General features: G+C 69.8%; 54 protein-coding genes (2 of these 54 only partly in view). 26 read left to right on the plus strand and 28 right to left on the minus strand.

Annotation, left to right across the window (positions count from 1 at the left end):
• The 6 genes from car to K1T34_RS11130 all read left to right on the plus strand — a co-directional run.
• On the plus strand, positions 1–3,373 hold the 3' portion of the coding sequence (gene car, locus K1T34_RS54440) for a carboxylic acid reductase (protein ID WP_304504313.1). 128 nt of this gene lie to the left of the window's left edge; only the last 3,373 of its 3,501 coding nucleotides appear in the window; the start codon falls outside the window, past its left edge; its stop codon occupies positions 3,371–3,373.
• Between the two features lie 333 nt (positions 3,374–3,706).
• Positions 3,707–5,011: an epoxide hydrolase family protein gene (locus K1T34_RS11110; protein ID WP_220244192.1), complete on the plus strand. Its 1,305-nt coding sequence runs from the start codon at positions 3,707–3,709 to the stop codon at positions 5,009–5,011.
• Positions 5,012–5,025: 14 nt separating this feature from the next.
• The gene (locus K1T34_RS11115) at positions 5,026–5,967 is read left to right on the plus strand and encodes an aldo/keto reductase family oxidoreductase (RefSeq protein WP_255638447.1); all 942 of its coding nucleotides are present in this window, start codon (positions 5,026–5,028) and stop codon (positions 5,965–5,967) included.
• 19 nt (positions 5,968–5,986) lie between these two features.
• On the plus strand, positions 5,987–8,617 hold the full coding sequence (locus K1T34_RS11120; protein ID WP_220244193.1) for an AAA family ATPase: 2,631 nt from the start codon (positions 5,987–5,989) through the stop codon (positions 8,615–8,617).
• 97 nt (positions 8,618–8,714) lie between these two features.
• On the plus strand, positions 8,715–9,707 hold the full coding sequence (locus K1T34_RS11125; RefSeq protein WP_220244194.1) for an alpha/beta fold hydrolase: 993 nt from the start codon (positions 8,715–8,717) through the stop codon (positions 9,705–9,707).
• 13 nt (positions 9,708–9,720) lie between these two features.
• Positions 9,721–9,942: a hypothetical protein gene (locus K1T34_RS11130; protein WP_220244195.1), complete on the plus strand. Its 222-nt coding sequence runs from the start codon at positions 9,721–9,723 to the stop codon at positions 9,940–9,942.
• A 73-nt stretch (positions 9,943–10,015) separates the two neighbouring features.
• On the opposite strand, the gene K1T34_RS11135 is transcribed toward K1T34_RS11130, so the two are convergent.
• Positions 10,016–11,197, minus strand: coding sequence for a thioester domain-containing protein (locus tag K1T34_RS11135; RefSeq protein WP_220244196.1), 1,182 nt, complete (start codon positions 11,195–11,197; stop codon positions 10,016–10,018).
• A gap of 290 nt (positions 11,198–11,487) precedes the next feature.
• Between K1T34_RS11135 and K1T34_RS11140 the strand changes: the two genes are divergently transcribed.
• The 5 genes from K1T34_RS11140 (at position 11,488) to argG (ending at position 17,464) form a co-directional block, all read left to right on the plus strand.
• Positions 11,488–12,012 (plus strand): PadR family transcriptional regulator, encoded by a 525-nt coding sequence (locus K1T34_RS11140; protein WP_220244197.1) that lies wholly within the window; start codon positions 11,488–11,490, stop codon positions 12,010–12,012.
• A complete protein-coding gene (locus K1T34_RS11145) occupies positions 12,009–12,689 on the plus strand; it encodes an ABC transporter ATP-binding protein (RefSeq protein ID WP_220244198.1) in 681 nt (226 codons plus the stop codon). Before K1T34_RS11140 ends, K1T34_RS11145 begins: the two co-directional genes overlap by 4 nt.
• Entirely contained in the window at positions 12,686–14,959 is a 2,274-nt protein-coding gene (locus K1T34_RS11150; protein ID WP_220244199.1) for an FtsX-like permease family protein, read from the plus strand. Before K1T34_RS11145 ends, K1T34_RS11150 begins: the two co-directional genes overlap by 4 nt.
• Before the next feature lie 128 nt (positions 14,960–15,087).
• Positions 15,088–15,855: an NPP1 family protein gene (locus tag K1T34_RS11155; RefSeq protein ID WP_220244200.1), complete on the plus strand. Its 768-nt coding sequence runs from the start codon at positions 15,088–15,090 to the stop codon at positions 15,853–15,855.
• 160 nt (positions 15,856–16,015) lie between these two features.
• The gene (argG, locus tag K1T34_RS11160) at positions 16,016–17,464 is read left to right on the plus strand and encodes an argininosuccinate synthase (protein WP_220244201.1); all 1,449 of its coding nucleotides are present in this window, start codon (positions 16,016–16,018) and stop codon (positions 17,462–17,464) included.
• A 139-nt stretch (positions 17,465–17,603) separates the two neighbouring features.
• Here argG and K1T34_RS11165 read toward each other — a convergent pair whose 3' ends face one another.
• The gene (locus K1T34_RS11165) at positions 17,604–18,437 is read right to left on the minus strand and encodes a helix-turn-helix transcriptional regulator (protein WP_220244202.1); all 834 of its coding nucleotides are present in this window, start codon (positions 18,435–18,437) and stop codon (positions 17,604–17,606) included.
• An 87-nt stretch (positions 18,438–18,524) separates the two neighbouring features.
• On the opposite strand from K1T34_RS11165, the gene K1T34_RS11170 reads away from it, so the two are divergent.
• Positions 18,525–19,922 (plus strand): aldehyde dehydrogenase family protein, encoded by a 1,398-nt coding sequence (locus tag K1T34_RS11170; RefSeq protein WP_220244203.1) that lies wholly within the window; start codon positions 18,525–18,527, stop codon positions 19,920–19,922.
• Positions 19,923–19,940: 18 nt separating this feature from the next.
• On the opposite strand, the gene K1T34_RS11175 is transcribed toward K1T34_RS11170, so the two are convergent.
• A complete protein-coding gene (locus K1T34_RS11175; protein ID WP_220244204.1) occupies positions 19,941–20,546 on the minus strand; it encodes a helix-turn-helix domain-containing protein in 606 nt (201 codons plus the stop codon).
• Between the two features lie 339 nt (positions 20,547–20,885).
• Here K1T34_RS11175 and K1T34_RS11180 point away from each other — a divergent pair, with 339 nt between their 5' ends.
• Genes K1T34_RS11180 through K1T34_RS11225 form a run of 10 tightly spaced genes read left to right on the plus strand, consistent with a single transcriptional unit; the run spans position 20,886 to position 31,374 of the window.
• Complete coding sequence (locus K1T34_RS11180; RefSeq protein ID WP_220244205.1) at positions 20,886–22,067, plus strand: ABC transporter substrate-binding protein; 1,182 nt, start codon at positions 20,886–20,888, stop codon at positions 22,065–22,067.
• 24 nt (positions 22,068–22,091) lie between these two features.
• On the plus strand, positions 22,092–22,946 hold the full coding sequence (locus tag K1T34_RS11185) for a branched-chain amino acid ABC transporter permease (RefSeq protein ID WP_220244206.1): 855 nt from the start codon (positions 22,092–22,094) through the stop codon (positions 22,944–22,946).
• Positions 22,943–23,980, plus strand: a complete 1,038-nt coding sequence (locus K1T34_RS11190; RefSeq protein WP_220244207.1) for a branched-chain amino acid ABC transporter permease — start codon at positions 22,943–22,945, stop codon at positions 23,978–23,980. The genes K1T34_RS11185 and K1T34_RS11190 overlap by 4 nt, the downstream gene beginning before the upstream one ends.
• A complete protein-coding gene (locus K1T34_RS11195) occupies positions 23,973–24,767 on the plus strand; it encodes an ABC transporter ATP-binding protein (protein WP_220244208.1) in 795 nt (264 codons plus the stop codon). The genes K1T34_RS11190 and K1T34_RS11195 overlap by 8 nt, the downstream gene beginning before the upstream one ends.
• A complete protein-coding gene (locus K1T34_RS11200; RefSeq protein ID WP_220244209.1) occupies positions 24,764–25,468 on the plus strand; it encodes an ABC transporter ATP-binding protein in 705 nt (234 codons plus the stop codon). The genes K1T34_RS11195 and K1T34_RS11200 overlap by 4 nt, the downstream gene beginning before the upstream one ends.
• Positions 25,469–25,493: 25 nt before the next feature.
• The gene (locus K1T34_RS11205) at positions 25,494–26,615 is read left to right on the plus strand and encodes a mandelate racemase/muconate lactonizing enzyme family protein (RefSeq protein WP_220244210.1); all 1,122 of its coding nucleotides are present in this window, start codon (positions 25,494–25,496) and stop codon (positions 26,613–26,615) included.
• A gap of 5 nt (positions 26,616–26,620) precedes the next feature.
• Positions 26,621–27,802 carry an iron-containing alcohol dehydrogenase family protein gene (locus tag K1T34_RS11210; protein ID WP_220244211.1) on the plus strand — a complete coding sequence of 394 codons (1,182 nt, stop codon included), beginning with the start codon at positions 26,621–26,623 and terminating at the stop codon, positions 27,800–27,802.
• Positions 27,772–29,850 (plus strand): acetate--CoA ligase family protein, encoded by a 2,079-nt coding sequence (locus K1T34_RS11215; protein WP_220244212.1) that lies wholly within the window; start codon positions 27,772–27,774, stop codon positions 29,848–29,850. Before K1T34_RS11210 ends, K1T34_RS11215 begins: the two co-directional genes overlap by 31 nt.
• A gap of 17 nt (positions 29,851–29,867) precedes the next feature.
• Entirely contained in the window at positions 29,868–30,269 is a 402-nt protein-coding gene (locus K1T34_RS11220; protein WP_220244213.1) for a carboxymuconolactone decarboxylase family protein, read from the plus strand.
• Entirely contained in the window at positions 30,250–31,374 is a 1,125-nt protein-coding gene (locus K1T34_RS11225; protein WP_220244214.1) for a MaoC family dehydratase N-terminal domain-containing protein, read from the plus strand. The genes K1T34_RS11220 and K1T34_RS11225 overlap by 20 nt, the downstream gene beginning before the upstream one ends.
• Before the next feature lie 45 nt (positions 31,375–31,419).
• Here K1T34_RS11225 and K1T34_RS11230 read toward each other — a convergent pair whose 3' ends face one another.
• The 11 genes from K1T34_RS11230 to K1T34_RS11280 form a co-directional block, all read right to left on the minus strand.
• Positions 31,420–32,730 (minus strand): MFS transporter, encoded by a 1,311-nt coding sequence (locus tag K1T34_RS11230; protein ID WP_220244215.1) that lies wholly within the window; start codon positions 32,728–32,730, stop codon positions 31,420–31,422.
• A gap of 73 nt (positions 32,731–32,803) precedes the next feature.
• The gene (locus K1T34_RS11235; RefSeq protein ID WP_220244216.1) at positions 32,804–33,382 is read right to left on the minus strand and encodes an NADPH-dependent FMN reductase; all 579 of its coding nucleotides are present in this window, start codon (positions 33,380–33,382) and stop codon (positions 32,804–32,806) included.
• A 13-nt stretch (positions 33,383–33,395) separates the two neighbouring features.
• Complete coding sequence (locus tag K1T34_RS11240; RefSeq protein ID WP_220244217.1) at positions 33,396–34,196, minus strand: tryptophan 2,3-dioxygenase family protein; 801 nt, start codon at positions 34,194–34,196, stop codon at positions 33,396–33,398.
• Entirely contained in the window at positions 34,193–35,212 is a 1,020-nt protein-coding gene (locus K1T34_RS11245) for an amidohydrolase family protein (protein ID WP_220244218.1), read from the minus strand. Before K1T34_RS11245 ends, K1T34_RS11240 begins: the two co-directional genes overlap by 4 nt.
• Positions 35,212–35,742, minus strand: a complete 531-nt coding sequence (locus K1T34_RS11250; RefSeq protein WP_220244219.1) for a 3-hydroxyanthranilate 3,4-dioxygenase — start codon at positions 35,740–35,742, stop codon at positions 35,212–35,214. The genes K1T34_RS11245 and K1T34_RS11250 overlap by 1 nt, the downstream gene beginning before the upstream one ends.
• A gap of 5 nt (positions 35,743–35,747) precedes the next feature.
• Entirely contained in the window at positions 35,748–36,179 is a 432-nt protein-coding gene (locus K1T34_RS11255) for a RidA family protein (RefSeq protein ID WP_220244220.1), read from the minus strand.
• Complete coding sequence (locus tag K1T34_RS11260; protein ID WP_220244221.1) at positions 36,176–36,946, minus strand: 2-keto-4-pentenoate hydratase; 771 nt, start codon at positions 36,944–36,946, stop codon at positions 36,176–36,178. Before K1T34_RS11260 ends, K1T34_RS11255 begins: the two co-directional genes overlap by 4 nt.
• Positions 36,943–37,968: a 4-hydroxy-2-oxovalerate aldolase gene (dmpG, locus tag K1T34_RS11265; RefSeq protein WP_220244222.1), complete on the minus strand. Its 1,026-nt coding sequence runs from the start codon at positions 37,966–37,968 to the stop codon at positions 36,943–36,945. Before dmpG ends, K1T34_RS11260 begins: the two co-directional genes overlap by 4 nt.
• Complete coding sequence (locus K1T34_RS11270; protein ID WP_220244223.1) at positions 37,965–38,900, minus strand: acetaldehyde dehydrogenase (acetylating); 936 nt, start codon at positions 38,898–38,900, stop codon at positions 37,965–37,967. Before K1T34_RS11270 ends, dmpG begins: the two co-directional genes overlap by 4 nt.
• On the minus strand, positions 38,897–39,712 hold the full coding sequence (locus tag K1T34_RS11275) for a 2-keto-4-pentenoate hydratase (protein WP_220244224.1): 816 nt from the start codon (positions 39,710–39,712) through the stop codon (positions 38,897–38,899). The genes K1T34_RS11270 and K1T34_RS11275 overlap by 4 nt, the downstream gene beginning before the upstream one ends.
• A complete protein-coding gene (locus K1T34_RS11280) occupies positions 39,709–41,163 on the minus strand; it encodes a 2-hydroxymuconic semialdehyde dehydrogenase (RefSeq protein ID WP_220244225.1) in 1,455 nt (484 codons plus the stop codon). The genes K1T34_RS11275 and K1T34_RS11280 overlap by 4 nt, the downstream gene beginning before the upstream one ends.
• A gap of 111 nt (positions 41,164–41,274) precedes the next feature.
• Between K1T34_RS11280 and K1T34_RS11285 the strand changes: the two genes are divergently transcribed.
• Positions 41,275–42,225 carry a LysR substrate-binding domain-containing protein gene (locus K1T34_RS11285; RefSeq protein ID WP_220244226.1) on the plus strand — a complete coding sequence of 317 codons (951 nt, stop codon included), beginning with the start codon at positions 41,275–41,277 and terminating at the stop codon, positions 42,223–42,225.
• Here K1T34_RS11285 and K1T34_RS11290 read toward each other — a convergent pair.
• From K1T34_RS11290 to K1T34_RS54445, 11 genes are all read right to left on the minus strand, one after another.
• A complete protein-coding gene (locus K1T34_RS11290; RefSeq protein WP_220244227.1) occupies positions 42,209–42,757 on the minus strand; it encodes a flavin reductase family protein in 549 nt (182 codons plus the stop codon). The genes K1T34_RS11285 and K1T34_RS11290 overlap by 17 nt on opposite strands.
• Positions 42,758–42,885: 128 nt before the next feature.
• Entirely contained in the window at positions 42,886–43,251 is a 366-nt protein-coding gene (locus K1T34_RS11295) for a hypothetical protein (protein ID WP_220244228.1), read from the minus strand.
• The gene (locus tag K1T34_RS11300; protein WP_220244229.1) at positions 43,242–43,643 is read right to left on the minus strand and encodes a HEAT repeat domain-containing protein; all 402 of its coding nucleotides are present in this window, start codon (positions 43,641–43,643) and stop codon (positions 43,242–43,244) included. Before K1T34_RS11300 ends, K1T34_RS11295 begins: the two co-directional genes overlap by 10 nt.
• Before the next feature lie 580 nt (positions 43,644–44,223).
• Positions 44,224–44,763 carry a flavin reductase family protein gene (locus K1T34_RS11305; protein WP_255638448.1) on the minus strand — a complete coding sequence of 180 codons (540 nt, stop codon included), beginning with the start codon at positions 44,761–44,763 and terminating at the stop codon, positions 44,224–44,226.
• Positions 44,760–45,104 carry a cupin domain-containing protein gene (locus K1T34_RS11310; RefSeq protein ID WP_220244230.1) on the minus strand — a complete coding sequence of 115 codons (345 nt, stop codon included), beginning with the start codon at positions 45,102–45,104 and terminating at the stop codon, positions 44,760–44,762. The genes K1T34_RS11305 and K1T34_RS11310 overlap by 4 nt, the downstream gene beginning before the upstream one ends.
• Positions 45,101–46,537: a 4-hydroxyphenylacetate 3-hydroxylase family protein gene (locus tag K1T34_RS11315; protein WP_220244231.1), complete on the minus strand. Its 1,437-nt coding sequence runs from the start codon at positions 46,535–46,537 to the stop codon at positions 45,101–45,103. Before K1T34_RS11315 ends, K1T34_RS11310 begins: the two co-directional genes overlap by 4 nt.
• Positions 46,537–47,202, minus strand: a complete 666-nt coding sequence (locus K1T34_RS11320; RefSeq protein WP_220244232.1) for a DUF2848 family protein — start codon at positions 47,200–47,202, stop codon at positions 46,537–46,539. Before K1T34_RS11320 ends, K1T34_RS11315 begins: the two co-directional genes overlap by 1 nt.
• Before the next feature lie 19 nt (positions 47,203–47,221).
• Positions 47,222–47,944: an alpha/beta fold hydrolase gene (locus K1T34_RS11325; protein ID WP_220244233.1), complete on the minus strand. Its 723-nt coding sequence runs from the start codon at positions 47,942–47,944 to the stop codon at positions 47,222–47,224.
• Between the two features lie 105 nt (positions 47,945–48,049).
• Positions 48,050–49,027, minus strand: a complete 978-nt coding sequence (locus tag K1T34_RS11330) for an AraC family transcriptional regulator (protein ID WP_220244234.1) — start codon at positions 49,025–49,027, stop codon at positions 48,050–48,052.
• A 155-nt stretch (positions 49,028–49,182) separates the two neighbouring features.
• Positions 49,183–49,665 carry a hypothetical protein gene (locus tag K1T34_RS11335; protein ID WP_220244235.1) on the minus strand — a complete coding sequence of 161 codons (483 nt, stop codon included), beginning with the start codon at positions 49,663–49,665 and terminating at the stop codon, positions 49,183–49,185.
• Positions 49,666–49,806: 141 nt separating this feature from the next.
• Positions 49,807–50,895 (minus strand): SGNH/GDSL hydrolase family protein, encoded by a 1,089-nt coding sequence (locus tag K1T34_RS54445; protein WP_220244236.1) that lies wholly within the window; start codon positions 50,893–50,895, stop codon positions 49,807–49,809.
• A gap of 142 nt (positions 50,896–51,037) precedes the next feature.
• Here K1T34_RS54445 and K1T34_RS11345 point away from each other — a divergent pair, with 142 nt between their 5' ends.
• Entirely contained in the window at positions 51,038–51,631 is a 594-nt protein-coding gene (locus K1T34_RS11345; protein WP_220244237.1) for a phosphoribosylanthranilate isomerase, read from the plus strand.
• 48 nt (positions 51,632–51,679) lie between these two features.
• Here the strand turns inward: K1T34_RS11345 and K1T34_RS11350 are convergent, their stop codons facing one another.
• Positions 51,680–53,599, minus strand: coding sequence for a LamG-like jellyroll fold domain-containing protein (locus tag K1T34_RS11350; RefSeq protein WP_220244238.1), 1,920 nt, complete (start codon positions 53,597–53,599; stop codon positions 51,680–51,682).
• Positions 53,600–53,889: 290 nt separating this feature from the next.
• Between K1T34_RS11350 and K1T34_RS53210 the strand changes: the two genes are divergently transcribed.
• Together K1T34_RS53210 and K1T34_RS11360 are read left to right on the plus strand one after the other, a co-directional pair.
• Positions 53,890–54,510 (plus strand): DUF5134 domain-containing protein, encoded by a 621-nt coding sequence (locus K1T34_RS53210; RefSeq protein WP_255638449.1) that lies wholly within the window; start codon positions 53,890–53,892, stop codon positions 54,508–54,510.
• A 405-nt stretch (positions 54,511–54,915) separates the two neighbouring features.
• On the plus strand, positions 54,916–55,326 hold the full coding sequence (locus K1T34_RS11360; protein ID WP_220244239.1) for an Lsr2 family protein: 411 nt from the start codon (positions 54,916–54,918) through the stop codon (positions 55,324–55,326).
• 95 nt (positions 55,327–55,421) lie between these two features.
• Here the strand turns inward: K1T34_RS11360 and K1T34_RS11365 are convergent, their stop codons facing one another.
• A complete protein-coding gene (locus K1T34_RS11365; RefSeq protein ID WP_220244240.1) occupies positions 55,422–55,931 on the minus strand; it encodes a carbonic anhydrase in 510 nt (169 codons plus the stop codon).
• Positions 55,931–56,775 carry the 3' portion of an NmrA family NAD(P)-binding protein gene (locus tag K1T34_RS11370; protein WP_220244241.1) on the minus strand. It continues 25 nt past the right edge of the window, so only the last 845 of its 870 coding nucleotides appear in the window; the start codon falls outside the window, past its right edge; it ends in the stop codon at positions 55,931–55,933. Before K1T34_RS11370 ends, K1T34_RS11365 begins: the two co-directional genes overlap by 1 nt.

Below are 56,775 nucleotides of genomic sequence, written 5' to 3' on the forward strand. Positions count from 1 at the left end.
GTCGTTGGTGGAGCTGATCGAAACGGTGATGACGGGGTACGCCGACCGCGCCGCCTTCGCCGAACGGGCCACGGAGGCGGTGACCGACCCGGCGACGGGCCGCACCACGCGCCGGCTGCTGCCGCGGTTCGACACGGTGACCTACCGCGAAGCGTGGCAGCGCGCGTGCGCCATCGCGGGCGAGTGGACCCACCACGCCGAAGCTTCCGTGGCGGCCGGTGATTTCGTGGCCACGCTCGGCTTCACGAGCACCGAGTACGCGATCATCGACCTCGCCTGCGTCCGCGCCGGCGTGGTGTCCGTGCCGCTGCAGGCGGGCGCGACGGCGGGCACGCTCAAGCCGATCGTCACCGAGACCGCGCCGAAGCTGCTCGCGTCCAATGTGGACAGCCTCGGGACCGCCGTGGACCTCGTGCTCGACAGCACGACCGTGCGACGCCTGGTGGTGTTCGACTACCACCCCGAGGTCGACGCCGAGCGCGAGAAGTTCGAGGCCGCCGAGGCGCGGCTCGCCTCGGCCGACAGCCCGATCGTCGTCGAGCCGCTGAGCGCGGTGCTCGAACGCGGCGCCACCGCGGCGCCCGCGCCGATGTCCGGCGCGGACCCGGACCGCCTGTCGCTGCTCATCTACACCTCCGGCAGCACCGGCACGCCCAAGGGCGCGATGTACACCGACCGGCTCATCGCGAACCTGTGGCACGAGTTCTTCCCCGAACGGCCCCCGTTCCCCTTGGTGGACCTCAACTTCATGCCGCTGAGCCACGTGATGGGCCGCGCCATGCTCGTCTCCACCCTGGCCGACGGCGGTACCGTCCACTTCGCCGCGAAGAGCGACCTGTCCACCTTGTTCGAGGACATCTCGCTGACGCGCCCCACCGAGATCGTGATGGTGCCGCGGATCTGCGACATGATCTTCCACCACTACCAGAGCGAGCTCGACCGTCGCGCGCTCGGCGCCGGTTACTCAGCCGAGCTGGAAGCCGAGGTCAAGCTCGACCTGCGCACGAGCTTCCTGGGCGGGCGGATGGTCTGGGCCGGCTCCGGTTCCGCGCCCCTGTCGGGCGAGATGCGGGCCTTCATCGAGTCGGTGTTCGGTCTCGAGCTGCACGACGGTTACGGATCCACCGAGGCCGGCATCGTGCTGTTCGACCACAAGCCGACCCGCCCGCCGGTGCTCGACTACAAGCTCGACGACGTCCCGGAGCTCGGCTACTTCTCCACGGATTCCCCGCACCCGCGCGGAGAGCTGCTGGTCAAAGCGACCAGTTTGGTGCCGGGCTACTACAAGCGCCCCGACGCCACGGCCGAGGTGTTCGACGAGGACGGCTACTACCGGACCGGCGACATCATGGTCGAGACCGCGCCGGACACGCTGTTCTACCTCGACCGGCGCAAGAACGTGCTGAAGCTGTCGCAGGGCGAGTTCGTGGCCGTCTCGCGGCTGGAGGCCGAGTTCGCGGCCGCACCGGCGATCGGGCAGATCTATCTGTACGGCAGCAGTGAACGCGCGTACTTGCTCGCGGTGATCGTGCCGACGCCGGAGGCGCTCGAAGCGTTTGGCGACGGTGAAAAGCTCAAGGCGCAGCTGAGCGAATCGCTGCAGAGCATCGCGAAGGAGTCCGACCTCAACTCGTACGAGATCCCGCGCGACTTCCTCGTGGAGACCCAGCCGTTCAGCCCCGAAAACGGGCTGCTCACAGGAATCCGCAAGCTGTCGAGGCCGAAACTCAAGGAGCACTACAGCGAGCGGCTCGACCAGCTCTACCGTGAGATCGCCGAGCGCGAGTCGAGCGAGCTGCGCGAACTGCGGCAGGTCGGGCGTTCGCAGCCGGTGTTCGACACGGTCGTGCGGGCGGCACAGGCACTGCTCGGCGCGTCTTCGAGCGAATTGAGCCCCGAGGCGCACTTTGTCGAGCTGGGTGGCGACTCGCTGTCGGCGCTCACGTTCTCCAACCTGCTGCGGGAGATCTTCGACGTCGAGGTGCCGGTCGGCGTGGTCATCAGCCCGGCGACCGACCTGCGCAAGCTAGCGTCGTACATCGAGGACGCGCGCGAGTCGGGCGCCAAGCGGCCCACCTTCGCCAAGGTCCACGGCGCGGGCAGCACCGAGGCTCGCGCCGAAGCGCTCACGCTCGACAAGTTCCTCGACGCCGCCACCCTGGACGGCGCCTCAACGCTGGCGCGCCCCACGGCCACCATCGGCACCGTGCTGCTGACCGGCGCCAACGGTTACCTCGGCCGGTTCCTCTGCCTGGAATGGCTGGAACGGCTGGCCGAATCGGGCGGCCGGCTCATCTGCCTCGTCCGCGGCAGCTCCGCCGAGGCCGCGCACCGGCGGCTCGAGGACGCGTTCGACAGCGGCGACGCCAAGCTGCTGCGCCACTTCCGCGACCTGGCCGCCGACCACCTGGAGGTGCTCGCGGGCGACATCGGCGAGCCGGACCTCGGCCTCGACGAGGCAACCTGGCGGCGGCTGGCCGACACCGTCGACCTCATCGTGCACCCGGCCGCGCTGGTCAACCACGTGCTGCCCTACGACCAGCTGTTCGGCCCCAACGTGGTGGGCACCGCGGAGCTGATCCGGATGGCGTTGACCTCGCGGATGAAACCGATCACCTATCTGTCCACAGTGGCCGTGATCGCCGACCAGGCGTCATCGGCCGACGAGGTGTCCGACATCCGGGTGACGAGCCCCGTGCGCGTGCTCGACGACGGTTACGCCAACGGCTACGCCACCAGCAAGTGGGCCGGCGAGGTCCTGCTGCGCGAGGCCAACGACGCCTTCGGCCTGCCCGTCGCCACGTTCCGCTCCGACATGATCCTGGCGCACAGCCGCTACTCCGGCCAGCTCAACGTCCCGGACATGTTCACGCGACTGCTGCTCAGCCTCATCGTCACGGGCATCGCGCCCGGGTCGTTTTACAGTTCGGCCGCCCCCGCCCACTACGACGGCCTGCCCGCCGACTTCACCGCCGAGGCCATCACCACCCTCGGCACCCAGGCAACCGAGGGCTACCGCACCTACAACGTCCTCAACCCCCACGAGGACGGCGTCTCCCTCGACACCTACGTCGGCTGGCTCGTGTCGGTCGGCTATCCGATCAAGCGCATCGACGACTACGCCGAGTGGTTCGCCCGCTTCGAGACGGCCATCCGCGGGTTGCCGGAGAAGCAGAAGCAGCACTCCCTCCTGCCGCTGCTGCACGCGTTCTCCGCCCCGGCCTCCCCCGTCGACGGGGCCGGCATCCCGACCGACCGCTTCCGCTCGGCGGTGCAGGACGCCGGCATCGGCGCGGACAAGGACATCCCGCACGTGACCGTGGAGCTGATCCGGAAGTACGCGGCGGATCTGGCGCAGCTCGGGTTGATCTGAGGTCCCTTGCCCGGCGTCGGGGAAACTTGGCGCCGGGTAAGGCCTTCCGGGCGGGATCCGGACCGCGCCCGCGGCGTCCAATGTGGCCGAGCGCGTTCGATCGGCGCCGTCCTTCTCGACCTCGAAGATCGGCCTATCCGCACGTGGCGACGGGTTTCGAGGCGCCGACAGCGCAAGAACTCCGTAATACCCACCCACGAATAACGCCAGAAAAGCAACGGAAATCGCCATCTTTTCGAGGCAGGATGCGGGCGCTGGCCGCGATGATCAAGAACGGCTAGCGTCGGAAACGGCCGTCCGGTCCGCATTCTTTCCCCTTGAGGAGAAACAGTGATGTCCGAGAACACGTCCGAGCATTCCCGGCGGAGGTTCCTCGCCACGTCGGCGGGGGCGCTTGCCGTTGCGGCCAGTGCGTCGACGCTGCTGGCCGGGACCGCGAACGCCGCAACGGCCGCGAACACCACGGCCGGGCCCAGCGCCATCCGCCGCTTCCGCATCGACGTGCCACAGCGCGACCTCACCGACCTGCGCAACCGGCTGCGCGCCACGCGGTGGCCGACGAAAGAGACCGTCCCCGACGATTCGCAGGGCCTGCAGCTCCAACGCGTCCAGGACCTCGTGAAGTACTGGACCACCCGTTACGACTGGCGCAAGGTCGAGGCGAAGCTCAATTCCCTCCCGCAGTTCACCACGGAGATCGACGGCCTCGACATCCACTTCCTGCACATCCGCTCGAAGCACGAGAACGCGCTGCCGATCGTCATCACGCACGGCTGGCCGGGGTCGGTCCTCGAAATGCTCAAGGTGATCGGCCCGCTGACCGACCCGACGCGCCACGGCGGCAGCGCGGCCGACGCGTTCCACGTCGTCATCCCCTCGATGCCCGGCTACGGCTTCTCCGGCAAGCCCACCGCCACCGGCTGGGGCCCGGCGCGCATCGCGCGGGCTTGGGACGTGCTCATGAAACGCCTGGGCTACAACGAGTACGTCTCGCAGGGCGGCGACTGGGGTTCGGTCGTGTCGGACGTGATGGCGGCGCAGCGACCCTCCGGCCTACGAGGCATCCACGTGAACATGCCCGCGACCGTGCCGCCGGAGATCGCGAAGATCCTCACCGACGGTGGTCCCGCGCCGGCGGGTCTGTCCACTGAGGAGCGTGCGGCGTTCGACTCGCTCAACGCCCTCTACACGCGCGGCTCCGGCTACTCGGCGATGATGGTGACCCGCCCGGAGACCGTCGGCTTCGGGCTGGCCGACTCGCCCGCGGGCCTCGCGGCGTGGATGTACGACAAATTCGCGGCGTGGACGTATAGCGGCGGCGTGCCCGAGAAGGTGCTCACGCGCGACGAGATGCTCGACGACATCACCCTCTACTGGGTCACCAACACGGCCGTGTCGTCCTCGCAGCTGTACTGGGAGAACAACGCGAACAACTTCAACGCCGTCGACGTCTCGATCCCCGCCGCCGTGACCGTGTTCCCCGGCGAGCTCTACCGCGCGCCGCGCAGCTGGGCCGAGCGCGCCTACCACGACCTGCGCTACTACAACCAGGTCGACAACGGCGGCCATTTCGCCGCGTGGGAGCAGCCGGAGCTGTTCTCGAAAGAACTTCGGGCGGCGTTCCGCTTCCTTCGCTGATTACACTCGCGCGGGTGGACACGATCACCGCCCCCGCGCCCCCGGCGTGGTACGGCTGCATGGGTCTCGGCGGCAGCTGGGACCCGGCACCGTACGCGCCCGCCGACGTCGATGCCGCCGAGGCGGCAATCACCGCCTCGCTCGACATCGGCGTGACCGCCTTCGACCACGCGGACATCTACCGCCACGGCAAGGCGGAGGCCGTGTTCGGCGAGGTGCTCGCGCGCACGCCGGGCCTGCGGGAGCGGATCGTGCTCCAGACCAAGTGCGGGATCCGGCTCGACGGCGGCTTCTACGACCTGCGCGGCGCGAGCATCGTGGCCCGCCTCGCGCAGAGCCTCGAACGGCTGCGCACCGAGTACGTCGACGTGCTGCTGCTGCACCGGCCCGACCCGCTGGCCGACCTCGGCGAGGTCGCGGAGGCGTTGCACCGCCTGCGTGAGGACGGGCTGGTCCGGCACTTCGGCGTGTCGAACATGAGCGCCGCCCAGATCGCCGCGTTGCAGTCGCGTATGGACTTTCCGTTGGTGGCCAACCAGCTGGAGATGAGCCTCGCGCGCCGGGACTGGGTCGAGTCGGGTGTGCTGGTGAACACCTCGACGGCCGCCGCCAACGGCTTTCCCCACGGCACCCTCGAATACTGCGTGGAGCACGGGATTCAGCTCCAGTCCTGGGGTTCGCTGGCTCAGGGTGTCTACACGGGACGCCAGGCGACCCCGATCGAAGAGGCCACCGCCCAGCTGGTGAAGGAACTCGCCGCCCACCACGACACCACGCCGGAAACCATCGTCCTCTGGTGGCTGATGCGCCACCCGGCGCGGATCGCCCCGGTACTCGGGAGCACCCGGCCCGAACGCATCCGTGCGTGCGGCGACGCCGTGAACCGCGAACCGGCCCTCACCCACGAAGAGTGGTACTGCCTGTGGATCACCGCCCGCGACGAGCCGTTGCCCTAGCGTGGCCGAGGGAAGGAGTTTGGTCCTGTTCGGACGGGAGCTGGAGCAGAAACGCCTGGCGGAGCTGGTCGACGGCGTCGGCGAGCGCGGCGGCGCGTTGCTGGTGCGGGGCGAACCGGGCGTCGGCAAGTCCGCTCTCGTCGCCACCGTCCGCCGGCAGCTCGGCCCGTCGCGCACGACGATCCTGACCGCAACGGGCGCGGAGCCCGAGCAGCACCTCCCCTACGCCGGCCTCAACCAGCTCCTCTACCCCCTCCGTGACACCACCACCGCCCTCCCGGCCACCCAGCGCACGGCTCTGCGCACCGCGCTCGGCCTCGTCGACGGCCCGGCGCCGCAGACCTATCTCGTCGGCCTCGCCGTGCTCAACCTCCTCAGCGAGACAGCCGCCACCACGCCGCTGGTCCTGTTGCTGGAAGACGTCCACTGGCTCGACCGTGCAACCCAGGACGTGCTCGCTTTCCTGGCCCGCCGCGTCGAGTCCGAGCCCGTCGTCCTGATCGCAACGGCCCGCGACGACGAACCCACCCGCCTCGACGACCTCCCTTCCCTCACGCTGCGCCCCTTGCCGCCGGAGGACGCCGAGGAGCTCCTCGACCACGTCGCCCCGGATCTCGCCTCGGAAGCCCGCAAGCGGATTCTGCAAGACGCCGCCGGCAACCCCCTCGCGCTCACCGAACTGCCCGCCGCCCGCACCGGCCCGCTGGACCACGCTTTCGCCGCCCGCGTGGCCGAGCTGCCGGAAGCGACGCGCACGAACCTCCTCGTCGCGGCGCTCAACGACAGCACCTCGCTGGCCGAAACCCTCAAGGCCACCGGCACGGACGCGCTCGGGCCGGCCGCGGGGCTCGTCGAGGTGGACGCGACGACCGTGACGTTCCGGCACGCGATGACCCGAGCCGCCATCGTCCGGTCGGCGACACCCGCCGCTCGTCGCGCCGCGCACCACGCGTTGGCCGCGACGTTGACCGAGCCCGGACGGCGGGCGTGGCACCGGGCGGCGGCGACCACCGGGACCGACGAAACCGTCGCGGCCGAACTGGAAGCAGCCGCGGGTGACGCTCGACGCCGGGGCGGCGTCGCGGCGGCGATCGCGGCGCTGGAAGAAGCCGCGCGCCTCAGCGAGACCGACCTGCGCCGGGCCGATCGGATGCTCCAGGCCGCCGACCTCGCCGTCGAATCCGGCCGACGTGACGTGGTCGACCGGCTGCTGGCAGCAGCGTCCACAATGCACCTCACCCCGCGCCAACGAGCCCTGGTCACGTGGCTGCCGACCGGGTTCGACGACGGCGTCCGCGAAGGTGCCGCCGGCGCGTCGGAGCTGGCGACGCTGGCGGGCACCGTCGCCCGGGACGGTGATCTCGACCTGGCCATGCGGATCTTCTGGAGCACCGCCATGCGCTGCTTCTGGATCGAACCCGGCGCACTGGCGCGCGAACGCATCACCGCGATCGCCGACGAGCTGCCCGTCGACCCGGCCGACCCGCGGATGGTGGCGATCGCGGCGTACGTGACGCCGTTGACGCGCGGGGCGGAGGTGGTGGCCGCGTTGCGTGAGCTGGCGGACCGAACCACCGACCCGACCGTGATCCGGTTCCTCGGCAGCGCCGCGCTGCAGGTGGGCGCGTTCGACCTCGCGGCCCGGTTCTCCCTGGCCGCGCAACCGGGTCTCCGCGCCGAAGGCCGGCTCGGGTTGCTGAGCCGCGCACTGGCCGTGCAGGCCTGGAGCCACGCCCGGCTCGGCGATCTGGCGGCCGCGTTGCCCGCCGCGGAAGAAGCCGGCCGGCTGGCGCACGAGACGCGCCAGCCGTACATGGTCGGCCTGGCCAGGGCGGTGCAGGCGGAGATCGCGGCGTTACGCGGGGACCACGAGCTGGCCGAGAAACTCGCCGCGGAGGCCGAACGTGTGGGCCTCGCGGCGGGCGCGCGGCCGGTGCTGGCCACGGTGCAGCTCGCCCGCGGTCTGGCCGCCCTCGGCGCGGGCCGGCACGCGGACGCCGTGGCCGCGTTGTTGCGCGTCTTCGATCCCGCAGACCCCGCGTACCAGCTGGCGCTGCGCTGTTACGTGGTCGCCGAGCTGGCGGAGGCGGCCGTCCACTGCGATCGCGCCGACGTGGTGCGCGGCCTGATCACCGAGCTCGAACAGGCCCCGACGACGTCCCCCGCGCTGCACCACGGCCTGCGGTATGCCCGCGCCGTGCTCGCCTCCGACGAGGACGCGGAGGAGCTGTTCCGCGTCGCGTTGCAGGCCGATCTCACGGGCTGGCCGCTCGAACGCGGACGGCTGCAGCTCGCGTTCGGCGAGTGGCTGCGCCGACGTCGCCGGGCGGCGGAGTCGCGGCCGGTGCTGCGGGCGGCGCGGGAGACGTTCGACGCACTGGGCGTCACGGCGTCCAGCGATCGGGCCGCTCGCGAGCTGCGCGCCGCGGGCGAGGTGACGCCGGACCGCGAGCCGGACGCGCTCGGTGACCTCACGGCGCATGAGCTGAACATCGCGCAGCTGGCCGCGGAGGGGCTCACGAACCGGGAGATCGGACAGCGGCTGTACCTGTCGCACCGGACCGTGAGCACGCACCTGCACCGGATCTTCCCGAAGCTCGGCATCAGCGCCCGCGGCGAGCTGGGTGCCGCGCTACGCCGCGAGGGATGACGTACACCCACGGCGTCACCTGACGGGCGCGAAGCCACCCCGCCACTGCCTACCGTCACAACGCGGAAAAAGGTTTCGAGCTCAGGAGTGTTTTCGGATGATCAGCAGGAGACAGTTTTCGCAGGTACTCGCCGCCGGCGTGGCAACGGCATCGGTCGCCGGCGTCGCGTCTCCGGCTGCGGCGGCGGCTGGGCACACGTCCTTCGGGCCGCTCAAGCAGGTGCGGGCCGGCGTGCTGAACATCGGCTACGCGGAGGCCGGCCCCGCGAACGGACCGGTGGTGCTCCTGCTGCACGGGTGGCCGTACGACATCCACAGCTACGTCGACGTCGCGCCCGCGCTGGCGGCTCAGGGCTACCGCGTGATCGTGCCGTACCTGCGCGGCTACGGGACCACGACGTTCCGCTCGGGTTCGACGTTCCGCAACGCCCAGCAGTCCGCCGTCGCCGCCGACGTCATCGCGCTGATGGACGCGCTGAAGATCCCGAAGGCCGTGATCGGCGGCTTCGACTGGGGCTCGCGCACGGCCGGCGCGGTGGCCGCGCTGTGGCCGCAACGATGCAAGGCGCTGGTGCTCGTGAGCGGGTACCTCATCACCAATCTGAAGACGCAGCGCGACCCGCTGCCGCCCGCCGCCGAGCTCGGCTGGTGGTACCAGTACTACTTCTCGACCGAACGTGGCGTGCTCGGCTACACGCGCAACACCGACGAGTTCAACAAGCTCATCTGGCAGACCGTCTCCCCGAAGTGGCACTTCGACGACGCGACCTACCAGCGCACCGCCCAGTCGTTCACCAACCCGGACCACGTGGCCATCGTGGTCCACAACTACCGCTGGCGCCTGGGCCTCGCCCACGGCGAACCGCAGTACGACCGGCTCGAAGCCCAGCTCCAGCAAAGCCCCAAGATCGCCCTGCCCACCATCACCGTCGCCAGCGACTTCGACGGCACCGCCGCCGACGGCTCGGGGTACCGCGGCCAGTTCACGGGCAAGTACGACCACCGCGTCCTGCCCGGCATCGGCCACAACGTCCCCCAGGAAGCCCCTGCGGACTTCACCCAAGCGATCGTGGACGCGGACCGGCTCTGAGTACCGTGGTCCCATGGGCCACAAGGGCATCCGCGACGGCGGACCACCGCGAGATCCGAACTTTCGCCCGACCGACGTCGTCGGGATGCCGATCCGCAAGGCCGTGATCGAGCTGAGCCGCCACGGTTTCCTCATCCAGCAGCCGAGCGCCCACGCCCGCGACGCGGCGATGCTGCACAACCGCGTGCGCCTGGTGGCGAACGAGGGTGTGATCACCGAAGTGATCGTCGGTTGAAAATCCCCTGACCACAAGAAAGCGGGGCCGGTCCACAATGGACCAGCCCCGCTTCTTCGTTCAGCTAAAACAATCAGGCGTTGCTACGACGACGGCGCACCAGCACCAGCATCGCGCCGCCGGCCAGGACGAGGGCCGCGCCGATGCCGATGGGCAGCGAGGCGTCCACGCCGGTGTTCGCCAGGGGTGCCGAGCCGCCGGCCGGGGCGGCCGGGGTGGTGGCGGGCGCCGCCGGGGTGGTCGGCGGGGTGACGCCGGCTTCGGTCCAGGTGGCGGTGGCCGAGGTGTCGACCGTGGTCTTCTGCGACTCCGCGACGATCAGCGACTGCGCCGGGTGCTTGGCGTAGTTCTCGCCCACGAAGAGGCGGCCGGTGTCGAGGTGGCCGACGGCCTTGAGCGCCAGCTCGGCGGTGCCGGCCTTGGCGTCCTTGGGAACGTCGAGGTACAGCTTGGTGCCGTCCTTGACCTCGCCCTCCGTCACGGCCTTGCCGTCGGCGTCGGCGAGCTTGACGCCGTCGGGCAGCTGCGTGGTGAGGTCGGTGATGTCACCGGTGGTGGCGATGGTGAACGGGCCGATCTTGGTACCGGCTTCGCCCTTGGCCGAGGCCGGGGTGATGCTCAGCGACGGCTTCGGCTGCTGGCCGATGCCGACGTTGTCGCTGCCGGTCAGGTAGTCGTACAGCGCGAGCACGTCGGCGCCGTTGTCCGCGTTGCCGAACTGCACCGGCTTGTCGCGGTCGATCTCCTTGCCGTCGCTGAAGTGCCAGACGGCGGCCTGCGTGGCGGCGATGGCCTCGGCCTGCGAGAGGCCATCGTGCAGCGTGACGCCCTGCAGCTCGGCCTCGATGCCCTTGAGGTCCTCGGTCGGGAAGCCGTGGTGCAGGACCCAGTTGATCTTCGCGTTGTTCTTGTTGAACGGCGAGTCCGGGTTCGGGTACTTGTCCCACGGCGTCTCGAGCATGTCCTGCTGCTCGTCGATGTTCGTCTCGATCTCGACGCAGTACAGCTTCAGCGTGCTGCCGTCGGAGAGCTTGAGACCGAACAGGACCGTGTCGTAGTAGTGGTCCTTGCCGTTCTCGTTCAGGTTGACACCGAAGCCGTTGGTGAACGCGCCCGGGACGAGACGCCCACGAGCCGCGCCGTCTTCAGCCTTCGTGCCGGTGTCCGCGGTGGCGCCCTGAGCGGCCGCCATCAGCGCGACGGCCGCGGCGGCAGCCGCGATCCCGCCTCGCACCAGACCTGACCTGACCTGCATCTGTTCTCCCATCCAAGCCCGAACCAGAAAGTCGGAGCCGCGTGAGAAAACACACCCCGATCACGACGGCCACCAATCAGGTGAGAATCCACCCAGTCAAGCGATGCGGAAGCATACAGACAGCTCACACGCCCACCCACGGTGGTCCCCACCACCGCAAGGGTCGTCCACCTGGGCGTCACCAAGCCGTTCACGCACCGCCACTGAGCAAATCGGACACACCCCGATCACCTGCGTATACACGCGATGTATAGTCTCGATGTATAGCGATCATCCGAAGGGGACCAGACATGTCAGTGGGGACCACCCTGCTCGCCTTGCTCGAGCCAGGACCGCGGCACGGGTACGACCTGAAACGCGCGTACGACGAACAGTTCGGCCAAGACCGGCCACTCGCCTACGGGCAGGTCTACGCCACACTCTCGCGCCTGCTCAAAAACGGCCTCGTGGAGGTCGCGGGCGTCGAGGCCGGCGACGGGCCGGAGCGCAAGCGCTACACGATCACCGACGCCGGCATCACCGACGTCGAACACTGGCTCGCGACGCCGGAGAACCCCGAGCCGTACCTGCAGAACACGCTCTACACCAAGGTCGTGCTGGCTCTGCTGTCCGGACGCAGCGCCACGACCGTGCTGGACGCGCAACGCAGCAAGCACCTCGAAATGATGCGCGAGCTCACGCGCCGCAAGCGTGAGGGCGACCTCGCGACGCAGCTGATCTGCGACCACGCGCTGTTCCACCTCGAAGCCGACCTGCGCTGGCTCGAGCTCACGGCCGCGCGCCTCGACGAACTGGCGAGCGAGGTGCGGTCATGACGGAACCCCTGCTCGTCGCCGATGGTCTGGAGAAGGCGTTCGGCCCGACACAGGCGCTGCGCGGCGCCGGCGTGTCCGTCGCGGCCGGGGAGGTGCTCGCGATCATGGGCCCGTCGGGCTCCGGCAAGTCGACGCTGCTGCACTGCCTCGCCGGCATCGTCCGCCCCGACGCCGGCACCATTACCTACGGCGGCCGCGACCTCGTCGCCATGAGCGACCGCGAGCGCAGTGCGTTGCGGCGCACGGAGTTCGGCTTCGTGTTCCAGTTCGGGCAGCTCGTGCCGGAGCTGACGTGCCTGGAGAATGTCGCGCTGCCGCTGCGCCTGGCGAAAGTCGGGCGGCGCCAGGCCGAGGGCGTCGCGCGCGAGTGGCTCGAGCGGCTGCAGGTGTCCGACGTCGCGGACAAGCGCCCGGGCGACGTCTCGGGCGGGCAGGGACAGCGCATCGCCGTGGCCCGCGCGCTCGTGACCCAGCCGAAGGTGGTTTTCGCCGACGAGCCGACGGGCGCGCTCGACTCGCTCAACGGCGAGAAGGTCATGCGCATGTTCACCGAGGCCGCGCGGCAGACCAACGCGGCCGTCGTGCTCGTGACGCACGAAGCGCGCGTCGCCGCGTACTCGGACCACGAGATCGTGGTGCGCGACGGGCGCGTGGCGGATCGGGAGTTCGCGCAGTGATCGCGAACCTCCTTCTCGGCCTCCGGCTGGCCGTCGGGGGCGGCCGGATGTCGGGACAGGCGCTGCTGCGCCTCACGATGACGGCGGTGGGCATCGGGCTCGTCGTCGCAGTGCTGCTGCCGGCGGCGTCGGTGAGCTCGGTCGTCGACGCGCGGGAGGACCGCGCGGCCGCGACCGCCGAGATCACGCAGCCGAATCCCGGCGTCGACCCGCTGTACGTCGTCAAGTGGTCGGCGATCCGGGGCAACCAGTTCGTGGACATCCACTCCGTCGCTGCCGAGGGACCGCACGCGCCGGTACCACCCGGGCTGAGCGCGGTGCCGAAACCAGGTGAGCTCATCGTGTCGCCCGAGCTCGCGCGCCTGCTCGCCGAGCCGGACGGCGCCGGGCTGCGTGCCCGTCTTCCCGCGGCGCCGTCGGGCACGATCACCAAGCCCGGACTCGTCGACGCCGGCGAGATCACCGCGTGGTACGGCACCACGGTCGCCGACGCGAAGTCGAACCCGGACGTAGAGACCGTCTACGGCTTCGGCGGCGGGGAGCCGCCGCGGATCGCAGTGGCGACGACGACGCTCATCGCGGTGCTGCCGGTGGTGATCGCGCTGCTGCTGCCGCTGCTGATCTTCGTGACCACGGCGTCGCGGATGGGGGCGGCACAGCGCGACCAGCGGCTGGCGGCGCTGCGGCTGCTCGGTGTGGACGCGCGGCAGATCCGCTGGGTCGCGGCCGGGGAGTCGTTGCTGGGCGCGACGATCGGCCTGGTGCTAGGCGTGGCGCTGTTCCTCGCGGTGCGTCCGACGCTCAGTTCACTCGACCTGTTCGGCTACCGCGTGTTCGGCGAGGACTTCGTGCCGCCGTGGCCGCTCGCGGTGCTGGTGGTGGTGCTCGTGCCCGCGCTGGCCGTCGGAGCGGCGCTGTTCGGCCTGCGGCGGACGATCGTGGAGCCGCTCGGCGTGGTGCGCCAGGGTAAGCCCGTGCGAAGGCGAATGTGGTGGCGCTGGGTGATCACCGGCGTCGGCGTGCTGCTCGTCGGCACGGCGTACGCGACCGAGCCGGGCCAAAGCAGCGACAGCGTGCTGATCGCGCTCACCGGGGGTTCCGCGTTCCTACTGGTGGGCGTGACCGTGCTGCTGCCGTGGATCGTCGAGGGGATCGCGAGCCGGCTGCACGGCGGGCCGCCCGCGTGGCAGCTCGCGGTGCGGCGGCTGCAGCTCGACAGCGGCACGCCGAGCCGGGTCGTTTCGGGGCTGGTCGTGGTGGTGGCCGGCAGCATCCTGCTGCAGGTCGTGCTCAACTCCCTGCTCGCGGCGGACGCGGCCGAGGCCAAGACGGATCCGTCGTGGGCGGGCGCGGCGCACGTGAGCGTGCTCGCGGACAAGGCGACGGCTGCCGAGGCGCAGCAACGCGTTTCGGGCGTCGCCGGGCTGACGCAGGTGGGCACGATCCGGCGCTCGTCGGCGGTCGCCGGTGACCAGTGGACCAGTGTGGAGATCGGGTCCTGCGCCGCACTGGCGTTGCGGGCGCAGCTGCCGTCCTGTGTGGACGGTTCGGTGTTCTCCGTGGGCGACGCCCCCATGCCGACGGGTTCGGTGCGCTTCACGGAGTCCAGCTCGGATACCGGTGGTCCTCAGTGGACCGTCCCTTCGGGCGTGGTGCGGGTGCCGGCGAGCTCGGCCGCGCGCAACCTCGACGGCACGCTGCTGGTGACCGACAGCGCCATCGCGGGCCTTCCGGTGCCGGTGGAGCTGACCACGGTGTTCGTCAAGGGTCCGGGGACCACCGCGGAGCTGGGCGACCGCGTGGCGACCGCCGTCGCGAGCCTGACCTGGCACGTCGAGGTGGACACGGACGAGCGCGCGAGCGCGCCGACCGGTGTGCTGGGCACGATCCGGGCGGTGCTGCTCACGGCGTCGCTGTTCGTGCTCGCGGTGGCGGCGTTGAGCCTGCTGATGCTGGCCGTCGAGCAGATCACCGAGCGGCGCCGGGCGTTGGCCGCGTTGGCCGCTTCGGGTGTTCCGCTGGGCGTGCTGGCCCGCAGTTCGTTCGCGCAGACGGCGCTGCCCGTGGTGATCGGGGTGGTGCTGGCGGTTCTCACGGGGACCGGGCTGACGTTGCCGATCCTGCGCGCGGCGGACATCCCGTTGAAGCTCGACGGCGGGCTGATCGCGAGCATGGCGGGCGCGGCCGTGGCGGCGGTTCTTGTCGTGACGGCGTGCACGATTCCGCTGCTGCGCCAGATCACAAAGGTGGAATCTCTGCGCGCGGAGTGAGAGTTCACCGGCCCGAAAGGCCCGCGACCCACCTTCGTCGCGGGCTTTTCGGGTCCAACTCCTTCTCCCCGGGGGCCGGGTGCGCCAGCATGATCAACGCCCTGTCCCCATTCGGAAGGTCGACCTTTATGCGAACCTTCAAACGGCTCGGTGCGGTCCTCGGCGCCACCGTGCTGGCGCTGGTGATCCCGGCGGCCGCGGCGTATGCCGATCCCCCGCACAACCTCCCCCAGAACGCCGGCGGCTACGACCAGTCGTTCTCGCCCGCGTACGACTACGACACCGACGGCTGCTACGCCACCCCGGCCATCGGCCCGGACGGCACGCTCGCCCCGGGCCTCAACACCACCGGCGCGGTCAACGGCAGCTGCCGCGACCAGTCCGACCTCGACAACTCCCAGACCTACTCCCGCTCGAAGTGCAACAACGGCTGGTGCGCAGTGGTCTACGCCAGTTACTTCGAGAAGGACCAGGCCGTCGCCGGCAGCGGCCTCGGCGGCCACCGCCACGACTGGGAGCACGTGATCTCCTGGATCAACCAGGCGAGCAACCAGGTCGAGTTCGTGACCACGACGCAGCACAGCAGCCAGGTCACATACCCGCGCTCGCAGGTCCGCTTCGACGGCTCACACCCGAAGGTCGTCTACCACAAGGACGGCCTGGGCACGCACTTCTTCCGCCTGGCCAACGACAACGACGAACCGCCGGAGAACCACTACCACAACTGGCGCTACCCCCCGCTCGTCGGCTACGACGGCTACCCCTCCACGGCCCTGCGCGACAAGCTCATGTCCGCCGACTTCGGCTCGGCGACGATCAAGATCAACGACGCGCGGTACAACGACCTCCTGGCGGCCTCGCTGCCTGCGGGGATTCCGTTCGATCCGCGTGGGTGAGGTCTGAGGGTTTGTGCTGAAGGACGGGTGTCATCCTCTTCATGGGGTGGCACCCGTCTTCCACGTCGGGCCAGGTCCGCGAGGCTCTCCGGAGCGATCTGCGTCACGACTTCCCGCCCCGACTATGCACAGTCATACATCCTGATGCATAATCATACCCATGTCCAAGGTGCTCACTTCCCTTCCCGTCGGCGAGCGGGTCGGCATCGCGTTCTCCGGTGGCCTCGACACGTCCGTTGCGGTGGCGTGGATGCGTGACAAAGGCGCCGTGCCGTGCACCTACACGGCCGACATCGGGCAGTACGACGAGCCCGACATCGAGTCGGTGCCGGGGCGTGCGACGTCCTACGGCGCGGAGCTCGGGCGGCTGGTCGACTGCAAGGAGGCGCTGGTCGAGGAGGGGCTCGCGGCGCTGACGTGCGGCGCGTTCCACATCCGCTCCGGCGGCCGCAGCTACTTCAACACCACGCCGCTCGGCCGGGCGGTCACCGGCACGCTGCTGGTGCGCGCGATGCTCGAAGACGACGTCCAGATCTGGGGCGACGGCTCCACCTACAAGGGCAACGACATCGAGCGGTTCTACCGCTACGGTCTCCTGGCCAACCCCGCCCTGCGCATCTACAAGCCGTGGCTCGACGCGGACTTCGTGACGGAGCTCGGCGGCCGCAAGGAGATGTCGGAGTGGCTGGTGGCCCACGGGCTGCCCTACCGCGACAGCACCGAGAAGGCCTACTCCACCGACGCCAACATCTGGGGCGCCACCCACGAGGCCAAGTCGCTGGAGCACCTCGACACCGGCATCGAGATCGTCGAGCCGATCATGGGCGTGCGGTTCTGGGACGCGAGCGTCGAGATCGAGCCCGAGGACGTCACCATCGGCTTCGAGCTCGGCCGGCCGGTGTCGATCAACGGCAAGCAGTTCGCGACGTCCGTCGACCTCGTGCTGGAAGCCAACGCGATCGGCGGCCGCCACGGGCTCGGCATGTCCGACCAGATCGAGAACCGCATCATCGAGGCCAAGAGCCGCGGCATCTACGAGGCGCCGGGCATGGCGCTGCTGCACGCGGCGTACGAGCGGCTCGTCAACGCGGTCCACAACGAGGACACCGTCGCCAGCTACCACAACGAAGGCCGCCGCCTCGGCCGGCTCATGTACGAGGGCCGCTGGCTCGACCCGCAGGCCATGATGCTGCGCGAGTCGCTGCAGCGCTGGGTCGGCACGGCCATCACCGGCGAGGTCACGCTCCGCCTGCGGCGCGGCGAGGACTACTCGATCCTCGACACGTCCGGGCCGGCCTTCAGCTACCACCCGGACAAGCTGTCGATGGAACGCACCGAGGACAGCGCGTTCGGCCCGGTCGACCGCATCGGCCAGCTGACCATGCGCAACCTCGACATCGCCGACTCCCGCGCGAAGCTCGAGCAGTACGCCGGCCTCGGCATGGTCGGCAGCGGCTCCCATCCGGCCCTCATCGGCGCCGCCCAGGCCGCCTCCACGGGCCTCATCGGCGCCATGCCCGAGGGCGGCGCCCAGGCCATCGCCTCCCGCGGCAAGACCGACGACGTCGAGCTCCTGGACAGCGCCGCGATGGAATCCGGCACGGACTGAGTTGTCTGTCTCGGCTCCGCCGAGACGCGCGAGATCGCTTTGAGCCGGTTTCTTCCCTCCCGGTGTGCTCGGCCCGACGGGCCGAGCACACCGCTCAGTCCAGAAACCGGCGCGATCTCGCGGTGGTGCTCGGCGAAGTTCAGAGCTGCTGAGCCCCGATCACCGACAACAGCTGCAGCTTCTCGTGGCTCTCCGTCCCCGGCACGGCCGTGAAGATAAGCAGAGCCTGGTACTGGTCGGGGTCCAGGAGCGTCTGGCCGTGGACCTCGATGGCGCCGACCTCCGGATGCAGGAGCCGTTTCGGCTCGCAGTAGGGGCCGAGCACGGGGTGTTCGGCCCACAGGGCGGCGAACTCGGGGCTGCGCGCGGACAGCTCGGCGACCAGCGAGCCCGCCGGGGAAGAGCGGCCCGTCTTGGCGAAGACCTCCGCCAGGCGTGCGACCAGGGTGCGGCTGTGGTGCGCATGATCTTCGAGCGGCAGCCGCTCCCGCGCGGACGGCGAGGTGAACCAGCGGAACACCCGCGCGCGCGAAAGCCCGGTGTACGCGGTCTCGTCACCCAGCAACGCCACCGCGAGCGGGGTCTGGCGCAGGGTCTCCCCGAGCACGTTCTCGATCTGCGCCGGCGTGTCCTCCAAGCGGTCGAACACGCGCATCAGGCCGGCGTTGATGTGGTCGCCGCGGACGGCGCGCTGGGGCGTGCCGTGGCCCGCGAGGCGGAACAGGTGGTCACGTTCCTCCAGCGTGAGGTGCAGGCCGTGCGCGATCGCGGCCAGGATCTGCTCCGACGGCACCGGGCCGCGCTGCTGCTCGATGCGGCTGTAGTAGTCGCTGGAAACACCGCTCAACGCGGCCACCTCCTCCCGCCGCAGGCCGCTGGTACGGCGGCGCGGGCCGCGGCGCAGTCCGACGTCCTCGGGCTGCAGCGCCTCTCGTCGCGCGCGCAGGAATTTCGCCAGTTCGGGCCGGTCCATGCCCTCCATCCTCCGCCCGAACGCCACGCTCAGCCACGGACATTCCGAACATGGCTACGCCCCGCGACCACAGGCACCGTCGAAGTCATGAAGCACTGGATCAACGGCGAGGACGTCCCCGCCGAAACCACCCTCGACGTCGTCAACCCCGCCAACGGCACGGTCGTCGCCCACATGCCGCTCGGCACCCCGGAAGACGTCGATCGCGCGGTCGCCGCGGCAACGAAGGCCCTGCCCGCGTGGGCCGCCACGTCACCGCAAGAACGCGCCAAAAGGCTCAAAGCGCTCGCCCACGAGCTCCGCGAACGCAACGAAGAGCTCGCCCAAGCCATCTCCACCGAGATCGGCGCCCCGATCAGCCTCGCCCGCGCCGCCCAGGCCGGTCTGCCGCCGCTCGTCGCGGACTCGACAGCGGACCTGGCGGCCGGCTTCGCGTGGACCGAAACCGTGGGTACCTCGCTCGTCGTACGCGAACCCGTCGGCGTCGTCGGCGTCATCACCCCGTGGAACTTCCCGCTCCAGCAGATCATGACCAAACTCGCCCCCGCACTGCTGGCGGGCAACACCGTCGTCGCCAAACCCGCCGAGCTCGCGCCGACGTCGATGCCGATCCTCGCCGCGGCCGTCAAAGCGGCCGAAATTCCCGACGGCGTCGTCAACATCGTCTACGGCACCGGCCCGGTCGTCGGCGAGGCCATCGCGAAACACCCCGGCATCGACATGGTCAGCTTCACCGGCTCCACCGCCGTCGGGAAGCGGATTTCGGTGCTGGCAGCCGAAACCGTCAAACGCGTGGCCCTCGAACTCGGCGGCAAATCCGCGAGTGTGGTCCTCGACGACGCCGACCTGCAGCTCGCCGTCGAGCGCACCCTCACCACCGCGTGGACCAACTCCGGCCAGGTCTGCGGCGCGTGGTCCCGGATGATCGTCCCAGCGACCCGCCGCGACGAAATCCTCGACCGGCTCACGAAAGCGGCCGAGGACTACCGCCTCGGCGACCCCAGCGAGGAGACCACCCGGCTCGGCCCGCTCGCGTCGGAAACCCAGTGGACTCGCGTCGACAACCATGTCGAACGCGGCCTCGAACAAGGCGCCACTCTCGTCCTCGGCGGCCCCGGCCGCGTCCCCGGCCTCGAACACGGCGCCTACTTCCGCCCGACCATCCTCGCCGACGTCCACCCGGATTCCGCACTGGCGCAAGAAGAAATCTTCGGCCCCGTCCTCAGCGTCCTGACCTACACCGACGAAGACGAAGCCATCGCGATCGCCAACAACAGCGTCTACGGCCTCACCGGCGCCGTCTTCGGCGAACCCGCCCGCGCGCTCGCGATCGCGCGCCGGCTGCGCACAGGTCAGGTCGACGTCAACGAGGGCCAGTTCAACGTCCTCGCCCCCTTCGGCGGCTACAAGCAGTCCGGCAACGGCCGCGAGTTCGGCTACCTCGGCGTCGAGGAGTTCACGGAGGTCAAGTCAATCCAGCGGTGAGTCCACAGTAGACAACGCTCAGAACGTGGGCGGCGTGATCAGCCAGACCGCCTTGAGCGGTTCGCCTTCCCCGACGTGCCAACGGTGTGGCACCGTCGAGTCGAGGTAGATCGCGTCGCCCGCTTCGAGTTTCACCTCGTCGTCGCCGATCCAGAAGATCATCACGCCGGACAGCACGATGCCGCACTCCTCGCCGACGTGCGAATGCGGGTGCCCGCCGCTGGTCGCGCCCACGGGCGCCTCGACCCACACCACTTCCATCTGGTGCTGCAGATCGGGGCTGAGCAGCTCGTTCATGATCCCGGAGCCCGGGTACTGGATGCGTTTGCGCTGCCCGCTCTTGGAAACCGAGTACCGCAACGGATTCGCGGGCGGCGCCTCGTTGCTGAACAGCTCGCCGACGGTGTGGCCGAGCACGTCGGCCAGCCGCTTCAGCGCTTCCAGCGACGGGTTCGCGCGCCCGCGCTCGACCTGGCTGATGTAGCCGACGGAAAGCCCGACCGCCTCGGACACCTCCGTGAGCGTCGTCCGGCTCTCGTGGCGCCATTCGCGCAGCTTCGAGCCGATGTGCACGCCCTCCGAAGTGCTGCGCGGCTCGTCGGACTGCTCGGGGGGTGAGGCCATGTGTCGCTCCTGCGCCGGCGGGGGTCGGGTTGGCGGAACTCGATCGGACGGTGAAACGCCACTCTACAAGTTTTACCCTCAGTTCAACCAGTAAAACATCGACCACTCCAAACCAAGATCGAAATCGGCCCCGATGTCGATTCCGCAACGACCGTTGCATCCCACATGAGCAGGAGGTATGCCACTGACCGGCGCAAAGAGCAACGGCGAGAGCCTTGACACTGGACTGAGTTGACAGTAAAAATCTGCACTCACAGTGCGCCTCCTGCGGATCTGGTCCCCGCCGCCGCCGGCGTCGTCGTCTCGAATCATCCGAACCAATGACGCGGAGGAATGATGATGACTTTTCCCAGGCGGCCGCGAAAACTCGCGCTGGTGGCCGCCGTCGCCACCGCCGCCGCGGTGCTCACGGCCTGCGGCTCGAGCGGGTCGAGCAGCGACAGCATCAAGATCGGCGTGCAGTTCGGCCTCACCGGGGCCGACGCCGCGTTCGACGCGGTCTACCAGGACTCCGCCAAGCTCGCCTTCGCCGACCTGACCAAGAACGGCGTCAACGGCCACTCCGTCGAACTGCTCTACGCCGACGACGCGAGCGACCCGGCGACCGCCGTCACGGTGGCGCGCAAGTACATCACGCAGGACAAGGTCTCGGTGCTCTACGGGCCCGCCTTCACGCCCACCGCGCTGTCGACCATGCAGGTCGCGAGCAGCACGAAAACCCCGTTCTACACACCGGGCAGCATCAACCCGCAGCTCACCTCGCCGCTCAACAAGTACACGTTCGCCCCGGCGTTCTCCTCCAACGACGTCGCCACCGGCATCGCGAAGCTCGTGAACTCCATGGGCGCCAAGAAGATCGGCATGATGGTGGAGTCCGACGCGTACGGCGACGCCGCGCTGTCCGGCGCCAAGGACGCGCTCGCCAAGTACGGCCTCACCGTCGACTCGACGCAGAAGATCGCCGCCGACGCCACTGACGCCACCAGCCAGGTGCAGGGACTGAAGGACGCCGGCGTCGACGCCGTGCTGCTCGGTATCACCGCGCCGCCGATGGCCGCGGTGATCAACGCCGAGATCCACCAGGCCACCTACCTGCCGCTGGTCACGTTCGCCGGGTCCAACACCTCGCTCGACCAGCTCGCGAAGTCGGACCCGAAGGTGCGTTACTACGCGCTGACCCCGCTGGCGTGTCCCGTCGGGGACCCGTGCACGGCCGACTTCATGAAGGCGTGGAAGGCCGAGCACCCGACCACCGAGCCGATCGTGTGGACAGTGCAGGCCTACGCGGCGGCCAAGGCGTTCATCGCCGGGCTGCGCAACGCCAAGGACACCACCCCCGAAGGGCTGGTCACCGGCCTGGAGACGATGAAGCCGTTCTCGACGCCCGAGCTGCCGTGCCCCATCGCGTTCTCCACGACCTCGCACAAGGGCAACTCCTGCACCAACTTCTACGGCATCTCCGGCGGCAAGGTCTCGTTCTTCGGCAGCGACACGACCCAGAACCAGCTCACCGCGAACTGACCTTGCCCCAGTGAGGACTGATCGATGGTCACCACCGCCACTTTCGGCACCGGAATCGTCAACGGATTCGCCCTAGCCCTCGTCTCACTCGGTTTCACGCTCGTCTACCGCGCCACCGGCGTGGTCAACTTCGCCAACGGCAGCCAGATGGTGCTCGGCGGCTACGTCGCGTGGGAGCTCGGCTCGCACGGGTTCCCCGCGTGGGTGGTCATGCTCGGCGCCGTCGCCGCGGGCGTCGCTTCGGGTGTGGTCGTCGACCAGATCGCGTTGCGCCCCCTGCGCGGCGCGAGCCTGCTCGCCCAGATCATCGTGCTGATCGCGGTCACCGAGGTCGCCGGCGGGTTGTTCCTGTCGTCGTTCGGGGCCGAGGCCAAGACGATGACGCCTTACGCGGGCCGCTCGCCGATCGTGCCGGGACTCGGCTGGTCGGCGAGCGACGTGGTGCTCATGGTGGTGAGCCTCGTGCTCGTCGCCGGGCTCACGCTGGTGCTGCGTGGCACGTCGGCCGGCCTGCGGATGCGGCTGGTCGCGAGCAACCGCCTCGGCGCCACGGTCGTCGGCGTGAACCCGGCGCGGGTCTCCACGCTGGCGTGGTGCGTCGGCGGCGGCCTCGCGGCGCTGAGCGGCGCGCTGATCTTCCCGACCTACCTGCTGTCCCCGGACCTCGGGCAGCAGTACACGTTCGACAGCTTCGCCGCCGTGGTCCTCGGTGGGTTCGGCAGCCTGCCGGGCGCCGCCGTCGGCGGGGTGCTGATCGGGGTCGTGCAGTCGGTCGTGTCGGGGTCGATCGGGGCGAGCTACAGCGCCTTCGTGTCGCTCGGCGTGATGCTCGTGATCCTGCTGACGCGGCCCACCGGACTGTTCGGAGCACGCGCATGACCACTGTCAATGTCCCCCGCCGAGTGCGGGCCGCCGTCCGCGATTCCGCGCTGCCGGTGGAGAAGTGGCTCGGCCGGTTGCGCGTGCCGACGCCCAGCACGGTGACGTCGCCGGCCGGCGAGAAGCGCTACGTCGGTTCGCTGTGGACCACGGCCGGGGTCGTGCTCGTCGCGGTGGTCGTCGCCGTGTGGGCCGACGTCGGCGGCGGCTACATCCAGACCGTGGTGGGCCTGTTCGCCGCGTACCTGGTGTCCGCGCTCGGGTACACGGTCGTGCTCGGGCAGGCGGGGCAGTTCGCCTTCTGCCAGAACGCGTTCATGGCGTTGGGCGCCTACGGGTACGCGGTTTCCGAGCCTCGCTTCGGTCCGGTCGGCGGACTGATCGTCGGCGCCGTGGCCGCGACCGTGGCGGGCACCATCATCGGAGTCGCCATCATCCGCACCCGCGATCTGTACCTGGCGCTGCTCACGCTCGCGTTCTCCCAGGCCGCGCTGCTCGCGATCCAGCTGTGGCCACCCACGCAAGGCGACAATGGGATCCTCGTCGACCTCGGCGGCGATCAGGCCTACCTCGTCGCCGTGGTGTTCGCGGCGGTCGCGCTGATCGTGGTGCAGCGCATGACGCGCTCGAAGATCGGCCGCGCGTTCGCCCTCGTGCGCACCGACGAGAAGGCCGCCGCGACGATGGGCGTGAACGTGCCGCTCACGCGGATGCTGGCGTTCGCGTTCAGCAGCCTGCTCGGCGGGCTCGGCGGCGTGCTGCTGGGCGCGGTCCTCACGTTCATCACGCCGACGAACTTCACGCTCGAGCTGACGTTGCTGTTGCTCACGATGATCGTGATCGGCGGCGTCGGGAGCGTGTGGGGCACGGTCACGGGTGTGCTGATCATGGTGGTGGTGCAGCAGTTCCTGCCCAGCAGCGGGAGTTTCGGCAGCTACCTCAACGCGGGCCTGCTGTTCGTGATCCTCGTGCTGCGGCCCGGTGGGCTGCGCTCGCTGGTGAACCTGCGCTCGTCGGGCGGCAGCCGTGGCTGACGCGATCCTCGATCTCGACTCCGTATTCGTCCGCTTCGGCGGGCTGGTCGCGGTGGGCGGTGTGAGCTTCTCCGTGGAGCGCGGCTCGGTCACCGGGCTGGTCGGACCCAACGGCGCGGGCAAGACCACGCTGTTCAACGCGATCAGCGGCCTGGTCCCCGTGACCGGGGGCGCGATCAACTTGCGGACCACGCGGGGCTCCGCCGACTTGACAGGCGTGGGTGCGTGGCGGCGGGCCGGGCTGGGCATCGGGCGCACCTTCCAGGACTCGCGGCTCGTGGCCGGCCTGCCGGTGCTCGACCAGCTGGCCACCGGCGCGTTCGCGGGGCGCAGCCGGTTCCTCGGCGCCGTGCTCCGCGGCCGCAGCTTCCTGGCCGACGAGAGGCAACTTGTCGACCGGGCCCACGAAGTGTTCGCGCAGCTGAAGATCGAGCACCAGGCCGCGGTGAACGTCGACCTGCTCTCGGCGCCCGAACGGCGGCTGGTGGACCTCGGCCGCGCGCTGATGAGCCGGCCGGAGCTCCTGCTGCTCGACGAGATCAGTGCCGGAATGCCCGTGGAGGACAAGGAAATGGTGGCCGACCGCGTGCTCGACTACGTCCGGTCCTCGGGCGCGACGGTGATCTTCGTCGAGCACGACATGGGCTTCGTCCGGCGGGTCGCCGACCGCACGGTGGTGCTGGCCGAGGGCGAGATCCTCGCCGACGGCGGCCCGGAAGAGGTGCTGCGGCGCCCGGACGTGCTCGCCGCCTACATCGGCCCCGGAGCCGAAGGAGCACTGCGATGACGTTCTCCGCGCAGGGAATCCACGCCGGTTACGGGCGGATCCCGGTGGTGCACGACCTCGGCTTCGAGGTCGCCGCGGGTGGGTACCTCGGCATCGTCGGCGCCAACGGCGCGGGCAAGAGCACGCTGCTCAAGGCCTTGTCCGGCGTGGTCACGCCGCACGCCGGGACCATCCGGCTCGGCGACGAAGACCTCACCGGTGTGCCGGCGTGGGACCGGGCCCGCCGCGGGCTCGCGTTCGTCCCCGAGTCGCGCGAGCTCTTCGGCGAGCTGACCGTGGAAGAGCACTTGCATGCGGGTTGCCTGCAGGTGCGGGGCCGGGCGAAGCGCACGGAACGGACCGACTTCGCGTACGAGCTCTTTCCCGTGCTGCGCGACCTGCGCCGCCGCACGGCCGGCCGGCTTTCCGGTGGCCAGCAGCAGTCGCTGGCCGTTGCGCGGGCCGTGGTGTCCCAGCCGAGGGTGCTGCTGCTCGACGAACCCTCCCTCGGCCTGTCCCCGATCGCGGTCAGCGGGCTCGTCGAGTCACTGACCCGGCTCGCGCGTACCACGGACATGGCCGTGGTCATCGCCGAGCAGAGCCTCACGGTCGTGCGGGAGCTGTGCGACGACGTGCTGGTGCTCAACCTCGGCCGCGAGGTCGAGCGGGGCCCGGCCGCCGCGGTGCTCACCCGCTCGGTCATCGAGAACGCGTTCCTGTGAAAACTCCCCCGGAGGTGTGCGACAGGTGACAACCAGCAAGATCTCCTCGATCGACGTCATCCCGTTCCGGATTCCCCTGAAACACGAGGTGAAGTTCGCGACGGGCCGGCTGACCCACGCCGAGCACCTGCTGGTGCGCGTGCGCACGGCCGACGGTGTCGTCGGCCTGGCCGAGGCCATCCCCCGGCCGATGATCTACGGCGAGACCACCGTGTCGATCGCGCACGTGATCGACACGATGATCGCGCCGGCCGCGCAGTCGCTCGACCTGCTCGGCACCGAAGAGCTCGGCCACCGGCTGCGCCACCTCGCCGGCAACCCGACCGCCCGCGGCGCGGTGGAGCTGGCGATGTTCGACGCGCTGGGCAAGACGCTCGGCGTGTCCTGCCACGACCTGCTCGGCGGCTACGCACCGGAGGTCCGTTGCACCGCGATCCTCGGCGCGGGCACGATCGACGAGGTCGTGGCCGAGACCGCGGCACTGCGCGCGGAACACGGCATCACCAGCTACAAGGTCAAGGTCGGCCTGGACCTCGACCGTGACGTGCGACTGGTCGCTCAGCTGCGCCAGGAGCACCCCGACGCGTTGATCTACGTCGATGCCAACCACGGTTACTCCGCGGCCGACGCGATGACCTTTCTGGGGTCCACAAAGGACCATCGGCTCGCGTGGATCGAAGAGCCGTGCCCGGCCGAGGACGTGCTCGGGCGCGCCGACGTGGTCGCCAAGACGACCGTGCCCGTGCTCGGCGACGAGAGCTGCACGACGCCGCGTGAGGTCGCCACCGAGATCCTGGCCCGGCGCTGCACGATGATCAGCATCAAGCTGGCCCGTACGGGAATTCGCGCGTCCACGCGGATCCGCGAGTTCTGCGCGGCCGTCGGCGCGCAGGCGATCGTGGGCAGCCAGGGCGACTCGGCGATCGGCACGTACACCAGCGCCGCGTTCGCCGCCGCCAGCCCCGTGACCGCGCAGCATCCGGCCGAGCTGGCCTACCTGCTCAACTTAGACGGCGACCTCGTGGTCACCCCGCCCGAAATCCGGGACGGCGTGCTGCGGGTGCCCGCCGAACCCGGCTTCGGGTTCGAGATCGACGAAGCCGCACTGGCGCGTTTCCGGACCGACCGGCCCGGGGAAAGGAGCTGAACCGCGTGTTCCGTTACGACCAGGCAAGGCAGGTGCTCACCGTGGGGGCCGGCACGATCGCGACGGTGCCGGACGAGCTCACCGCTCTGTCCGCCCGTTCGGTGTGCCTCGTCGGCAGCCCGCGTTCACTCGCGTCGGCCGCCGGGCAGGCGACGCGCGAAGCGTTGCGCGGCTTCGACGTCCGGCACGAGTTCGGCAAGATCGCGCCGCACGCGCCGATCACCGACACCGAGGCGATGGCGCGGCAGCTGCGCGACGACCCGCCCGACGCGCTGGTGGCCGTCGGCGGCGGCAGCGTGAGCGACACCGCGAAAGCGCTTTCCATCCTGCTGGCCGAAGGCTTTCCGCTCGAGGCCAAGTGCAGCACGTTCACACCACCCGACGTGTTGAAGCACGTGCAGCTCAACCAGCCGAAGATCCCCGTGCTCACCATCCCGACGACGTTGTCGGGCGCGGAAGTCACGCCTGGCGGCGGCGCGACGGACGCTCGCGGCATCAAGCGCGTGTTCTGGGACCAGAAGGTCGCCTCGCGGGTGGTGGTGTACGACCCCGAACTGTTCACCGACGTCCCGGCCGAGCTGCTCCTGACCACCGGCATGAACGGGCTCGCCCACTGCGCCGAAGCCCTGTACTCCAAGTCCGCGTCGCCGTTCACGGACGCGCTGGCGGCCGAAGGCGCGCGGCGGTTCGCCGAGACGTTGCCCCTGATCGGCGGCGCGACCGGACGGCTGCCCGTCGACCTGCTGGAGGACGCGCTCACCGCCGCGGCCATCGGCGGCCTGGTCATCAGCAACGCGCGGGTCGGCCTGCACCACGCCGTCTGCCACGTGCTCGGCGCCGCGTACGGCGTGCCGCACGGGGTCGCGAACTCCGTGATGCTGCCGTACGTCCTCGAGTACAACCACGATCACACCGAGGCCAAGCAGGCGATCCTGGCCCGCGCACTCGGCGAAGGGCTCGGAGAGACGGGCAGCGCGGCGGTGCTGGCCGCGACCGTGCAGCGGCGCGCCGGCGTGCCGCGGACGCTGGCGGACACCGGCCTCGCCGAGTCCGACCTGGAGCGGGTGGCCGGGGAAGTCTTGCAGGACCGTGGTTTGTTCTTCAACCCCAAGCGAGTCCCCGACGCCGGTGCGGTGCTGGGCGTGCTGCGGCGCGCGTGGACCGGCACCGTGACCGGGGCCGCGTGATGGCGGAGCTCGCCACCGGGAGCGCGCTCGTCGACCTCGTCACCGCGCCCCGCAGTGTGGTCGTCGTCGGCGCGTCGGCCGACCCGGCCAAGCCCGCGGGCCGGCCGCTGGCCTACCTCAGCCGCTACGGGTTCACGGGCGACGTGTTCGTCGTCAACCCACGACACTCCGTCGTCGGCGGTTACCCGGCGGTGCCGGCCGTGCTCGACCTCCCCGTCGACGCGGCCGAGGCCGCCATCGTCAACCTGCCCGCCGACCAAGTGCCGAGCGCGTTGCACGACCTCGACAGCCGCGGTGTGCGGGTCGCGGTCGTGATCGGCAGCGGCTTCGAGCGCCCGGACAGCGCGCCGCGCCAGGAGCTCAACCGGTTCCTGGCCTCGCCCGACCGGCGGCTGCGTGTGATCGGCCCCAACTGCGTGGGCACGATGAGCGTGGTTTCCGGCGCGCACCTGAACTTCTCGAGCGTGCTCGGCCGCGGCCCGGCGCGCGCGGGTTCGGTCGCGATGATCACGCAGAGCGGCGCGAGCGGCAACGGGCTGCTCATGTCGATCCTGCGCCGTGGCGGCGGCATCGCGCACTGGTTCAGCACCGGGGACGAGTTCGACGTCGGCGCCCTCGAATTGCTCGTCGGCGTCCTGGCCCGCGACGACGTGCGCACGGTCGGGCTGTTCCTCGAAGCCATCACCGACCTCGACTGGCTGCCCGTGGCGACGGAAGCCATCGCGCGTACCGGGAAACGGGTGTTCCTGGTCAAGATCGCCGACAGCGACCTCGGACAGCTCGCCGCCGGCGGGCACACCGGGCGGGTGGTCGGGTCCAGCGACATCTCGCACGCGGTGCTGAAGCAGGCCGGGTTCGTGCGGGTGCCGGGGATCGCCGAGCTGGCCGACTGCCTGGTGACCGCGCAGGTCGTCGGTGAGCTGCCCGCGCGGCCGCGGATCGCCGCGGCGTCGGTGTCGGGAGCGGGGGCGGTGGTGCTGGCCGACCGCGTGCAGCAGGCTCCGGCGTTGTCGCTGCCGGCGTTGGGTACGGCGACGCGGCGGCAGCTGCAGGAAGTGCTGGCCGATCGGGTCGAGCTGCACAACCCCATGGACGTGCCGTTCCTCGGCGAGACCGAGACGTTCGCACGGACCGTGGCCACGTTGTCCGAAGCGCCGGAATCGGACGTCGTCGTGGCGGTCGAATCGAGCCTCGCGCACGATCGTGAGGTGCTGACCGAGGTCCTCACCGCCCGGTCCCCCACCGCGAGCCCCGTCGTGCTGAGTCACCTCAGCGAGGACGACCCGATCCCGGAAGCCCTCCTCGCGCGGCTCGCCGCGGCCCGGGTGGCCGTGGTCCCGACGCCGGAACGGGCGGTGCAAGCGCTGGGCCTGCTCGCGGGTGACGCGGGTGCGCAAGCCGCGGCCGAACCTGCCGAAGACCTGACCGGGTACCTCGGCCTGCCGGACATCGCCGCCTTGCTCCCCGCGGATTTCCCCTGGGCGCCTTGGGTTTCCGCACCCGACCGGGAGGCCGCGGCGGAGGCGGCGAGACGCTGGGGCTACCCCGTCGCGGTCAAGGCGGCCGGGCAGACGATCGCGCACCGGTCCGAGCTCGGCGCCGTCGCGGTGGTGCGCGCCGAGGACGACCTGACGGCAGCGTACGAGCGGGTCGCGAAGGTGTGCGCCGAACACGGCGACGACGTCGTGGTGCAGCAAGGCGTCGGCGCGGGGCAGGAAGTGCTGGTGGCCGTGGTGCGCGACCCGGAGTACGGCCTGTCCGCCGTGCTCCGGCCGGGTGGCGTCAACGCCGAGCTGCTCGACGATCAGGTCGTGCTCTGGCACGGCTGGCCCGCCGGGCAACGGCTGGCGACGCTGCGTGAGTCCCGGCTCGGCGTGCTCCTGTCCGGCTACCGCGGCCAGACGGCGAGTGACGTCGAGGCACTCAACACCGCGATCACCACCTTGTTCACGGCGCTGGCCGACCAGCCGGTGTCCTTTGTGGAACTCAACCCCGTGCTCGTGCTGGCGGACGGGGTCCGCGCGATCGACGCGATCGGGCGGAAATGAAGGCTGAAGGGAAGAGCATGACCGCACAAGACAGGTTGCAGCACTACCAGGAGTCGCTGGGCAACATCCCGCCCGCCATCTCGACGATGTTCGCGATGGACGAGGGGTTCGCCGGCGACTACACCGACATCCGCGAGCGGATCTACACCCAGCACGCCGACGGGCTCTCGCTCGCGATGAAGGAGCTGCTGCTGGTCATGTTCGACCTGGCCGTGAGCAACGCCGGCGGCGCGATCAACCACCTGCGCGCGGCCAAGCGGGCCGGGCTCACCGGTGAGCAGCTGCGCGAGTCGCTGCAGATCGCGTTCCTCGTGCTGGGCGTGTCGGGCTGGGGCAAGGTCGGCTACAAGCTGTGGGCGGCCTGGGAGAACGACTTCGAGGAAGAGGGGGCGAGCACCAATGGCCACCACGCGTCTTGAGTTCAGCACCGAGATCACTGACGAGATGCTGTCGGAGGCGGCAGCGCTCGAAGGCCAGGAGATCCGCGTCGAGCCGTGGAACAACGAGGCGACGCTGGACACCATCCGCCACTACGCCTGGGGGCTCGGCGACCACAACCCGCTGTTCCACGACGAGCAGTACGCGGCGACGAGCCCGCACGGCGGTGTGATCGCCCCGCCGACCTTCCTGTACTCCAGCTACGACGGCGCCGTCGGCCTCGGTTTCCCCGGCGTGCAGCCGATCTACGCGGGCACCGAGTGGGTGTTCCACGAGACGATCCACCGCGGCGACCGGATCCTGCCGAAGGCGCGGCTGGGGAAGGTGACCGTCCACAGTGGCCGCCACGCCGACCGGTTCGCGATCCAGCGCGTGCACACCGAGTACCGCCGCGAGAGCGACGGGGTGCTGCTGGCCGAGGCGCTGGCCAGCACGTTCCGCGTGCCGCGCGCCGCGGCGTCGGGCGGGTTGTCGTACAAGGCCCGCGACCGGCACGTCTACCGCGACGAGGAGCTGGAGGAGATCCGCCGCTGGGCGATCACGGAGGCACGTCGGGGCACGGCGCCACGCAACCCGGCCGAGGTCCAGGTCGGTGACGTGGTGCCCGAGGTCGTGAAGGGCCCGATCGACCAGATCACCATGACGGCGTACTACGCCGGCTGCATCGGCTCGCCCGGCTACAAGGCGGGCGAGATCTCGTGGCTGTACCGCACGTGGGCCGTCGAGGAGCCGGAGCGGCTGCCGAACAACTACGACCCCACGTACTTCAGCGAGCGCGTGCTGCCCAGCCTCGGACACCAGGACCCCGAGGTGGCCAAGGAGATCGGCATGCCCGGCGCGTACAACAACGGCCCGCAGAAGTGCGGCTGGATGGCGCACCCCGTGCTGAACTGGATGGGTGACGCCGGTTCGCTGCGGGAGTTCTCCGTGCGCCTGCGCCGCCCCGACATCTTCGGCGACACCGTCTGGTGTGGCGGCAAGGTGACCGAGGTGCGGGACAACGGTGACGTGCTCATCGCGTTGTCCGCACGCAACCAGCTCGGCGAGCAGACCGCAGAGGGCAGCGCCCTGGTGCGCTTGAGCTGAGACCCGGCGGGCGGCGCGGTGTGCGCGCCGCCCGCCGGCAGCTCGTCAGTCCACCGGGGCGGCGAGCGGGGTGGCGACTGTCTTCTTGCGACGGACGGATTCCCTGACCAGGAACACCGCCACGAACGACACCGCGGCCATCAACGCCAGGTACAACGCGATCGCGTTGGCCGTCTGGAACTCGGCGAACAACGACGTCGCGATGATGGGCGCCAGCGCACCGCCGGCGACCGCGCCGATCTGGTAGCCCACCGAGACACCCGAGTAGCGGACGCGGGCGCCGAACATCTCGGAGAACAACGCCGGGCACGGGCCGTAGGTGAGGCTGAAGATGACCTGCGCGATGACGAGCGCCACGGTGATCAGCACGGGTGAGCCGGTGTTCACGAGCCAGAACATCGGGAAGCCCCACACCGCCAGTCCCGCGGCACCGCTCAGGAACACCTTGCGGCGGCCGATGCGGTCGGACAACGCCGCGGCTGCCGGGATCGTCAACCCCGAGGCAACGGCGGAGATCAGCACCGCCACCAGGATCGTGCCACGCGGAAGGCCCAGGGCCTGCGTGGCGTACGACAGGATGTAGACCGTGAGCAGGTAGTACGCGCCGCCGTTGATCACGGTCGCGCCGGCGGCGAGCAGGATCTGCTTCGGGTGCGAGCGCAGCAGTTCCAGCAGCGGCGCGCGCCGCTGCGCCGGCTCCTCCGAAGGCGCCGCGTGAGTTTCCGACGCCCGCGACTGGGCGTAGAGCCCGACCGCGATGAGCAGGATGCTCAGCAGGAACGGGATCCGCCAGCCCCACGCCAGGAACGCGTCCTGCGACAGCGCGGCCGAGAGAATCAGGAACATCACGTTGGAGAAGATCAACGCGATCGGCACCCCGAGCTGCGCGAAGCTGCCGTAGAACCCGCGTTTGCCCTCCGGCGCGCACTCCGTCACCAGCAGCACCGCACCACCCCACTGCCCGCCCAGCGCCAGGCCCTGGACCAGGCGCAGCACCACGAGCAGGATCGGCGCGGCCACACCGAGGGTGGCGTACGACGGCAGCAAGCCGATCGCCGTCGTGGCCGCGCCCATGATCATCATGGCCGTGACCAGCGCCGGCTTGCGGCCGAACTTGTCACCGAAGTGCCCGAACACGGCCGCCCCCACGGGCCGGATCAGGAACCCGACGGCGAACGTGCTGAACGCGAGCAGCGTGCCCGCGACGGAATCGACCGACGGAAAGAACAGTTTGTTCAGCACCAGCGCCGAAGCCGACGCGTAGATGAAGAAGTCGTACCACTCGATGGCCGAACCGGCGACGCTGACGAGGATGTTCTTTCTCATCTGCCGGGGCGGCGGGGACAACTGGGTCATGGGGGAACTCCGTTGTTCAGGGGACGGGGGTTTTTCGGGCGACGGGGGTTGTTCGGGCGACGAGGAAAGCGCTTCACCGACCGAGCGAGGCCAGGGCGCGCCGGTGTTCGATCAGGTCGACCAGGCCGTCGACCACGGCGGTGAGGATCGGCAGCGACGGCGAACCCACCGGCAGCTCGCCGTCGGCGAGGGCCTGGTGGGCGTGGGGCAGCACGAACTCGGGCTGGCCCACCACGTCGGCGTTCATCTTGTGCAGCACCGAGCGCAGGTTCAGCTGTGCGCGAATGGTGCCCAGCGGCCCTTGCGAAGCGCCGATGATCGCGACGGGCTTGCGTTCCAGCACCGGACCTTCGTCCACGGGACGGGAAAGCCAGTCCAGCCCGTTCTTGAGCACACCGGGCATGGCCGCGTTGTACTCCGGGGTGGCGATGAGCACCCCGTCGGCCGCGCGGATCCGGCGTCGCAGCTGCGCGACGGCGGGCGGGGCCGGGTGTTCGTCGTCCTCGTTGAACGGCGGGATCGCCGCCAGGTCACCGAAGACGTCGAAGGTGAGCTCGGGCGGCGCGAGCTGCGTGACCGCCGTGAGCAGGCGCGTGTTGAGGGACTCCTTGCGCAGGCTTCCCGACAGCGCGAGGATCGTCAAGTCCGACAAGGGTTTTCTCCAGTCAGGAATCTTCCGGGTCCATGGACCACAGTTCGGGGAACGGCACCTCGATCGCCGTCTGCGCCAGCCAGTCGAGGCCGCTGGAGCCGTAGTAGCCGGGCCGGTGGCCGAACGAGCGGCGCGTGGCCACGAGGTGCAGGTGCTTGTACTCGGCGTAGCCCTCCGCGATCTTCATCAGGGCCTCACCGCAGAACCGCAGGTCCACCATCGCGGGGTCGCCGCCGTAGAAGACCGCGGTCCACGCGCGCACCACGTCGGGGTGCGACTCGTGTTCCTCCTGCGGGTCACGCTTCACGATCGAGTCCGGAATGGACAGTCCACGCCGGCTCAGCAGCGCGAGCGCCTCGTCGTAGACGCTCGGCTCGCGCAGGGTCGTCAGCAGTGACGAGTGCTCGTCCGGCATCGACGACACCGGGTCGGCCAGCGCGTGCGGGCGGATGCCGAGCAGGAACACCAGCTCGCGATACTTCCACGACTGCAGCGACGAAGACTTGCCGTGGACGGAACCGAGGCCGTTCTTGATCGGCAGGAAGTCGCCGACGGTCATCCACTCCAGCGATTTCCACGACGCGTTGAGGCCCACGAAGTGGTCCGCCGCTCGCCGCAGGGCCGCCGCGGCCGAAGGGGTCTCACCGTCCCGGAAGTGCCGCGCGGCGAAGCGCAGCTCGGTGGTGATCAGGCCGAAGTACAGTTCCTGCACCTGGCACACCACGAGGAACGAGCGCTCGCCCTCCAGGTCGGTCACCGGCTCCTGCAGCGTGTGCAGCACGTCGGCCTTGAGGTAGGAGTTGTACGCGGTCATCTCGTGACCTCCTCTGGCAGGGACAGGAACCGCGCGGCGTTGCCGCCGAGCAACAGGTCGCGTTCGGCTTCGGACAGGAACTGTGCTTTTCGCACCACCTGGCCCACCGGCCGTTCGCCCAGCGGGTACGGGTAGTCGCTGCCGAGCAGGATGTTCTCCACGCCGACGACGTCGACCAGCAGGCGCAGCGCCGACGGGTCGAACACCACGCTGTCCACGGAGAACCGGCCGAGGTAGCTCGACGGCGGGTTCGCCGAGCCGCCGATCACGTCGTGGCGCTCGTGCCAGGCGTTTTCCAGCCGGCCGAGCCAGAACGCGAACGAGCCGCCGCCGTGCGCGAAGCAGATCTTGAGCGTCTCGGGCACCTGGTCGAACACGCCGCCGAGAATCATCGCCAGCAGCGAAAGGTGCGTCTCCGCGGGCATGCCCGTGAGCCACTGCGACATCCAGCGGCCCAGCCGCGGCGAGCTCGGCATGTCCCACGGGTGCACGAACACCGGCACGCCCTTGGCCGCGCAGTGCTGCAGGAACATGACGATGCCGGCGTCATCGAGGTCGCGATCGCCCACGTGGTTGCCGATCTCGACGCCACGGTGGCCGGCGGCGAGGCAGCGGTCGAGCTCTTCGCACGCGAGATCCGGGTCCTGCAGCGGAACCTGGCAGAACGGCAGCAGCCGTCCGGAGGCCGGCTCGCAGATCTCCAGCGCGAGGTCGTTGAAGACCTTCGCGATCCGCACGGCCTCGGCCGGCGTGCGGTCGTAGGAGAAGAACACCGGTGTCGGCGAGACGACCTGCACGTCGACCTGGTCCTCGCCCATCTCACGCAGCCGCTCGCCGGCGTCCCAGCAGTTGGCGAGGATGCGCCGGAACTCGCGCGAGCCGACCATGATGGTCGCCTCGCGCTCGTTCTCGACGCGCAGCCACGGCAGAGTGCTCTCCTGGCCCGTGCCGTCTGCGCCCAGCTGCGGCCAGCCGCGCGGGACGTAGTGCGTGTGGACGTCGATCACCTGTGGCATCAGAGCGCGGACCTTCCGGGGTGCACCGTGCCGCAGTTGGCGCACTTGCGCAGGGACTCGTCGTTGTAGAACTGCTCGAATACCGGCGGCAGGTCCTCGACGATGTCACGCACCTGCAGTTCGACCTCGTGCACGAGGTGCTCGCAGTTGAGGCAGTACCATTGGAACTTCTCCAGCGTGCCCTCTTCGCGGACGCGCTCGATCACGACACCGATCGAGCCGGCCTCGGGACGCTGCGGCGAATGCGGCACATTGCCGGGCAGCAGCCACATGTCGCCCTCGCGCACGTGGACCGTCTGCTGGCCCTTGTCGGACATGACGTTGACGTGCATGTTGCCCTTGACCTGGTAGAACCACTCCTCGTACGGGTCGACGTGGAAGTCGGTCCGCTGGTTGGGCCCGCCGACGACCTGCACGATGAAGTCGCCCGTGCGTTCCCACATCTGCTTGTTGTTGACCGGCGGCTTGAGCAGGTGCTGGTGTTCGGAGACCCACGCGGCGAAGTTGAAGACGGGATTGATGTCGGTCACGGTGATCAGTTCCTTTCGGTGCGTTCGCTCGGCACGTGGGCGACGGCCTGGATCTCGATGAGCAGGTGCGGGTGCGGCAGCTGGTGCACGGCGACGGTGGTGCGCGTCGGGCCGTTCTCGTCGAAGTAGCGGCCGTAGACCTCGTTGTAGCCGCCGAAGTCGTTCATGCTGACCAGGTAGCTGGTGACCTGCACGACGTCGGCGAGGCTCGCGCCGACAGAGCCGAGGATGTCGGCGATGTTGTCGAGCACGGCGGCGGTCTGCACGCGGATGTCGAGCGTCGTGGTGCCGAACTCGTCGGCCTCGGCGCCGGCGAACGTGTTGTCCGGCAGGCGGCTGCTCGTGCCGGAGACGAACACGAAGTCGCCGGCGCGTTTCACGTGGGGGAAGCGGCCGCGGGGTTTGGCCTTGTCCGCGAGCGTTTTGGCTTCGGTCATCGGGGTTCTCCCTGTTCTGCGACGGAGAAGCGGGCCCGGCCGAGGCCGGAGACGGTGGCGCTGACGTGGGTGCCTGCCGTGAGCGCGACCGCGGGAGTTGCCGCGCCGGCCAGCAGGACCGTGCCCGCGGTGAGCGGGAGGCCATAGCGCTGAGCCATGCGGACGGCGGCGGGAATGGCACGCAGCGGGTCGCCGAGGATGGCAGCGGTCGAGCCGGCGCCGGCGATGCGTCCGTCCACTTCGAACACCACGCCGCGGTTGTCGACGCCGGCTTTCAGCGGCTGCCAGTGGCCGAGCACGAACGCGGCGGCCGAGGTGTTGTCGGCGACCACGTCGGCGAGGGAGAACTTGAAGTCGCGGTAGCGGGAGTCGATCACCTCGATCGCGGGGGCGACGGCGTCCACGAGGTCGGGGCCCGGCACTTCGCCCGGCTCGACGTCGCGGCTCAGCCGGAACGCGACCTCGGGCTCGGCGCGAGGATGGATGAGGGTGTTCAGATCGAGCTCGTCGCCGTCGGCCAGGACCATGCCCGAGGTGAGGCGGCCGATGATCACGTCGTCGACGCCCATCTGCGCGGCCTTCGCCTTGCTGGTGAAGCCGAGCTTGACGCCGAAGCGGCGCTCGCCCCGGGCGATGCGGCGTTCGACCAGCTCCCGCTGGACGGCGTAGGCGTCGTCCAACGACAGTTCGTGGTCCGTGGACAGCTGTGCGCACGGCTTGCGGGTGGTGGCGGCTTCGTCGAGCCGCGCCGCGAAGTCCTCGATCATGCCGGGGCCGCCTCTCGAGTGGCCACGAGGTCGAGCGCGACGTCGACCAGCATGTCTTCCTGGCCGCCGACGAGGCCGCGCTTGCCGGCTTCGAGGAGGATCGCGCGGACGTCGAGGTCGTAGCGGCCGGCGACGCGTTCGGCGTGGAGGAGGAAGCTGGAGTAGACGCCGGCGTAGCCCAGCGTCAGCGTCTCGCGGTCCACGCGCACCGGGCGAGTCTGAAGTGGACGGACGAGGTCCTCGGCCGCGTCCTGCAGGCCGAACGGGTCGCAGCCGTGGTCCCAGCCGAGCAGGTCGGCGACGGCGATGAACGCTTCGATCGGCGTGTTCCCCGCGCCCGCACCCTGGCCGGCCAGCGAAGCGTCTACGCGGTAGGCACCGTGCTCGACGGCGGTGACGCTGTTGGCCACCGACAGCGACAGGTTCTCGTGCGCGTGGATGCCGATCTGCGTGTCCGCGTCGAGGACTTCGCGGTACGCGTCGATCCGCGCGGCGACGTCCCGCATGGTCAGGCGGCCGCCGGAGTCGGTGACGTAGACGCAGTGGGCGCCCGCGTCTTCCATGATCTTCGCCTGCTTGGCGAGGTCCTCGGGCGAGTTCATGTGGCTCAGCATCAGGAACCCGGCGACGTCCATGCCGTTGTCGCGGGCCCAGCCGATGTGCTGGATCGCGATGTCGGCCTCGGTGCAGTGCGTGGCGATGCGGACGCTGCCGACGCCGAGGTCACGCGCGGCCCGAAGGTCTTCGATCGTGCCGACGCCCGGGAGCAGCAGCGTGGTGAGCTTCGCGTTCTTCACGACCTCGGCGGCCGCGGCGATCCAGCCCGCGTCGGTGGCCGCGCCGTGGCCGTAGTTCACGCTCGACCCGGCCAGCCCGTCGCCGTGCGCGACTTCGATGGCCGCCACGCCCGACGCGTCCAGCGCGGCGGCGATCGTGCGCACCTGCTCGACGCTGTAGCGGTGGGCGATGGCGTGCATGCCGTCGCGCAGCGTCACGTCCTGCACGTAGAGCTTGCCGGTCATCGAAGGGCTCCTTCCGCGGCGACCTGCACGAGCCGTTCCGCGGTCCGCAGCGCGGCCGAGGTCATGATGTCGAGGTTCCCCGCGTATTCCGGCAGGTAGTGCCCGGCGCCGGAGACCTCCAGGAACACTGCCACCTTCACCCCGCGGAACGGGCGCCCGAGCGCGGGCAGGAACGGCTCGTCGACCCGGTCGAACTGCACCCGCTGCTTGAGGCGGTAACCCGGCACGTAGTCCTGCACCTGCGCGACCATCGCCTCGACGGACGCGCTGACGGCGGCCTCGTCTACTTCGGATTCCTCGACGAGACAGAACACCGTGTCCCGCATGGTGATGGGCGGGTCGGCCGGGTTGAGCACAATGATCGCCTTGCCGCGTCCGGCGCCACCGACGGTTTCCAGCGCCCGCGCGGTCGTCTCGGTGAATTCGTCGATGTTCGCCCGGGTGCCCGGACCGGCGGACTTGGCGGCGATCGTCGCCACGATCTCCGCGTACGCCACCGGTGCCACCGCCGAAACGGCGGCCACGACCGGTGTCGTCGCCTGGCCGCCGCAGGTGACCATGTTGACGTTGGGCGCGCCGAGGTGCTCGTCGAGGTTCACGGTCGGCACCACGTACGGCCCGATGGCCGCGGGCGTGAGGTCCACCAACTGCTTGCCGTGGGCGCTCAGGACCGCGTTGTTGTGCCGGTGCGCTCCGGCCGAGGTCGCGTCAAAGACCAGCCGGATGTCGGCGAACTCGGGCAGGGCGACGAGCCCGGCCACACCTTCGTGCGACGTCGCGACCCCGAGCCGGCGCGCCCGCGCGAGCCCGTCGGAGGCGGCGTCGATCCCCACCATCGCCGCGACTTCGAGCTCGCTCGAAAGCCGTTTCACCTTGAACATCAGGTCGGTGCCGATGTTGCCCGACCCGATGATCGCCACCGGGGTGCTCATGCGCGTTTCCCTCCGTCCGGCCCGGCGGTGAACCCGACGCGGACCTCTCCGATGTCTTCGAACCGGGCCACGTAACTCCCGGGCGCCGTCACGGGCACCATCGGTCCCCACGCGCCGGCCAGCACCACTTCCCCCGCCCGCAGCGGCTCGCCGCGGCGGGCGACTTCCTGCGCCAGCCACGCGACGGCGACGGCGGGCGAGCCCAGGCAGGCCGCACCGACGCCGGTCGAGATCGGCTCGCCGCCGTGTTCCAGCACCATGCCGAGCCCGGCGAGGTCCACTTCGGACAGTTTCACCGGACGCGTGCCCAGCACCAGAGCGCCGCTGGACGCGTTGTCGGCGACGGTGTCCGTGATCCGGATGTTCCAGTCGGCCACGCGCGAGTCGACGATCTCGATCGCCGGCAGCACGAAGTCCGTGGCACGCAGGACGTCGACCACGGTGGCGCAATCCGGCAGGTCGGCACCGAGGACGAACGCGACCTCGCCTTCGACGCGCGGCTGGCAGAAGCGCTCAAGCGGGATCTCCGCGCGGTCGCCGAACACCATGTCGTCGAGCAGCACGCCAAAGTCGGGCCGGTCGACGCCGAGCTGGCGCTGCACCGCCTCCGACGTCAGCCCGATCTTGCGGCCGACCACGCGACGGCCGCTCGCGACCTTGTCCGCGATGATCCGGCGCTGCACCTCGTAGGCGGCGTCGACGTCGTCTTCGCCGAGGAAGTCGCGCACTGGCTGCACGGGCGTGCGGTCACGCTCGGCCCGCTGCAGGAAGGAGACCGCAGTGTCGATCGCCGCGTCGACTCGGGCGTTCACAGCGCCACGCACACGTTGGTCGGCTGGGTGTAGAAGTGCAGCGAATGCACGCCGCCTTCGCGGCCGATGCCCGAAAGCCCGTTGCCGCCGAAGGGCGATCGCAGGTCGCGCAGGTACCACGTGTTGACCCACGACATGCCGACCCGCATGGCGCCCGCGACGCGGTGGGCACGTTCGAGGTTTGTCGTCCACACGGCGGCGGCGAGGCCGTAGTCGCTGTCGTTGGCCAGGCGGATCGCCTCGTCCTCGGTGTCGAACGGCACGAGCGCCGCGACCGGGCCGAAGATCTCCTCGCGCAGCACGCGGTGGGTGTTGTCGAGCCCGGTCCACAGCGCGGGGCGCACCCAGGCACCGCCTTCGAGATCGGGGCCGAGGTCCGGGATCCCGCCGCCGGCGAGGAGCTTCGCGCCCTCTTGCTCGGCGAGCTCGTAGTAGGAGAGGACTTTCTCGCGGTGCTGGCGCGAGATCAACGGTCCCGTGGTGGTGTTCGGAGCGTCCGGGCGGCCGAAGCGCAAGGCCTCGGCGCGTTCGGCGAGCCCGGCGGCGACCTCGTCGAAGATGCCGCGCTGCACGTAGATCCGCTCGGTGCACAGGCAGATCTGGCCGGTGTTGGTGAACGTCGAGCGGGCGAGGCCGTCGACGGTCTTGCCGAGGTCCGCGTCGTCGAACACCACGGCCGCGTTCTTGCCGCCGAGCTCGAACGACACCGGCAGCACGCGCGGCGCCACGGCCTGCATGATCGCCGAGCCCGTGCGGGATTCGCCGGTGAAAGTGACGCCGTCGATGCCCGGGTGGCCCGTGAGGAACTCGCCGGCCGAGCCGGGGCCGAAGCCGTGGACGACATTGAACACGCCGTCGGGCGCGCCGGCCTCGGTGATGAGCTCGGCCAGCAGCGTCGCGCTCGAGGGTGTCTCCTCCGACGGCTTCACCACCACGGCGTTGCCCGCGGCCAGCGCCGGCGCGACCTTCCAGGTCAGCAGCAACAGCGGCAGGTTCCACGGCACGATGACCGCGACCACGCCCAGCGGTTTGCGCAGCGCGTAGTTCAGCGCACGCCCGGCCGGGCCTTCGGTGAGGAACGAGTCGAGCCCGGCCGACGCGATCGTGTCGGCGGCGGCCCGGAAGTTGGCGGCGGCGCGCGAGACGTCGAGCCGGCGGGCCAGGTCGAGCGGCTTGCCGGTGTCGGCGACCTCGGCCGCCAGCAGGTCGTCGAACCGCTCGTCGATGCGTTCGGCGATCTTCCTGAGCACCTGCGCACGGTCGGCGTCGGAGGTGCGGCCCCACGCGCCGTCGAGGGCGGTCCGTGCGGCGCGCACCGCGCGGTCGACCACCGCCTGGTCGGCCTCCTCGACCTGGGCTACCAGGGTCCCGTCGACCGGGCTGACCTTGTCGAACAGGTCACCACCGCTGTCGGTGAACCGCCCGTCCACGAAGCTCTTGAGCACCGTCATGTCCGCCTTCCCGCGTGGCTGTGATCCCTGCTCATCGTCGCGACCTCCAGCTATGCCTGACAAATGCCAAAGCCTTAAGTTGATATGTGCATATGGCTATAGTGGCTCGTTATGACCCCTCGTGAGCTGCCACGTCTGCTCGACGGCCGGATGAAGTTCCGCCACCTGGTGCTGCTCGACGCCATCGCGCGACGCGGCACGATCGTCGGCGCGGCCGCCGAGCTGCACGTGACCCAACCCGTGGCCACGCGTGGGCTACGCGAGCTCGAGGAGATCCTGGAGGTCGAGCTGTTCCAGCGCGGCCCGCGCGGCCTCACGCCGACCGTCTACGGCGAGGCCTTCACCGAGCACGCGCGCGCGATCCTCGCCCAGGCCCGGCAGGCCGCCCGCCACGTCGTGGAGCTGGCCGGCGCCGAACGCGGCACTGTGGTGGTCGGGACACACCTGTTCGGCTCGAACGTCCTGCTCCCGCGGGCCATCGCCGCGTTGAAGGCGGAACGGCCGAACCTGACCGTGGCCGTGCGCGACGGGACCCCCGAGTCGCTGCTGGTGGAGCTGAGCGCGGGCCGGCTCGACCTGATCGTCGGGCGGCTCACGCAGATCTCCGACGAGGGGTTCCTCCGCCGCAAGCTCTACGACGAGTCCGTGGTCCTCGTGGTCCGCGCCTCGCACCCGCTGGCCGGCGCGAAGACCGTGGACCTCGCGACGGTCGCCGAGTACCCGTGGATCCTGCCCGGCCCGGAGACCGCGCTACGGCGTGAGCTCGAGGAGCTGTTCCACAACAACGACGTGCTCCTGCCCGCCAACCGCGTGGAGGCGACTTCGTTCCTCACCGTGCGCCAACTGCTTCGCGACACAGACGTCGTGGCCGCGCTGCCGCGCCTGATCACCGAAGAGGACCCGGGGATCGCGCGCCTGCCGTTGTCGCTCGAGCCGATCGGCCACAGCGTCGGCATCACCATGCCCGCCTCCAGCAAGCCCACCCCGTCGGCGAGCGCGCTGATCGACAAGCTCGTGGCCGAGGCCGTGCAGGTGACTCGCCGGTTCAGCCCTGCTTCGTGACTCGGGGACGTTCGAGCTGGTCACCGAGGTCGTGGTAGGCCGACTTGTGCCAGACGAGCGGCTGCAAGTCCTCCCGCTCCGTCGACCCGTAGTCCAGCGACTCGCCCACGAAAATCGTGTGGTCCCCGCCGTCGTACGCGGCCCACTTCCGGCACACGAACCACGCCAGCGCACCCCCCACCGTCGGGCACCCGTGGTGCAGATCCATCTCCACGTCCACCGCCACACTCCACGGCTGGCGCGCGTAGAAATCGGCGATCGCCCCCTGGTCCTGGCCCATGATGCTGAGCCCGAAGTGCCCATCCGTGCCATGCAGCAACTGATGCATCCGCCCCGGCTTGTTCACACTCACCGCGCACAACGCCGGATCCAGCGACACCGACGCGAACGAGCTCGCCGTCATCCCGTGCACCCCGCCGTCCCCGTCGACGACCGTCACCACCGACACACCACTCGGGAAATGCCGCAACGCCCGCCGGAACTTCAACGCGTGCGGATCGGTGGGGGCGTAGGTGCTGCGTGGTGTTCCCACGGACGTCCTCCTCGATTTCACCGCCTCTGACCAGCGGTGATGGTCCACCCATCGTCGCCGCCCGAGCCATACCCGTCCAATGCCGATCCGCGCCCCCGCCATGCCTGAACGGTCATACTCGCTCTGCGCTACCGTCGGGCCGCGTGGCCAAGATCGGCCTGAGCGATCCAGCTGATCGCCGCGAACAGGTCGTCCCGCGGCGCCACCCGCTGCGCGCTCTCCTTGGCCCGATGGTGCGCCTGCCGCACCAGCTCGGGCCACGGCTGCGTGAAGTCGAGCTCGGCGTGGTAGGCGAAGTCTCCCTCGTTGTAGAAGTGGCCGTCGTCCTCACTTCGCCACAACCCGAAGGACAACGTCGCCTGGTCGCGCGCAGCGAGTTGATCGAGCACTTCCCCCAACCGCGCCGACGGCCATGCCTCCACGTCGCCGACTCGGACTGCCGGTGCCAACGCCGGCGTCACGGGTACCCGGGCGCCGAGCGCGGTCAGCGCCAAGCGCAGGCCCCACTGCTCGCCCTCACCGGGGCGTCACCCCGCGCCTTGCTCGTCTCCCATGCGCGCCTCAAGGCCGGCACCGCTCCAGTTGCGCGCAGGTCAGCCAAGGCTCCCGCCGCCCACTCCCGGACGGTGCTGTTGTCCCCCGCCAGCAAGTCGATCAGCGCACCGATCGCGCGGGTGTCTTGCAACTGCTGGAAGATCTCGATGGCGCATAGCTGTGCGAACGAGCCGAAGTTCGGTAGGGCGAGGAGCAAGGGGGCGACGACGTCGGCCTCGCGGCCGAGGGCGGTCAGGTCCCACTGCGCATCGGCGGCACCCATGGCGTTCGCGTCGAGCGTGTCGGAGTCCAGGAGTCGGATTAGTCGATCGATCTCGTGCTCGGTGTTCATGAGTGTGCTCCCCCCGGATGTGTTGTGGGACTACGAAAGCACATTCGGTGGGTGTGAGGCGCGGGAATTGTCGGCCGGTGGATGCTGGGGTGTGGGGTGGATGGTTTGTGGTGGGTTTCAGGTCGGTGTGGACGCGTGACCCCGGGGCGGGTGGTTGTCGGTGGTGGGGTTCTCGGGGCAGCTGGATGATGCCGCCTGCACCAGCCAGCCACCCATACAACCCGGCGCGGGTCTTTTGCTTTTCCGTCTACCCAGCTCAACCACCCAACAAAGCCGTCGATATCTCCGGCTAACCTTTCCCCGGCCGGCCCCCGGCGAAGCACTTTCTTCTACGGGACTTGCTTTGTGTCAAGGTACTCTTTCCAGCCTTGGCACAAGGCAAGTCCCGTAGAACCATTGAGCGCAGCGGGGGCTAGCCATGTGCATCCTTCTTTTAATCTTTTGCTTTTAAAGATCAAAAGATCAAAAGGCAACCTTCAGATGGCTCCCCGAAGTTCGGGGGATTGGTTAAGGAGATCTTGGGTTGGGCAGACCGGCTGTCTGCCCGGAAAATGGCTTCGGCCGACAGTAACTGGGTGGTTCAGAAGAACCAAGGCACCGGCTCGTGCCCCCGGTCCACCACGTCACTGAACCGCCCGCCGAGGAACCCCAACGGCTCCCCTCCCCGCGAACACACCTTCAGTACCTCACCAATCACAACCTCATGATCACCAGCCGTCAACGCGCGATAAACCGAACACTCCAAGTGCACCAGAGCATCCGGAATAACCGGAACATCATGCGATCCCGCCTTCACCGGTAAACCCGAAAAGTGGTCCTCACCGCGCCGAGCGAACCGGAGAGCGAGTTGTTCCTGTCGCGTCGACAGGACGTTCAGCGCGAAGCGGTCCGCGGAGACGACAGCGTCGGTAGTGCGCGCACCGGTCGTCAAGCAGACGAGCACCAACGGTGGGGACAGCGACACCGATGTCAACGAGTTCACCGTCATCCCGTGGGGAACATCGCCGACGCTGGTAGTCACCACCGCGACCCCAGTCGCGAACCGGCCCATCGCCGTCCTCATCGCCAACGCATCAACCGGGCCGGAACCGGGAGTGCAGTCAGGAGGCATGGTGGTCATGCGCGGTAGCGGACCTCGAAGGTGAGCACACCGTCGTCGGTGCGCCAGGGGCCGTGTGGCATGCCCGGAGGACGGCAGGCGTACATCCCGGCGCTGAAGGTCTCCCCCAGGGTGAGGTCGGAGAATGAGCCCTCCAGGATGTAGACCTCCTCCCAGAAGTCGTGCGACTGGACGCCCATCGGTGACGAGTCGGCGCCCGGCGCGTAGCGCAGGATGCGGGTGGCGACGCCGGAGGCCTCGTCCGTGGACAAGACGCGTTCGGTGATGAGCGGGTCGTCGCCCTTGCAGGTGGTGAAGTCGACCTCAGTCACCGGGAAGAACTCGCGTTCGGGTTTGCTCACTGGCTCTCCTCGGAGTAGCCGGCCAGGAAACGGTCCACTTCGGACACGGGGCCGTCGAAGCCGTAGTTGCGGAAGGAGTAGCCCTTCACCACGAAGGGCGCGCCGGCGTAGAAGAGCTCGTACTGGTGGTGGCGGCCGGCGAACTCGCTGCCGACGGCGTCCCACGCGAGTTTGAACAGTTTGACGCGGTCGGCGGCGGGCGTACCTGGGCTGTAGATGTAGCGGTCGATGTCCGCGCGCGTCTCCGGGCTGGTCATGTCGGCGACGCTGGAGGGGACCTGCAGCACACCGCCGCCGACGAGGTCGCGGAGGATGGCGAGCACGCGGGGGTACAACTCCGACTGCAGGCCCATGGCGCCGTACAGCGCCCGGCTGCCGGGGCGCCAAAGGCCGGCCGAGTCGGGTTCGGCGGTGTACTCGGCGGCCAGAACAGCGGACTCCACAAGGGACACCAGGCTGGCCAGCTCGCCGAGTTTCTCCACGACGCCGGGGAACTTGTCGACGCCGTTGACCGCCGCGACCTTGCGCGCCAGGCCGGCCAGGAATTGCAGCTTCACCGAAAACCGGATCTGCGCCTGCCAGTTGCCCAGCACGTGCGCGCCCGTCTCGAAGAACTGGTTGCGCACGCCGGCGACGTCGCGGTAGACGAACACGCGGTCCCACGGCACGAAGACGTCGTCGAAGACCAGCAGGGCATCGGTCTCGTCGAAGCGCGTGGTGAGCGGGTAGTCGTAATGGCTGGTCGCGGCGGGTGCGTACGGGCGGCGACAGTAGAGCTTCAGGCCCTCGGTGTCCACGGGCAGCACGAAGCTGAGCGCGAAGTCCGTGTCCTCCGGCGTCAGCGGCTTGATGCACGACACCAGGATCTCGTCGGCGACCGGCCCACCCGTGGCCAGCATCTGCGCGCCCCGCACCACGATCCCGTCGGCGCGCTCCTCGGCGACGCCGACCTGCACGAGATCACCGTCCCACGCGCTCGCCGTGGTGGCGCGCGAAACCTGCGGCGGGATGATCGCGTAGGACAGGTACAGGTCCTCCTCGACGACGCGCTTCTGGAACGCCGTCACGTTGGCCGCGTAGTCGCCGAACACGTCCGGGTGCGAGGCGAACGCGGCCAGGAACGCGCCGACGTGGTCCGGGCTGCGGCCCACCCAGCCGTGGGTGTGGCGCGCCCACGTGGTGGCGGCCTCGCGGAACGCGGTGAGGTCCTCGCGGCTGCGCGGGGCGGTGAAAAGCCGGTTCACCACCTCGCCGTTCGGGCCGGGCCGCGTCATGCCGGACGCGGGGTCGGCGGCGAGGTCGAACAGCTCCGACACCGTCTTCGCGATCGGCGCGAACGCCGGGTGCCGGGCCACGCCGTCCACCCGCTTTCCGTCGAGGTAGACGCGACGTCCGTCGTCGATGGCGCTCAGGTACTGCGATCCGGTGCGCATCAAGCCCTCCTTCGCTGGGTTTCGTACACGTGGGTCAGGGTTTCGCCGTGGGGCAGCCGCAGGTCGACGCGCCAGCGCGAGCCGTACACGAACTTCCCGCCGAGCAAGGAAAGCGTGCCGCAGAACAGCACGAGGTCGCCACCGTCGTCCAGTCCGGACGGCATCCGGCCGAGCGTGTCCGACGGGTGGCGCAAGGTCGCGACACTGCCGCTTTGGTACGTCGACGAGTCCACACTGGACTCCGCGACCAGACCATCCCAGTCCACGACGGACAGATCAGGCCCGAGGTCCACCACGTGCGAGCCGAGCGGCTTCGGGCACGCGGCCTTGCTCCGCGCGATGTCGACGCGTTCGAGCTCCCGGTCGGTGTGATCGGAGCCGACGCCGAGGTAGTACCGCCCGTCGTGGCGGATCACCACTGGCTCGACCTCGCCCGACGTCGTCGCCGAACCCACCTCGACCACCGGCGAGCTGGTCAACAGTCCCGGCGAAAGCACGTAATACGCCGGTACGCTCACCGGCCGCGGCACGCCGATCGCCGCGAGCTCGGCGATGTGGTGCTCCACAACCGCCTCGTCCTTGGCGGTGTAACCCGCAACAACGATCCGCTCCGGCGCGATCGACAACGTCGCACCGGAGCCGACCACGATCAGCTCACTCGTCACGTCACTCCTCAAAGGACGGTCAGTCCCGCCCCGCCTCGATGAACTTGCGCGCCGTCAGCTCGGGGTTCGCCAGCAGCACCTCGTGGCTGCCCTCCATCCCGATCAGCCGGAACATCACGAGCCGGTTGGACAGCCGCGGGTGCCGCCCCCACTCGCCCTGCGTGATGTCGTTGTCCTCGGACGGCGCCAGGTAGCTGAACGCCTGCGGCACCTTGTCCCAGCCCGTCATGTCGGCCGGGTCGGTGAAGGCGCTCCACGGCTGCGGGCGCAGCACGTCGTACACGCGCCGGGCCTCCTCCGCGGAGGCGTCGCCGTAGAACGCGTCGCGCCACACGGGGAACGGCAGCACGACACCGCCGTCAGTGCGTTCGTCGTAGCTCGCCTGAAGCGCGGCGACGAGGTGCGGTGGGATCTCGTCGACGAGCGCCCGGCCGTGCGCCGGCACGAACGCGGCGAAGTAGACCAGCCGCCGCATCCGCTCTGGCAGCTCGATCGCCACGCGGGAGATCACGTAACCGCCCCAGCTGTGCCCGACCAGCACGACGTCGGTCAGGTCGTGCTCCCGGATGTAGTCGACGATCGGCGCCGCGGCACCGCGCAGGTCGACGTGCTTGTCGTCGTTCTCGCCGAGGCCGCCGGCCGTCGGGGTGTGGACCTCGTGGCCCGCGTTCTCCAAGTGCTTGCGGACGGGGTCCCACAGCTCCCCGAAGTGCCACGCTCCGTGCACCAGTACGAATCGCATCCGCCGCTCCGTTCTCACCGTTGAGTGCGTACGGCACATGCTGCTGTCGGCGAGCGGCAAGGACTATCGGTGAAGCGACGCGCGAGCATCGGATTCGCGCAACCGTCAGCGGCGGCCCAGCGCGGCCGACGGCGTGACCCCGAACCGCGCCTTGAACTGCGCGGCGAACTCGCCCAGGTGGAAGTACCCGCATTCCGCCGCGACGCCGGTCACCGTCGTGGTCCCCGGCTCACCCGCCGCGAGCAGGCGGCGGGCCCGGTCGAGCCGCTGATCGCGCAGCCACTGCCCGGGCGTCGTGTCGAGGTCGCGCCGGAACCCGGTCTGCAGGCTGCGCAGGCTCGTCCCGTTCTGCCGCGCGACTTCCGACAGGCTGATCGGCTCGGCGAGGTGGTCGAGCAGGTACTCCATCGCCCGCCTGACCTGGGCCGACGGCACCCGTCCGGGCTCGGCTTCCTCCTCGCGCAGCTGCGTGAGCAGGAACGACTCGATCACCAGCTCACCCAGCTGTTGCCCCACCTCCGGGCGCGCGACGCTCGGCCCCAGCGTCGGCAGGCTGATCACGCTCTCCAGCAGCCGGTACAGGAACGCGGGCTGCTCCGGCAGCGACAGCGGGAGGTCCACCGGGCCGGCGGTCGCGACCCCGCGGATCCGGCGGGCCGTGCGCTCGACCCAGCGCCGGTCCATCCGCACGATCAGCTGGTCGAACGCGCTGTCGATGTCCAGCTTGAACTCGCGGTACGGCCCGACGATCGCGGGACGCCCCGGCGCGAGCTCGGCCGTGTCGCGGCCGTAGGTGAACTTCGCGGACCCGGCGACAGGCAGCGTCAGCAGGAAGTTGTCCTCTTCGGGCACGGCGGGCGCGACCGTGACGTCGGCGCCGTAGCGCAGGCGGTTGAGCGAGATCGGGCCCGCCGAGAGGTGCTCCAACCGGGTCGAAAGCCGCGCTCGCCGCGAATGCACCACGAGCCGGTGCGGGCGCAACGCCTGCGTGCAGGCCTGCGTGACCTCGTCGGGATCGCCGCTGGACGCGAGCACGTGCTGCGAGACCTCGGCCAGCCCGGCCGCGAGCTGCGCTGCTGTCATGCCGCCTCCCGGTGCGTTGTCCCTCAGGACAACATCCCCGCTCGCCGTTGTCCAGCGGACCCGAGGACCAGGACGGCGGTGGCACTCCTGCGCGGAGCCGGTCTGGCGGTTCTTGGCCAGGACACAATGAGGACTCGGCTGTGTGTCGTGTCGGATCAGAGCTGGTCGTCGTCCGAGTCTCGGGCCTGTTCCTTACGCGGCCGCAGATGCGCGAGGATTCCCTGGGCCTCGTCGCGGACCCCGGCGTCGTCATCGGCGGCGAGCTCGTGCAGCTGCTGGATCAGCCGATCCGCGCCTGCAGTCGTCAGCCACTCGGGGTTGCAGTCCAGCGCGGCCACGAGCTCATCTCTGGTCCAGAACTCGACAGCTCGGCTGCTAGCCAGCAGCACGCAGCGCAGGCCAGCGGTGTCCTTGCGTGAGAGCAAAGCCTTCGCGGTCTCCTGGGTGACTGCGGAGTCTCCGCGATCCAACAGGAGACGGTGGAGGACGTCCGCCACTCCGTCGATCTTGTCCGATGCCGCGAGCCGCCGACCCGCCGCTGCGCGAACTGACCAATCCGGGGAGTCGGCGTCGGTCAGTTCTTGATCGTCAGGAGACACCATGCCCCCAAGCCTGCCAAGGTTGTCGTTGATCCTCAATCGATTTCCCATGGCCTCAGCCGCCGCCGCGACGCCGTCACCGAACGACCGCGGACCCGAGGACCAGGACGGCGGTGGCCCACCGTCACGAACCAGTGCGGCCAGGCCGGCTGATCGACGGCACCGGCCCACCCGCGTTCCTCAAGCCGAAACCACGCCGAACTCCGCCGCCGCGATGTCCGCCGCGCCGGCCGCATTCGGGTGGAAGGCGTCGTTCATCAACCCCGCGCCGGACGCGGCGGCGTAGCTGCCCCAGCGATCGAAGAGGTCGAGCACCGGCACGCCGTGAGCGTTCGCCACGTCGTACACGGCGTCGCGATAAGGGGACAAGTCGACCCACGCCGGATCGCCGGGGATCTGTGCCTCGAGGACCACGTCGCAGGTGTTCTCCAGTGCGGACACCATCGTCTCGAGGTTGGCCGCGTACCGGTCCGGCGCGACCGCCGTCTGCTCGTTGGCGTCATTCGTCATCAACGCGATCAGGGCGAGATCCGGCGCCCAGGCCACCACGTGGTTCAGCGCCGAGTACGCCTCACCACCGGCGACCCAGTCCGTGGTCGTCGACATCGAGATGCCGAAGTCGCCGATCGTGATGCCGTCGAGCGCTTCGATCCCGATGCTGCCGACCCGCAGTTCGCCGGTCTCGCCGGCCACGGTGACCGTGACGGTGTGCCGTCCGGCGGCCAGCTTGGGGAGCGCGACGAGGTGTGTCGCCAGGCCGGCCGCACCGCTCAGCCGGACCGGGCCGGGTTCGCCACCGTCGATCGCGATCGTGCACTCGCGCGAGTCCTGTGTGGTGATGACGCGAGCCAGGTAGTCGCCGGCCTCCGCGACTAAGGCGGAGAGGGAAACGGAGCCGCCACTCGTCGCGGACGAGGCGAACGTCGTCAGCGCACCCGGCGCGAACTCGGACCAGGACCCGGTGAACGTCAGCCTCGAATCCGCCGTCATGGTCCGCGGGTTCAGGATCACCGACGCACCCCGCACCGGGAACCCCCGGGCCGCCAGCATGTCGCCCATCACCACCGGCGGCGACTGCGTGGCGGGCTGGAGTCCCTGGCCGGCGCTGATGGAGTCGCCGATCTTCGCGTACCTGGCCGAACCGGTCCCGGCGACGGCGGCGGCGCGCTTCCAGCGCCAGCGCCGGATCGAGCCCGCAGTCATCCCGTACAGCTGCCGGCCCTCGTCGTATCCACCGGAGTGGGCCTTGCCGAGCGGACCCGTGACCATCGTGCGAGCTCCTTCGTCGGGCGGAAGTCGACCCATAATCACATCCGCGCCGCCGCCCAGGCGGCCGATCCGTCACCTCTTGTGATGCCGGTGCGCGCGTGATGCCCGCTCGTCACCGGCCGGCGGAGGTTAGGGTCGGGGCGTGTTCGTGAAGATCTGCGGCCTGAAGACAGCGGCCGACGTGGCGTGCGCGGTCGAAGCGGGAGCCGACGCCGTGGGGTTCCTGCTGTGCGAGAGCCCTCGGCAGGTCACCCGGGCCGAGGCCGCGCAGCTCGCGGCGGGTGTGCCCGGCGAGGTGCTCACGGTCGGCGTGTTCAAGGGCGTGCCGGTGCCGGAGGTCCGCGACGCCGTGGCCGAGACCGGGATCCGGGCCGTTCAGCTGCACGGCTCCGGGTACTCGCCGGCCGACTTCGCGGCGTTGCGCGACCTGCCCGTGCGGCTGATCCGTGCCACGTCACTGAAGCACAGCGAGGTCCCGGCCGTCGGCGAATACGGCGAGGACTTGCTCCTGCTCGACTCCCCCAACGCGGGTTCGGGCGAGACCTGGGACTGGTCGGCCGAGATCCCCGACGGCGACTGGCTGCTGGCCGGCGGCCTCACCCCGGACAACGTGGCCGACGCCGTCGCCACCGTGCGGCCGTGGGGAGTGGACGTCTCCAGCGGCGTCGAGTCCGCCCGCGGCGTGAAGGACCAGGCCCTGATCCGAGCTTTCCTCGCCGCCGCAAGGAGTTCCTGACCGAGGACGGCAGCGGGTGGGCGCCGATGACCACCCGCCGCCGGTGGATCACTTGGTCATGAACTCGTCCAGGCGCAGCGCCCGGTTCACGATGCGGACGTCGCCGATCCAGCCGTGGAACACGTTGTCGATCGCGCCGCCGTACTCGTGGCCGCCGAGCAGCCAGGTGAGACCGAGCGAGGCGATGCCGATCGAGTCGGTCGACGGGTTGTCCGCGACCGGCGAGCTTTCGATGTAGGCCTTGGTGTGGTGGCCGTCGTTGACCACGGCGAGGTGCCACCACTGGTCCTCGGGCATGCCGTGGCTCCAGTTGGTGGTCGGGTAGGTCTGGCTGAGCGGGTAGCAGTTGAACTGCAGTTCACGACCGTTGTTCGTGGTCATGAGCTGGGCCACCGGCTCCTTCGGGTCGGTGTTCTTGCCGTGCTTGCCCGCGTCGCCGGCCGCGCCGCGGCGGACCAGCACCGGCATGTTGCCGTTGTTGCCGCCGTCCCAGTCGCGCGGGATCTTCACGAACGTTTCGATGGTGTAGCCGTGCTTGAACGTCTCGGTGTTCAGCGGCGCCTTCGCGGCGGTGCTGAGGTACGCACCGTGCAGCGGGTTCTTGCCGCCGACGAAACGCAGGCTGGCGTGGCCCGGCTGGTCGGGGTGGTGGTCGTCGGACCAGGTCAGCGCGTCGGGGACGGTGCCGGCCACCGACGCGAGCGTGAGGTCGTTGCCGTGGCCGGACAGGTCGCGCACCTTCTGGCTCGCGGTGACGGCGCTGCCGTTGGCGCCGACGTTGTCGAAACGCCAGTACGCCAGCGTGCCCGGCACGAGCACCTTGTTCGCCGGCCGCGCCGAGCGCACGGGCACCGGGATGAAGCCGGAGAAGCGCTGCTCGAAGTCGAACGGCATCGAAAACAGGTCGACGGAAGTCGTCAGCCGCGACTCCAGCACCTCCATCTTGTTGCGCTTCGCCGGGTCCTTCTCGAGGATCCACGGCGCGATCGTCTCGACGTCGATCGTGTTGCGCTGCAGGTCGAAGTGGTAGAGGCGCAGCATGCCGCCACCGCTCATGTAGCGGTTCTGGTAGTTCGTGATGTGCAGGTGCACGTCGTTGCCGGCGGCGTTCTGCTTCGTCATGCGGCCCGACGGCCAGTAGTGGCCGTTGAGGGTGAGGAAGATCTGGTCGTTGTTCTTGATCAGCTGGTCCCACACGGTCTGGCCGTAGCCGGTGACCGCCGCGTTGTTCTCGGCGTCGCCCGATTCGTACGGGTACACCTCGTCGCCGTAGGTCGGCGCGACGATCTCGTGGCAGGTCAGGATCACCGGCAGGTGCGGGTTCTTCTTGATCACGTCGTTGGCCCAGGTGAAGCCCGCGGCCGACGTGCGCCAGTCCATGGCCAGCAGCAGCCACTCGCGCCCGGCGGCGCGGAAGGTGTGGGCGGTGTTGTAGCCACTGGCGTCCGAGCTGAGGAAGGACTTCTGGTTCTTGAACCGCTGCGGGCCCATCGTCTGCAGGTACGGCGTGGTGCCGCGCGTGTCGTCACCGGACACGTCGTGGTTGCCGGCGAGCACGCTGTAGGCGACGTTCGCCTTGTCGAGGATCTTGAACGTCTGGTCCACGGCCTGGAACGACGTGACGTCGGCGTCCTGCGTCACGTCACCGAGGTGCGCCATGAACACGATGTTGTTGTTCGGCGTGCCGCTGTTCTCGATCACGTACCGGAACGAGGCTGCCTGCGGCTCCGCGTTGATGCTGTTCTGGCTGCCCCAGTAGAGGTACTGGGTGTCCGGCATCACGGCGACGGTGAACTGGAGGCTCTCGCCGTCCGGGTTCCATCTGCCGCTGCCTCTGTTTGCGGTGTTCGCGGTGTCGGCCTCGGCCGGCGCGACGCCGAGCGCACCCAGCGCCGTGGCGCCGACGCCGGCGAGTCCCGCGTTCCGCAGGAAGGACCGTCGGTTCGGGCCCACCTGGTTTTCGCGCATGGTCTACCTCATTCAGGTTTCCAGGGAGACTTCTCGAGCGCCCCGAACGCTATTCACGGCTGTTTGAGCCAACGCGAACACCACGTGGCCTGCTCACGTCGGCTCCCTTACGTCGCGCGCCCTTGAGACGCAGGTCACGGCCGGTGAGCCTGAGGGGCAACGGCGCTGCCCTTCCGTTTTCGACAATTCCTGTCTCGTCCGGGGGCATTTCCCTCCGGTTGTCACGAATCGCGACTGTGCGTGGTCTACCGGGTACTCGCTTCGCTTGCTTCGGCGGAAGGAACCCTCTCGTGCCGGCGTCCGTGTCCTGGCTGCTGACGGCCGCGTTCGCCGCGCTGGCGTGGGCGCCACTCGCGAACCTTCGGCGTGGGGTTGCCGCTTTGCCGGCGGACGCTGCCGAGCGTCGCGAGTCTCCAGTGGATGTCCACCGTGGCCAGGCACCACTCTCCGCGGGTTCATCGTTGCCCACCAACGCCGCGTTGCCCGCCAACGCCCCACCGCCGCTCCGGGTGCCGACCCGTGCCGACTCCGTGGCCGAACTCGTCCTCTGCGCCGCGATGATCGCCATGGCCTCCCCCGTCGGCGCCCCCATCCCCGCCGCCGGCTGGCAGGCCGTGCTCCTGCTCACACTCGGCTGGTCCCTCACGACCCGGCATCTGCACCACGTCGCAACCACCGCGACGATGCTGTTCATGCTCACCGCCATGCCGCACTCCGGCGACCACGGCCCGTGGCTCACGATGCCCGCGATGGGCCACGGCTGGTGGACACCCATCACCTTCGCCGCGGCCGCGTGGGTCCTCCTCGAAGCCGCCTACTCGGTCCCGTCGTGGCACATGGACCCGACCCGCGCGTTGTCGCGGACGGGCATGAGCCTCGGAATGGCTTGCGCGCTGGTCGCCTCGGCCTGAGCCGGCAATCTCGGCGGAAACCTGTTCCTGTGCCAGTAATGTGAGCGGTCGTGCTCTCCACGACTCGACGGCTGACCGCGCAGTGGACCGCCCACCCCGTCCGGCGGAGGCATGATGGCCGCCAAGGCCCTCGCGATCGCCGTGACCCCACAATGGACAGCTTCGCGGACCTCGAAGCGCAACGCCGTGCCGGTCAGTACTGCGGCGTGACGGAACAGTTCGAGGCCTTCTGGTCACCTTCCGTCGACGTTTCCTGACCCGCGGCACCGCCTCGACCGCACCGGGAGTTTCCGCACAGTTTCGGCGCCTGCATTTCCGCGACCATTCGATGCTACGATCACAATCGATCGCCACATTCGTGCGCCTGGTCACGGTCAGCATGCACGCCAATTTCAAGGAGCACTCATGGCCCAGAAGGTTCTCGTCGAAATGCTGGACGACATCGACGGCAGCCCGGCCACCCAGACAGTCCCCTTCGGACTCGACGGTGTCAGCTACGAGATCGACCTGTCCGACGACAACGCCGCCGCCCTGCGCGACGAGCTCGCGCGCTACATCGGCGTGGGCCGCAAGACCGGCGGCCGCAAGGTGCGCGTCGCCGCCGGGCAGCCGACCGCGGCCACCCCGGCCGACCGCGAGCGCTCGCGCACGATCCGCGCGTGGGCCAACGAAAACGGCTACCAGATCTCCGAGCGCGGCCGCATCCCGTCCGACGTCGTGAACGCCTACGAGCAGGCCGAGCTCGAAGCCGCCAAGCCCTCCGCGCCGGCCCGCAAGCGCCCGGCGCGCAAGAAGGTCGCCGCCGCCAAGAAGTAGCACCGCGAGCCTGCTGACCGAGCTGCCGGCTCGTTGACAACGGACCCCCCGTTCGTCAACGAACCGGCATCAGCCGGTCCACAGTGGATGGTCGCCTACGGCCCGACGACGGTTTCCACCAAACCGGTACCGACGTCGTAAACAAGACCCGACACCAGATACCCGGGCAGGCGCGGCTCGGCCCTCAGCAACGCCACGTCCCGAGCCACCGCCGCTCGCGGATCCGCCACGTCGGGCAGCTCGGCCTCAGGCGACCCGAAGTACGGAGCCAGCAGGTCGGGCCGGTCTCGGATCAGGGTGATGCCGCAGCCGGTGTGCTGCAGCACGACGACGTTCCACCCACCGGGACCCGCCCCCGCGGCCGCGGCCAGGTGCTGCAACATCACCAGCTGCTCGATCGTGTCCGGCGTGACGCGTCCGCCGACGTTGCGCAGCACCCCGATCTCCCCCGGCTCCGTGCCGAGCACGACAGCGGGGTCGACCCGCGGGTCGAAACAGCTGATGACGCTCGTCAGCAGGCTCGGCCGCATGATCAACGTGGGATCGAACCGCGTCTCGGCGAACTTCCGGTTCCGCTCGACGAAAGTGTCCACGACTTCAGCCATCACTCGACTCCGTTCAGCAGGGCGGCGTGTTTGCGGGCGAACTCGGCGACGGACATCGGCCGCCGCCCGGTGAGCTTTTCGATGGTGTCGTCGGCGCCGCCGAGCCGTCCGGCGCGGTAGTCGATCATGATTCCGCGAATCGACCCGACCAGGTAATCGGGCACGCCGAACGCGGCAATCGTGGCGACGAACTCGTCCAGGTCGCAGTCTTCGTAGACGATCTCCCGGCCCAGCGCGTCGGACAGCTCGGCCGCCATCTTCGCCTGGCCGAGCTCAGCCGGGCCGGACAGCGGGATCGTCCGACCGATGTGGACGCCCGGCTCCTTCAGCAGCGCGGCGATCGCGCGCCCCAGGTCCTCGGTGCCGACGATCGACGACGTGCCCACACCCGCAGGCATCCACAGCTTCCCCTTGCGCAGGTTCGGCAGGATCCACGGGTAGAGGAACCATTCGAGGAACATCGTCGGGCGCAGGTGGACGACGTCCACACCGGACCAGGTGAACACTTCCTGCGACAGGAACGTCTCCCGCGTCGAGATCCCCGTGGACTCGCGGCTGGTGTTGCGCTGCGAGAGGTTGAGGACGGCCGAGCCGCCGGTTTCCTTCACCGCCTGGACAAAGTTGACCGTCGCCTGGATCAGGCCCGGCCGCATCGGGTGGACGAAATACGCGGCGTCCGTGCCCTCGAGCGCCGACCGCAGCGTGGTGATGTCCTGGAAGTCACCGACGACGACCTCCGCCCCCTGGTCGGCCAGCGCCCGCGCGCGGTCGTCGAGCGTGCGCACCATCGCCCGCACGGTCAGCCCCAGCACCATGGCCTCGCGGACGGCGGCCCCTCCAGTGC

This window comes from Amycolatopsis sp. DSM 110486, from assembly GCF_019468465.1.
GTDB lineage: Bacteria > Actinomycetota > Actinomycetes > Mycobacteriales > Pseudonocardiaceae > Amycolatopsis.

Bases quoted from the DNA above. Each gene is read 5' to 3' on its own strand.
- K1T34_RS11110 (WP_220244192.1), top strand. From the start codon at position 3,707: ATGTCCGAGAACACGTCCGAGCATTCCCGGCGGAGGTTCCTCGCCACG.
- K1T34_RS11125 (WP_220244194.1), top strand. From the start codon at position 8,715: ATGATCAGCAGGAGACAGTTTTCGCAGGTACTCGCCGCCGGCGTGGCA.
- K1T34_RS11130 (WP_220244195.1), top strand. From the start codon at position 9,721: ATGGGCCACAAGGGCATCCGCGACGGCGGACCACCGCGAGATCCGAAC.
- K1T34_RS11135 (WP_220244196.1), bottom strand. From the start codon at position 11,197: ATGCAGGTCAGGTCAGGTCTGGTGCGAGGCGGGATCGCGGCTGCCGCC.
- K1T34_RS11140 (WP_220244197.1), top strand. From the start codon at position 11,488: ATGTCAGTGGGGACCACCCTGCTCGCCTTGCTCGAGCCAGGACCGCGG.
- K1T34_RS11145 (WP_220244198.1), top strand. From the start codon at position 12,009: ATGACGGAACCCCTGCTCGTCGCCGATGGTCTGGAGAAGGCGTTCGGC.
- K1T34_RS11155 (WP_220244200.1), top strand. From the start codon at position 15,088: ATGCGAACCTTCAAACGGCTCGGTGCGGTCCTCGGCGCCACCGTGCTG.
- argG (WP_220244201.1), top strand. From the start codon at position 16,016: ATGTCCAAGGTGCTCACTTCCCTTCCCGTCGGCGAGCGGGTCGGCATC.
- K1T34_RS11165 (WP_220244202.1), bottom strand. From the start codon at position 18,437: ATGGACCGGCCCGAACTGGCGAAATTCCTGCGCGCGCGACGAGAGGCG.
- K1T34_RS11170 (WP_220244203.1), top strand. From the start codon at position 18,525: ATGAAGCACTGGATCAACGGCGAGGACGTCCCCGCCGAAACCACCCTC.
- K1T34_RS11175 (WP_220244204.1), bottom strand. From the start codon at position 20,546: ATGGCCTCACCCCCCGAGCAGTCCGACGAGCCGCGCAGCACTTCGGAG.
- K1T34_RS11180 (WP_220244205.1), top strand. From the start codon at position 20,886: ATGACTTTTCCCAGGCGGCCGCGAAAACTCGCGCTGGTGGCCGCCGTC.
- K1T34_RS11185 (WP_220244206.1), top strand. From the start codon at position 22,092: ATGGTCACCACCGCCACTTTCGGCACCGGAATCGTCAACGGATTCGCC.
- K1T34_RS11190 (WP_220244207.1), top strand. From the start codon at position 22,943: ATGACCACTGTCAATGTCCCCCGCCGAGTGCGGGCCGCCGTCCGCGAT.
- K1T34_RS11200 (WP_220244209.1), top strand. From the start codon at position 24,764: ATGACGTTCTCCGCGCAGGGAATCCACGCCGGTTACGGGCGGATCCCG.
- K1T34_RS11220 (WP_220244213.1), top strand. From the start codon at position 29,868: ATGACCGCACAAGACAGGTTGCAGCACTACCAGGAGTCGCTGGGCAAC.
- K1T34_RS11225 (WP_220244214.1), top strand. From the start codon at position 30,250: ATGGCCACCACGCGTCTTGAGTTCAGCACCGAGATCACTGACGAGATG.
- K1T34_RS11230 (WP_220244215.1), bottom strand. From the start codon at position 32,730: ATGACCCAGTTGTCCCCGCCGCCCCGGCAGATGAGAAAGAACATCCTC.
- K1T34_RS11240 (WP_220244217.1), bottom strand. From the start codon at position 34,196: ATGACCGCGTACAACTCCTACCTCAAGGCCGACGTGCTGCACACGCTG.
- K1T34_RS11245 (WP_220244218.1), bottom strand. From the start codon at position 35,212: ATGCCACAGGTGATCGACGTCCACACGCACTACGTCCCGCGCGGCTGG.
- K1T34_RS11255 (WP_220244220.1), bottom strand. From the start codon at position 36,179: ATGACCGAAGCCAAAACGCTCGCGGACAAGGCCAAACCCCGCGGCCGC.
- K1T34_RS11260 (WP_220244221.1), bottom strand. From the start codon at position 36,946: ATGATCGAGGACTTCGCGGCGCGGCTCGACGAAGCCGCCACCACCCGC.
- dmpG (WP_220244222.1), bottom strand. From the start codon at position 37,968: ATGACCGGCAAGCTCTACGTGCAGGACGTGACGCTGCGCGACGGCATG.
- K1T34_RS11270 (WP_220244223.1), bottom strand. From the start codon at position 38,900: ATGAGCACCCCGGTGGCGATCATCGGGTCGGGCAACATCGGCACCGAC.
- K1T34_RS11280 (WP_220244225.1), bottom strand. From the start codon at position 41,163: ATGACGGTGCTCAAGAGCTTCGTGGACGGGCGGTTCACCGACAGCGGT.
- K1T34_RS11285 (WP_220244226.1), top strand. From the start codon at position 41,275: ATGACCCCTCGTGAGCTGCCACGTCTGCTCGACGGCCGGATGAAGTTC.
- K1T34_RS11300 (WP_220244229.1), bottom strand. From the start codon at position 43,643: ATGAACACCGAGCACGAGATCGATCGACTAATCCGACTCCTGGACTCC.
- K1T34_RS11305 (WP_255638448.1), bottom strand. From the start codon at position 44,763: ATGACCACCATGCCTCCTGACTGCACTCCCGGTTCCGGCCCGGTTGAT.
- K1T34_RS11315 (WP_220244231.1), bottom strand. From the start codon at position 46,537: ATGCGCACCGGATCGCAGTACCTGAGCGCCATCGACGACGGACGTCGC.
- K1T34_RS11325 (WP_220244233.1), bottom strand. From the start codon at position 47,944: ATGCGATTCGTACTGGTGCACGGAGCGTGGCACTTCGGGGAGCTGTGG.
- K1T34_RS11330 (WP_220244234.1), bottom strand. From the start codon at position 49,027: ATGACAGCAGCGCAGCTCGCGGCCGGGCTGGCCGAGGTCTCGCAGCAC.
- K1T34_RS54445 (WP_220244236.1), bottom strand. From the start codon at position 50,895: ATGGTCACGGGTCCGCTCGGCAAGGCCCACTCCGGTGGATACGACGAG.
- K1T34_RS11350 (WP_220244238.1), bottom strand. From the start codon at position 53,599: ATGCGCGAAAACCAGGTGGGCCCGAACCGACGGTCCTTCCTGCGGAAC.
- K1T34_RS11360 (WP_220244239.1), top strand. From the start codon at position 54,916: ATGGCCCAGAAGGTTCTCGTCGAAATGCTGGACGACATCGACGGCAGC.
- K1T34_RS11365 (WP_220244240.1), bottom strand. From the start codon at position 55,931: ATGGCTGAAGTCGTGGACACTTTCGTCGAGCGGAACCGGAAGTTCGCC.